Source organism: Nonomuraea dietziae (genome assembly GCF_014195505.1).
Lineage (GTDB): Bacteria > Actinomycetota > Actinomycetes > Streptosporangiales > Streptosporangiaceae > Nonomuraea > Nonomuraea roseola.
On the sequence record NZ_JACIBV010000001.1, the window covers coordinates 6,056,863 to 6,113,060 of the forward strand.

Annotated in this window: 50 protein-coding genes and 3 pseudogenes (1 of these 53 running past the window's edge); 19 read left to right on the forward strand and 34 right to left on the reverse strand. The window is 69.5% G+C overall.

Annotated features, from left to right (window positions below):
• Positions 1-97: 97 nt before the first annotated feature.
• From FHR33_RS29125 to FHR33_RS29135, 3 genes are all read right to left on the reverse strand, one after another.
• Positions 98-760 carry a hypothetical protein gene (locus FHR33_RS29125; RefSeq protein ID WP_183654260.1) on the reverse strand — a complete coding sequence of 221 codons (663 nt, stop codon included), beginning with the start codon at positions 758-760 and terminating at the stop codon, positions 98-100.
• A gap of 1,348 nt (positions 761-2,108) precedes the next feature.
• Complete coding sequence (locus FHR33_RS29130) at positions 2,109-2,996, reverse strand: IS5 family transposase (protein ID WP_312896019.1); 888 nt, start codon at positions 2,994-2,996, stop codon at positions 2,109-2,111.
• Between the two features lie 167 nt (positions 2,997-3,163).
• Positions 3,164-3,379: a hypothetical protein gene (locus tag FHR33_RS29135; protein ID WP_183654266.1), complete on the reverse strand. Its 216-nt coding sequence runs from the start codon at positions 3,377-3,379 to the stop codon at positions 3,164-3,166.
• An 823-nt stretch (positions 3,380-4,202) separates the two neighbouring features.
• On the opposite strand from FHR33_RS29135, the gene FHR33_RS29140 reads away from it, so the two are divergent.
• The 3 genes from FHR33_RS29140 (at position 4,203) to FHR33_RS29150 (ending at position 7,895) form a co-directional block, all read left to right on the forward strand.
• Positions 4,203-5,456, forward strand: a complete 1,254-nt coding sequence (locus tag FHR33_RS29140; RefSeq protein ID WP_312895768.1) for a serine/threonine-protein kinase — start codon at positions 4,203-4,205, stop codon at positions 5,454-5,456.
• A 119-nt stretch (positions 5,457-5,575) separates the two neighbouring features.
• Entirely contained in the window at positions 5,576-6,118 is a 543-nt protein-coding gene (locus FHR33_RS29145) for an SMI1/KNR4 family protein (protein WP_183654269.1), read from the forward strand.
• A gap of 184 nt (positions 6,119-6,302) precedes the next feature.
• Positions 6,303-7,895 (forward strand): hypothetical protein, encoded by a 1,593-nt coding sequence (locus FHR33_RS29150; protein WP_183654272.1) that lies wholly within the window; start codon positions 6,303-6,305, stop codon positions 7,893-7,895.
• A gap of 98 nt (positions 7,896-7,993) precedes the next feature.
• Here FHR33_RS29150 and FHR33_RS29155 read toward each other — a convergent pair whose 3' ends face one another.
• From FHR33_RS29155 to FHR33_RS53410, 4 genes and pseudogenes are all read right to left on the reverse strand, one after another.
• Positions 7,994-8,404, reverse strand: coding sequence for a hypothetical protein (locus FHR33_RS29155; RefSeq protein WP_183654275.1), 411 nt, complete (start codon positions 8,402-8,404; stop codon positions 7,994-7,996).
• A 473-nt stretch (positions 8,405-8,877) separates the two neighbouring features.
• Entirely contained in the window at positions 8,878-9,660 is a 783-nt protein-coding gene (locus FHR33_RS29160) for a glycoside hydrolase family 16 protein (RefSeq protein ID WP_183654278.1), read from the reverse strand.
• Between the two features lie 294 nt (positions 9,661-9,954).
• Entirely contained in the window at positions 9,955-10,386 is a 432-nt protein-coding gene (locus FHR33_RS29165; protein ID WP_183654281.1) for a PPOX class F420-dependent oxidoreductase, read from the reverse strand.
• A gap of 144 nt (positions 10,387-10,530) precedes the next feature.
• Positions 10,531-11,433, reverse strand: a pseudogene (locus FHR33_RS53410) (NAD(P)-dependent oxidoreductase); the annotation flags it as partial.
• Here FHR33_RS53410 and FHR33_RS29175 point away from each other — a divergent pair.
• Complete coding sequence (locus FHR33_RS29175) at positions 11,365-11,796, forward strand: MerR family transcriptional regulator (protein WP_221241295.1); 432 nt, start codon at positions 11,365-11,367, stop codon at positions 11,794-11,796. The pseudogene FHR33_RS53410 and the gene FHR33_RS29175 overlap by 69 nt on opposite strands.
• A 76-nt stretch (positions 11,797-11,872) precedes the next feature.
• On the opposite strand, the gene FHR33_RS29180 is transcribed toward FHR33_RS29175, so the two are convergent.
• Together FHR33_RS29180 and FHR33_RS29185 are read right to left on the reverse strand one after the other, a co-directional pair.
• Positions 11,873-12,874, reverse strand: coding sequence for an MFS transporter (locus FHR33_RS29180; RefSeq protein ID WP_183654284.1), 1,002 nt, complete (start codon positions 12,872-12,874; stop codon positions 11,873-11,875).
• A gap of 43 nt (positions 12,875-12,917) precedes the next feature.
• A complete protein-coding gene (locus tag FHR33_RS29185) occupies positions 12,918-13,322 on the reverse strand; it encodes a hypothetical protein (protein ID WP_183654286.1) in 405 nt (134 codons plus the stop codon).
• A 130-nt stretch (positions 13,323-13,452) separates the two neighbouring features.
• Here FHR33_RS29185 and FHR33_RS29190 point away from each other — a divergent pair, with 130 nt between their 5' ends.
• Positions 13,453-14,268: a helix-turn-helix domain-containing protein gene (locus tag FHR33_RS29190; RefSeq protein WP_183654288.1), complete on the forward strand. Its 816-nt coding sequence runs from the start codon at positions 13,453-13,455 to the stop codon at positions 14,266-14,268.
• Between the two features lie 35 nt (positions 14,269-14,303).
• Here the strand turns inward: FHR33_RS29190 and FHR33_RS29195 are convergent, their stop codons facing one another.
• Positions 14,304-15,068: a hypothetical protein gene (locus tag FHR33_RS29195; RefSeq protein ID WP_183654290.1), complete on the reverse strand. Its 765-nt coding sequence runs from the start codon at positions 15,066-15,068 to the stop codon at positions 14,304-14,306.
• A gap of 269 nt (positions 15,069-15,337) precedes the next feature.
• Here FHR33_RS29195 and FHR33_RS29200 point away from each other — a divergent pair, with 269 nt between their 5' ends.
• Positions 15,338-16,012, forward strand: coding sequence for an oxygen-binding di-iron domain-containing protein (locus tag FHR33_RS29200; RefSeq protein ID WP_221241296.1), 675 nt, complete (start codon positions 15,338-15,340; stop codon positions 16,010-16,012).
• Between the two features lie 66 nt (positions 16,013-16,078).
• Here the strand turns inward: FHR33_RS29200 and FHR33_RS29205 are convergent, their stop codons facing one another.
• From FHR33_RS29205 to FHR33_RS29220, 4 genes are all read right to left on the reverse strand, one after another.
• Entirely contained in the window at positions 16,079-17,386 is a 1,308-nt protein-coding gene (locus FHR33_RS29205) for a GEVED domain-containing protein (protein ID WP_183654294.1), read from the reverse strand.
• 102 nt (positions 17,387-17,488) lie between these two features.
• Positions 17,489-18,649: an NAD(P)-binding domain-containing protein gene (locus tag FHR33_RS29210; protein ID WP_183654296.1), complete on the reverse strand. Its 1,161-nt coding sequence runs from the start codon at positions 18,647-18,649 to the stop codon at positions 17,489-17,491.
• Positions 18,650-18,702: 53 nt separating this feature from the next.
• Positions 18,703-19,887, reverse strand: a complete 1,185-nt coding sequence (locus FHR33_RS29215) for a carboxylate--amine ligase (RefSeq protein ID WP_183654300.1) — start codon at positions 19,885-19,887, stop codon at positions 18,703-18,705.
• A 380-nt stretch (positions 19,888-20,267) separates the two neighbouring features.
• The gene (locus FHR33_RS29220) at positions 20,268-20,516 is read right to left on the reverse strand and encodes a hypothetical protein (RefSeq protein ID WP_183654303.1); all 249 of its coding nucleotides are present in this window, start codon (positions 20,514-20,516) and stop codon (positions 20,268-20,270) included.
• Between FHR33_RS29220 and FHR33_RS51955 the strand changes: the two are divergent.
• A pseudogene (locus tag FHR33_RS51955) lies at positions 20,506-20,787 on the forward strand (glycosyl hydrolase); the annotation flags it as partial. The gene FHR33_RS29220 and the pseudogene FHR33_RS51955 sit on opposite strands and share 11 nt — an antisense overlap.
• A gap of 128 nt (positions 20,788-20,915) precedes the next feature.
• Here FHR33_RS51955 and FHR33_RS29225 read toward each other — a convergent pair.
• The 8 genes from FHR33_RS29225 to FHR33_RS29260 form a co-directional block, all read right to left on the reverse strand.
• Positions 20,916-22,475, reverse strand: a complete 1,560-nt coding sequence (locus FHR33_RS29225; RefSeq protein WP_183654306.1) for a glycosyltransferase — start codon at positions 22,473-22,475, stop codon at positions 20,916-20,918.
• A gap of 44 nt (positions 22,476-22,519) precedes the next feature.
• Positions 22,520-23,104 carry a Wzz/FepE/Etk N-terminal domain-containing protein gene (locus tag FHR33_RS29230; RefSeq protein WP_183654309.1) on the reverse strand — a complete coding sequence of 195 codons (585 nt, stop codon included), beginning with the start codon at positions 23,102-23,104 and terminating at the stop codon, positions 22,520-22,522.
• Positions 23,101-24,201, reverse strand: coding sequence for a glycosyltransferase (locus FHR33_RS29235; protein ID WP_183654312.1), 1,101 nt, complete (start codon positions 24,199-24,201; stop codon positions 23,101-23,103). The genes FHR33_RS29230 and FHR33_RS29235 overlap by 4 nt, the downstream gene beginning before the upstream one ends.
• A complete protein-coding gene (locus tag FHR33_RS29240) occupies positions 24,198-24,899 on the reverse strand; it encodes a polysaccharide deacetylase family protein (RefSeq protein ID WP_246452178.1) in 702 nt (233 codons plus the stop codon). Before FHR33_RS29240 ends, FHR33_RS29235 begins: the two co-directional genes overlap by 4 nt.
• Complete coding sequence (locus tag FHR33_RS29245; RefSeq protein WP_183654315.1) at positions 24,896-26,386, reverse strand: lipid II flippase MurJ; 1,491 nt, start codon at positions 26,384-26,386, stop codon at positions 24,896-24,898. Before FHR33_RS29245 ends, FHR33_RS29240 begins: the two co-directional genes overlap by 4 nt.
• Positions 26,383-27,630, reverse strand: a complete 1,248-nt coding sequence (locus FHR33_RS29250) for an O-antigen ligase family protein (protein ID WP_183654318.1) — start codon at positions 27,628-27,630, stop codon at positions 26,383-26,385. The genes FHR33_RS29245 and FHR33_RS29250 overlap by 4 nt, the downstream gene beginning before the upstream one ends.
• A 2-nt stretch (positions 27,631-27,632) precedes the next feature.
• Entirely contained in the window at positions 27,633-28,889 is a 1,257-nt protein-coding gene (locus FHR33_RS29255; protein WP_183654321.1) for a sugar transferase, read from the reverse strand.
• Positions 28,890-29,297: 408 nt separating this feature from the next.
• On the reverse strand, positions 29,298-31,085 hold the full coding sequence (locus FHR33_RS29260; RefSeq protein ID WP_183654325.1) for an elongation factor G: 1,788 nt from the start codon (positions 31,083-31,085) through the stop codon (positions 29,298-29,300).
• A gap of 160 nt (positions 31,086-31,245) precedes the next feature.
• On the opposite strand from FHR33_RS29260, the gene FHR33_RS29265 reads away from it, so the two are divergent.
• Both FHR33_RS29265 and FHR33_RS29270 read left to right on the forward strand, forming a co-directional pair.
• Positions 31,246-32,280, forward strand: coding sequence for a sensor histidine kinase (locus FHR33_RS29265; RefSeq protein WP_312895769.1), 1,035 nt, complete (start codon positions 31,246-31,248; stop codon positions 32,278-32,280).
• A complete protein-coding gene (locus FHR33_RS29270) occupies positions 32,271-32,900 on the forward strand; it encodes a response regulator transcription factor (protein WP_183654331.1) in 630 nt (209 codons plus the stop codon). The genes FHR33_RS29265 and FHR33_RS29270 overlap by 10 nt, the downstream gene beginning before the upstream one ends.
• Here the strand turns inward: FHR33_RS29270 and FHR33_RS29275 are convergent.
• Positions 32,885-33,790: a LysR family transcriptional regulator gene (locus FHR33_RS29275; protein WP_183654334.1), complete on the reverse strand. Its 906-nt coding sequence runs from the start codon at positions 33,788-33,790 to the stop codon at positions 32,885-32,887. The genes FHR33_RS29270 and FHR33_RS29275 overlap by 16 nt on opposite strands.
• A gap of 71 nt (positions 33,791-33,861) precedes the next feature.
• Between FHR33_RS29275 and FHR33_RS29280 the strand changes: the two genes are divergently transcribed.
• Positions 33,862-34,773: a DMT family transporter gene (locus FHR33_RS29280; protein WP_183654337.1), complete on the forward strand. Its 912-nt coding sequence runs from the start codon at positions 33,862-33,864 to the stop codon at positions 34,771-34,773.
• Here the strand turns inward: FHR33_RS29280 and FHR33_RS29285 are convergent.
• Positions 34,684-35,067, reverse strand: a complete 384-nt coding sequence (locus FHR33_RS29285; RefSeq protein ID WP_183654340.1) for a tautomerase family protein — start codon at positions 35,065-35,067, stop codon at positions 34,684-34,686. The genes FHR33_RS29280 and FHR33_RS29285 overlap by 90 nt on opposite strands.
• An 18-nt stretch (positions 35,068-35,085) precedes the next feature.
• Here FHR33_RS29285 and FHR33_RS29290 point away from each other — a divergent pair, with 18 nt between their 5' ends.
• Complete coding sequence (locus tag FHR33_RS29290; protein WP_183654343.1) at positions 35,086-35,745, forward strand: response regulator; 660 nt, start codon at positions 35,086-35,088, stop codon at positions 35,743-35,745.
• A gap of 11 nt (positions 35,746-35,756) precedes the next feature.
• On the forward strand, positions 35,757-36,818 hold the full coding sequence (locus FHR33_RS29295; protein ID WP_183654346.1) for a quinone-dependent dihydroorotate dehydrogenase: 1,062 nt from the start codon (positions 35,757-35,759) through the stop codon (positions 36,816-36,818).
• 54 nt (positions 36,819-36,872) lie between these two features.
• Here FHR33_RS29295 and FHR33_RS29300 read toward each other — a convergent pair whose 3' ends face one another.
• From FHR33_RS29300 to FHR33_RS29315, 4 genes are all read right to left on the reverse strand, one after another.
• Entirely contained in the window at positions 36,873-38,483 is a 1,611-nt protein-coding gene (locus tag FHR33_RS29300) for a beta-N-acetylhexosaminidase (RefSeq protein WP_183654349.1), read from the reverse strand.
• A gap of 13 nt (positions 38,484-38,496) precedes the next feature.
• On the reverse strand, positions 38,497-39,339 hold the full coding sequence (locus FHR33_RS29305; RefSeq protein WP_183654352.1) for an N-acetylmuramoyl-L-alanine amidase: 843 nt from the start codon (positions 39,337-39,339) through the stop codon (positions 38,497-38,499).
• Positions 39,340-39,367: 28 nt separating this feature from the next.
• A complete protein-coding gene (locus FHR33_RS29310) occupies positions 39,368-39,613 on the reverse strand; it encodes a hypothetical protein (protein ID WP_183654355.1) in 246 nt (81 codons plus the stop codon).
• 118 nt (positions 39,614-39,731) lie between these two features.
• Positions 39,732-40,775: a LacI family DNA-binding transcriptional regulator gene (locus FHR33_RS29315; RefSeq protein WP_183654358.1), complete on the reverse strand. Its 1,044-nt coding sequence runs from the start codon at positions 40,773-40,775 to the stop codon at positions 39,732-39,734.
• Positions 40,776-40,941: 166 nt separating this feature from the next.
• On the opposite strand from FHR33_RS29315, the gene FHR33_RS29320 reads away from it, so the two are divergent.
• Positions 40,942-41,538 (forward strand): TetR/AcrR family transcriptional regulator, encoded by a 597-nt coding sequence (locus FHR33_RS29320; RefSeq protein ID WP_312895770.1) that lies wholly within the window; start codon positions 40,942-40,944, stop codon positions 41,536-41,538.
• 270 nt (positions 41,539-41,808) lie between these two features.
• On the opposite strand, the gene bldC is transcribed toward FHR33_RS29320, so the two are convergent.
• Together bldC and FHR33_RS29330 are read right to left on the reverse strand one after the other, a co-directional pair.
• Positions 41,809-42,012, reverse strand: coding sequence for a developmental transcriptional regulator BldC (bldC, locus tag FHR33_RS29325; protein ID WP_013133571.1), 204 nt, complete (start codon positions 42,010-42,012; stop codon positions 41,809-41,811).
• A gap of 322 nt (positions 42,013-42,334) precedes the next feature.
• A complete protein-coding gene (locus FHR33_RS29330; protein ID WP_183654360.1) occupies positions 42,335-43,198 on the reverse strand; it encodes a DUF8083 family protein in 864 nt (287 codons plus the stop codon).
• 159 nt (positions 43,199-43,357) lie between these two features.
• Between FHR33_RS29330 and FHR33_RS52835 the strand changes: the two genes are divergently transcribed.
• Together FHR33_RS52835 and FHR33_RS29340 are read left to right on the forward strand one after the other, a co-directional pair.
• A complete protein-coding gene (locus tag FHR33_RS52835) occupies positions 43,358-44,437 on the forward strand; it encodes a Glu/Leu/Phe/Val family dehydrogenase (RefSeq protein WP_183654363.1) in 1,080 nt (359 codons plus the stop codon).
• 149 nt (positions 44,438-44,586) lie between these two features.
• Complete coding sequence (locus FHR33_RS29340; RefSeq protein WP_183654366.1) at positions 44,587-44,814, forward strand: DUF3073 domain-containing protein; 228 nt, start codon at positions 44,587-44,589, stop codon at positions 44,812-44,814.
• An 814-nt stretch (positions 44,815-45,628) separates the two neighbouring features.
• On the opposite strand, the gene purM is transcribed toward FHR33_RS29340, so the two are convergent.
• On the reverse strand, positions 45,629-46,654 hold the full coding sequence (gene purM, locus FHR33_RS29345; RefSeq protein WP_183654369.1) for a phosphoribosylformylglycinamidine cyclo-ligase: 1,026 nt from the start codon (positions 46,652-46,654) through the stop codon (positions 45,629-45,631).
• On the reverse strand, positions 46,651-48,090 hold the full coding sequence (gene purF / locus FHR33_RS29350; protein WP_183654372.1) for an amidophosphoribosyltransferase: 1,440 nt from the start codon (positions 48,088-48,090) through the stop codon (positions 46,651-46,653). Before purF ends, purM begins: the two co-directional genes overlap by 4 nt.
• A gap of 304 nt (positions 48,091-48,394) precedes the next feature.
• On the opposite strand from purF, the gene FHR33_RS29355 reads away from it, so the two are divergent.
• Positions 48,395-50,047, forward strand: a complete 1,653-nt coding sequence (locus tag FHR33_RS29355; RefSeq protein WP_183654375.1) for a DUF4190 domain-containing protein — start codon at positions 48,395-48,397, stop codon at positions 50,045-50,047.
• Here the strand turns inward: FHR33_RS29355 and FHR33_RS29360 are convergent.
• Positions 50,044-50,481 carry a sterol carrier family protein gene (locus FHR33_RS29360; RefSeq protein WP_183654378.1) on the reverse strand — a complete coding sequence of 146 codons (438 nt, stop codon included), beginning with the start codon at positions 50,479-50,481 and terminating at the stop codon, positions 50,044-50,046. The two genes, FHR33_RS29355 and FHR33_RS29360, sit on opposite strands and share 4 nt — an antisense overlap.
• Before the next feature lie 220 nt (positions 50,482-50,701).
• On the opposite strand from FHR33_RS29360, the gene FHR33_RS29365 reads away from it, so the two are divergent.
• Both FHR33_RS29365 and FHR33_RS29370 read left to right on the forward strand, forming a co-directional pair.
• Entirely contained in the window at positions 50,702-52,657 is a 1,956-nt protein-coding gene (locus FHR33_RS29365) for a PhoX family protein (protein ID WP_312895771.1), read from the forward strand.
• A 97-nt stretch (positions 52,658-52,754) separates the two neighbouring features.
• Positions 52,755-54,630, forward strand: a pseudogene (locus FHR33_RS29370) (ABC transporter ATP-binding protein).
• Here FHR33_RS29370 and FHR33_RS29375 read toward each other — a convergent pair.
• Complete coding sequence (locus tag FHR33_RS29375) at positions 54,600-55,955, reverse strand: MFS transporter (protein WP_183654384.1); 1,356 nt, start codon at positions 55,953-55,955, stop codon at positions 54,600-54,602. The pseudogene FHR33_RS29370 and the gene FHR33_RS29375 overlap by 31 nt on opposite strands.
• 65 nt (positions 55,956-56,020) lie before the next feature.
• Here FHR33_RS29375 and FHR33_RS29380 point away from each other — a divergent pair, with 65 nt between their 5' ends.
• On the forward strand, positions 56,021-56,198 hold the start of the coding sequence (locus FHR33_RS29380) for a TetR/AcrR family transcriptional regulator (RefSeq protein ID WP_246453179.1). The gene runs 476 nt beyond the window's last position; 178 of the gene's 654 nt are visible here — the first part of the coding sequence; the start codon lies at positions 56,021-56,023; its stop codon lies beyond the right edge, outside the window.

The window sequence follows — 56,198 nt, forward strand, 5'->3', positions numbered from 1 at the left end:
GTAAGCATAAAGAGATCAAGAATATCGTTACGATCCATAAAGAGAATCTGACTCCTCTTGGAAGGGTCGGTCGCCGTCCAGAGTTCCTTGACGAGCGTTAGTTGGACTTCCCTCCGGTAGGCATCAATTTGTCGATGACTGCGCTAATCCTCTCGGTTGCCTGAACACCTCCAGTCAGCAGTGAGAGTGCTGCTGAAACCAGCAAGGCTACGCGTACGCTTTGGCTGGCTTCAGGTGCGTCGCTAAAAATCGGCAGGAATGGAAGCCCGAAGCCAGCTCCGGTTAGAACTGTGGCAGGCCATAGGCGGTCCAATATCTTTCGCCACCTGCCCGGTGGCTCCATATTGGGTGCTGAGGCGGTAAGCTTTTCTAGGTCCCCTTCGGCCCATGCGGCAAGACCTGATGTAAGGGATTCTGATATGGCTCGAAAATCCTTTGGCGTTTGCGCGTGAATAAGTCGAGGCTTGTATGAGCGAATCACGGTGGCGAGTTTGAGTCCGAGAATGTAAGCCTCTTGTCGGGTTAATGCATCCCAGCGAGGGGCTCGCGGTAGGGCAAATTTCTCGGCCGCGCGTGCGGCGCGCTCCAACTCTGCAATCAGAAGGCGAATATTTGAGTTATTAGCCCATGGTTTGAAAGTGATGGGCACTCGTTCGGATTTGACCGATTGCTGCTGATTGGATCCTTGTTGGGGCTTGGCGTCTGGAACGGAGCGTCGATCCTTTCGCTTTTCCTCATCATGATTCTCGATGTCATGCATGGTTACCGCGTGACACCAGTAAGTCCAAAATGTTACGGCAAGTAGTCTGAGCATAACTGAATCTAGGCGGCTGGTATTCCGATAGCGCATCAGTGGAATGGCGTAGCGGACTGCATGAAAAAGGCTCGTTATCAAGGAAATTGATATTAGGTATGGTGCTACTATGACTGCCCCAATGGCCGCTGTTGTCATCTGGGATGCTACTTCTGGCCAAAGCGCCGCGGAGCCAATCATCGCGATGGCGAATAAGTATCCGAGCGTAAGGGCAAGTTGTCCATCATGTCGCGTCCACTTCGAAGTAAGGTCGAGGGAGAGCTCATCCAGATCGACTGATCGCGTAAATGGAAGGGCGAATATAAAGAGAGTAGTTAGTGCGGCGATAAAGGATGCTATAACTATCAATAGCGCCCTTGCGTTTGATGTTGGCTGAAGCTCATGGACTAGAACGGACAACCCTAGCCCCAGAAAGGGAATGCTTAGAAACGCTGTGGCAGCCAGTCCCCAAATCCAGCGGGGTGATATTATCCAATAGACTGCCTGTCGGGCTCCAGCTGCAACCGCCTTTCGTCGCAATGAAAGGCGAAGCGATGGGTCAATATTGGGTAAGCCCTCTATGTAGCGCGCGATTTGCTTTTGCTTCATTGAAGCGATCCGGTGTGCTCGCTCTATTCTCGCACGTTTAGTTATCCGCATGGCTAGGAGGAACTTATGGAGGACAACTCCCCAGGCGATACTGTGCAGAGCTTGTCTGAGTTGCGAAAACAGCACTAGTCCAGTGTGGCCCTACTTGGCCAGCTGTGCACCTAAGTTGGGCTTAGAGGTTCGCTTCGCTTACTGGCCGGGCTTGGACGTCTATGCGCTGGTCCGGGATAGCGCGGGATGAGCTGCAATCCCCGCGACTGCGGGCCGGCCGTCGTACGCCCGAGTCCAACATCATTTTGGCGGGGAGGATGCAGCCTCGGGTTCACGGTGTCACTGGTGTCCCCCGTGTCCCCGAACCGCATTTGAGCTGGGAGAACGCACGAAATCTTGAGGGACACTTCCGGCGACGCGCTGTCCCTCGTGTCCCTCGCCGGATGCGGCGCGCTGAGAGCCTTTCTGGCAAGAGCAACTTTGGAGTGATGTATAGACGTCAGGACGTCACTATTTGCGGCTCTCCGTGGCACCCAGGGGCTTGCTCGGTGGCGTTGATCGCATGCGACTGGGCACGAGGGCGAATGAGGTGCTTCGCACGCCTCTTGATCGCGCTTCGCGCAGTAGGGGCTGAAACACTCTCAGATCCCGCCGCGCGCCCAGGCTCCAGACTGTTGCAGCGCCCTTCTCGTGCGAAGCACCACTAGGGCGTGTTTCATAAACCGCGGAGCCACTCGTTGATCGCAGCGATGGTGAGTGTGGCCTCGAAGCGGACAGCGAGCTTGTCGTACCGCGTAGCCATGGCACGGTTCTGTTTAAGCTGGTTGATGCCACATTCCACGGCATGACGCCGACGGTAGAGGGTGGCGTCGAAGGCTGGAGGCCGCCCGCCCTTGGAACCCTTCGCGCGCCGGTGAGCGTCCTGGTCGGCCTTACTCGGGATGCATGCCTTGATCCCACGCCGGCGCAAATGATCGCGGTTGGCCTTGCTGGTGTAGGCCTTGTCGGCCAGGACCCGATCGGGACGAGTCCGGGGCCGGCCACCACCAAGACGGCTGATGCGGATCTTGTTCAGCACTGGGATGAACTGCGGGCTGTCACCCCGCTGACCGGCCGTCACCAGCAGGGCCAGGGGTTTGCGGCCCTGCTCGCAGACCAGGTGTGTCTTGGTGGTCAGCCCACCGCGTGAACGGCCCAACGCATGACCGTCCGGTTCGCTGTGCACCCCACCAGGCGGTTCCTTCTGCAGGTGACCGTCCCGGCGTGCCCCAGCGGCATGCTGGTGGGCCCGGCTGATCGTGGAGTCCACACTCGCCGTCCAGCCGATCTTCCCGGCGGCGTCCGCGTGCGCCTGCAACGCTGCCAGGATCTTCGCCCAGGTGCCATCACGCTGCCAGCGGCGGAACCGGCCATACACCGTTGACCAGGGCGCATAAAGCTCAGGGACGTCCCGCCACGGCGCGCCGGTCCGAATCCGCCAGCGGATCCCGTCGATCAACTGCCGCCTGCTCCATTTCGGCGGACGACCGCGGCCCGAAGGGGCGGGTAACAGCGGTTCCAGCGCTGCCCATTGCCCGTCGGTCAGGTCGTGCCGCCTCGTCACCGCTACGCTGGCCACGAGGTCTCCGGTACTTGGCTCTTCTTGGTCGTTGAACCAACTACCGGAGGCCTCGTCGTTTATCGATGACCGCCACGCCGCAAGCCCTCAAAGACCCTTTTGGAAACACGGCCTAGGGTCGCGCGAAGCGCCGCTTTGCCCTTCCTTCGGAATCATTCGCTGGCGTCGTACTCCTGACATGTCGCGCACGGGGTCCGAGTGTTCTGGCAGAGGTCCAACGCATGGACCAGCTCACCTGCGAATTCGTGTGCGCTGATGTGCCCGTTGATGCGCCCGGTGTCGGGGTCGAAGGTGGCGAGTGTGAAGCTCTCGCGGTTGACCACGGCGGTGCTGCGAAGTACGGCAAAGATCGCGCTCTCGGGGGTCATGGCGTGAAGTATCCAGCATCGATGCTGAGGGCGAGTGGTGACGAACCGCGTGACAACCGTCAATGTTGATCACAGACGCTGATGGACGTTGGCGGACGGTTGAACGCTGGTCGTGCGGCCCGCCACGTGCTTCGTACGCGCGTTCTTGTTGCCTGAAAAGCGGAAGGTCGGCAGTTCGACCCTGCCCCTGACCACCTTCTTTCAGCAACAAGGAAGCCCCGAAGCGATAACGCTCCGGGGCGTTTTTGTGTCCGGGACGGCAACGCCTGACGGACGGTCGCTCACCGGGAACGACAAGGGCGAATCGGAGCCATCAGGCCCGCGATGTGTCTCATGGTCCGGAAGGCGGTCGGGATGGGCGCGCCGTCGCCGTCCGAGTTGGGTGGACCGAGAACGCCTCTCAGGATGTCCATCGCGGTGGTCGTGTCCGAGATCACTCAAGGAAGGCGGCGACGGATGCCCGTGGGGCGAGGGGGCCTGGCTCCATCGCCATAGATCTCATCGGCCGACGTCCGTTCTGGAACGTGAGGGTGACGACAACGGTCACGACGACGTCAGCCATCGCGGGCATATGGTGGCAGCCGCCCACACGCCCCCGGAGGCTGGAGGCGTCTCGCAAGGTTGGGGCGTGGCAGCGTCTTGGGTGGTCCGGGCGGGCACATGCGGCTTATGTGTAATTTGGGGCCATTTCTTGATCGCTTGTACAGACAGTCTGATCGTCACGCTGATACGTTTTTTTCTGTCTGTTTGATTCGTTCTGGGGGCCAGCGTGAACCAGCCATTAGTGGAGGACGATCCTCGAAGGCTGGGTCCGTATGACATCGTGGCTCGCCTCGGGCAGGGCGGGCAGGGCGTCGTCTACCTGGGGCGGACGGAGTCCGGCGAGCAGGTCGCCGTCAAGCTTCTGCATCCTGGCCTGCTGACCGACTCTGACGCGAGGAGCAGGTTCCTTCGCGAGGTGGAGATCGCCCGGCGCGTGGCCAGGTTCTCCACCGCCCCCGTGCTGAACGCCGACCTCGCCGGCCAGCGGCCGTACATCGTCAGCGAGTACGTGCCGGGGCCCTCGCTGCACGCCCTCGTCACCACGGAGGGGCCGCGGCGCGGCGCCGCGCTCGACCGGCTGGCGGTCAGCACCGCCACCGCGCTGGCCGCCATCCACCGTGCCGGGGTCCTGCACCGGGACTTCAAACCCGCCAACATCCTGATGGGGCCGGAGGGTCCCGTCGTGATCGACTTCGGCATCGCCCGCGCTCTGGACGCGCCGGGCACCGCCTCGACCGGATCGCTGATGGGGACGCCGTCGTACCTCGCGCCGGAGCACATCGCCGGGGCGACGGCGACGGAGGCGGCCGACATCTTCGCCTGGGGCGTGACCATGGTGTTCGCCGCCTCGGGCCAGCCCCCGTTCGGCGCGGACTCCACCCCGGCGGTGATCCACCGCATCCTCCACAAGAAGCCGGAGATATCCGGGCTGGACGGAACGCTGCTCGAACTCGTCACCGCCAGCCTTTCCAAGGATCCGGCCAAGCGGCCGAGCGCCGATGCTCTGGCCGCCAGGTTGACCTCGCACCACGTGCGGCCCGCGGGGCGCGGGCGCCGCCGTACGGTGATCCTGGCGGTCGCCGCCTGCGCGGCGGCGGCGCTGGTCGTCGCGGGTGGTCTGCTGATGAACGTGGGCGGGCACCCGGTGGGGTCACCCGCGAAGGGGACTTCGACGTTTCAGCCGACGGTGTCGCCCACCACGTCTCTCACCGCCGTGCCGTCACAGACCAAAAAGGCGGTACGGCTGACGACACCCCCGGCGTCCAGGCAGACGGTACCCAAGCAGGCGATACCCAAGGCGACGCCCAGCCGCAGGACGTCGGTGCCGACCGCCAAGCAGACCCGCACCGAGAGCCTCGCGAACACGCCGACAGGCGACGATTCCCGGAAGGGCTCGACTCCCGACCCGACCTCGGGGACCACCCCGGAACCAGCCCCCGAGACCACCACTGCTCCGGCCCCTACGTTTGTCTCACCCCCTCCGTATTGGACTCCACCCGAGAATCCCTACACCTGCATTCCCTCGATGTGCTGACACCGCCTGGCTATAGGGACTGGTCCTCGGTGAACAGTGCGCCCTTCTCGCGGGCCCAGCTGAGCAGATGGCGAAGCCGTGGATCGGGTACCTGGTCTGGGGTGGTCTAATCTCTCTGGATGACGGAGACATCTGAACATCTGGCCCTTCCCGCTGCCCTGGCCGACGTCGCCAAGGTCGGCTTCGAGTGGGAGTGGGACGAAGAAGCCGACGAAGCCCGTGGTTGTGATTTCGAGCTGTACGAACGGTTCGAGGCGCCGGAGAGGACCGCGCGGTGGTTTCGCCTGTGGACCGGTAACGAAGAGGTCGACGGCAGCGAATTCCGCTTCTTCGGCGCTACCGGGGCAGGCGACTACGCCGGCTTCTGGCTGGTTCGTCCTGGTGTGTCAGTCACCGAGCAGCCTGTCGTCTATCTCGGTTCCGAGGGTGAATGCGGCGTGATAGCTCGCGATCTCGGTGATCTGCTCCGGTTGTTCGCGGACGGCTTCGGCCCGGCAGAGGCATTCGCCGACCCAGATCGTGAGACGCAGCCGAACGAGGCATTCCAGGCGATCGCGGAGCGATACGCGCCGGGGAGAGGCGGTTCCGCGGCGGGGATCGTGGCGGGGGCGCGAGAGGAGTTCCCTGGCTTCTCGGAGTTCATCGACGCGATGTGCCGCTGAGTGAAGGAGCGAGGGATGAGCCGCGTAGAACTCACCCGCCGCGCCGGGATCCGGGGAAACCTCCGCTGAATCTCCACGAGAGCATTACTCGGTCGCACTACGATCAAGCCTCATTGTGCGCATATACCGTTTAGCGGCTTTCTCCTACTTAGCCATCACCCTCGGTTCGACCATCCTCAGCCTGGTGATCGGCACCGCGACACCCGCATGGCTGGTCACCATGTGGTACCCGCCGGGCGAGATCATCGGGGCGTCCCCTCTGGTGCTGGGCGGGTTGCTGCTGCTCGGGCTGGTGAACTCGTGGATGGTGTGGCAGGTTCTGCGGGGACCCGCGCCTGTGGCCGTGCCGATGCGTCGGGCGGCCACGTGGCTACGGCTGCTGCTGTACGCCAACGTGATGTGGCTGCTGATCCCCTATGTCTTCCCAGACCTGGCCGAGATGGTCATCGGGCTGGCGCTCTGGGTGCCTGCTTTCGTGCTGCTCACGGTGGTGCTCACCGGGTCGGGTTGGCCCTTCCGACTGGCTCTGCTCCTGCTCGGACTGGTGGAACCGGCCAGAACGCTAACGATCGGCCTGGTGGACGATCTGCGGCCTGTGCTCTTCGTGAGTCCGGCCTACCGAGCGACTGTCATGGCCGTGGGAGTGGCCACGTTCGTCATGATGGCGATGCTCCTGCTCGCTCAGCGACGCGACGGACGCTGGAGCCGAGCGACGCTCCTCATCGGTCTGGGCACGTTCGCGAGCGCGTTCCTGGTGGAGCTCGTCGACAGCCTGACGAGGGGCGGCACGATCGAGTCGATCGCCGAGGCGATGGACGTGCTCTACATCGTCTGGCTGGCGCGCACGGCGCATGAGCTGAACCGTGAGCCGAGGCAGAAGGCGGCTCTGCGCGTGCCCACAGCGGTCCCGGCCGTGGCCGCGCTCCTCCTGCTGATGGTCGTCGGACCCGAGTGCCGTCCCCATCTCACCTTCACCTGGCAGAGCGATGAGCTCATGGAATGCTGGGCGCCGTCGCAACCGCCACGTGTCGCGGACATCCCGGCCCACGAGCGCAATCGGGCCTACATGTGCAGCGTGAGCAAGCCGTCCGGTCTGCAGGTCTCGGACCGGGAACTGCTCGGCAGGGGCTGGGCCGCGTGCGCCAGGTTCGCGGCCGGGGAGCAGGCCAAGGCTCGGCCCGCGCTGCTCGCGCTGCTCTGCCCGGAGGTGATCGGACGGAGATATCCGGAGCTGTTGCTGTCGTCCGCTCAGATCGGCAGGCAGCAGGCAGAGAAGGAGAACATCGCGCGCAGACAGCGGGAGCGCGAGGCGCGGGAGGAGGACGCCAGGTGCCGCGACCCGTGGCCCGCGCTACGTACCCGATTCCAGGCGACCGCGTCCTACTACGACTGGGACAGCCAGCCCTACGGCATCTACGACGCGGAAGCCGACACCGCGGAAGATTCCGAGGCGATCTGGAATGCGGAATCGTCCGGCATCATGGCAGCCAGCGGTCAGCTGGCCATGGTCTTCACACCCAGCCAGGACTGGGCGACCTGCGTCACGGCGAAGGCGCTGCGCTCGGCCCCGCCACCCCTGCGACGCAAAGGCTGGGACCAGGTGGTCGAGGCGGACATCGTCAGCGAATCGGGTCACCTGGTGATGCAGACGCTGTCGGCGAGCAAGGTGCGCTTCCCCAATCTCGCGCGCAGCGGTCCTGGCAGCTACCGGCTGCGCCTGTATACGCGTCCAGGCGTGGATCTCATCCTCATCTATCCGGCCCGGAGGGCGGCGTAGCGATGGGCGGCGGCCGGTTACACCGATCCTCTACGGAGCACCGCACCGAGCGCTGGCGCCGCTCGCCGCCGCGAATGATCGCGACGGCGAGCGGCCCGTCAGTAGGTCTCGATGACGGTGGTGTTGTCGGCGTAGTTCCGCTCAACCGCCGAGGTGGTGACGGTGGCTTCCAGGTGGAACGGCCCACCTGCGGAGTCCTGCCGCTTGACCGTCACCTCGAAGAACTGCGGGAAGGAGCCGGACGCCAGCTCGCAGGTCGCCCCGAAGTAGCCGAACTGGCATAGGGACGTCCCGTTCCGCACTCCGGTGATGATCTGGCCCGGGGAGACATAGAGGTCGAGCTTCACCAGTCCTACCCGGCCCTGTGCACCGACGCCCACGACGTAGGTGTCATAGGAGGCCGCCGAGCCGTTCACCCAGACATTCGCCTGCGTCTCGGCTTGGGCGGTGCTACTCATCATCGTCCCGGCGGCAAGAGCGGCAAGAGCGGTGATGACAAACTTCTTCATGAGAACTCCCGGTCAAAGATCCGGCCCGCACAGACCGGAATGGTTGAGTGCGCATTTCGGCCATTCGCCGGGGCTCGGGACGCCGGGCACGCGGAGGCACCGGACCCCGTCTTTCATGTCTGTCTCCTCCGTGGTCGCGTTCTCTGACGACCAACAAGTTACGGAGACGGCACCGACGGGGAATCTGACGTGCTTAGGTACTTCCGCCCCACGCCTTCAGTACCTGGCCTGTCCGGAGCGGCGGGCAGAGCTGCGACGACCCCACATCGGCTCAGGCGGGCGACGCACACTGCGGCACAACCATGACCGACTCTACGAATGCGACCGGTGTATTTCACCGACGTGGATCGTCGATCGTCTGGACCATGTCCGGGAGCACGACAGGGTCAGGTCGTGCCTTCGCGCAGATCCTCGGGGCTGATCCGTAGGCCCCTCTGACGGCAGCCGGGGGAGGCCGGCGCCTGGTGCGACTCCTACCTCTGCCACGCGCGGACGTAGTCCACCACCAGGTTCCCCACCGACCCCGGGGCGGGAGGCACCCCGTTGTACACGAAGTTGCTCACCACCAGGTTGACCGGGCTCGGCGGTCTGCCCTCCGCGTGACACACCTGCGCCCCGTCGATGTAGAAGTCCGTCCCCGACTCGTGGATGTCCGCCCCGTAGACGTGCATGCCGGCGCTCGGATCGAAACGGGGCGTGTGAATGCACCCCTGATGGTTTCCCCAGTGCGAGGAGAGATACAGGCGCTGGTGGTTGTCGGAGAAGTACTCGAAGACGTCCGTCTCAGCCCGCTGCCGGTGACCGGCCGCGTGCCAGGTCCAGAACGACGGCCAGAATCCCCTGGAGGAGGGAAGCGTCGCCCTGATCTCGATGTACCCGTATCTGAAGGTGTAGCCCTGGTGTCCGGTGGAGGTGATCAGGCAACTGGACCACTCGTAGTGGTGGCCTGACTCGGACCGGATGTCGTCGGGCCTGGCCGTGATGGTCAGCGCCCCGCCGGCCACGGAGCAGTTGCCCGGCTGGTCGAACTCCATCTGCTTGCTGTTCGGGTTGCCGGTGCCGTACGGATTGTCGGACCAGTCCGACTCCGCCGTGGAGCGATGCTGCCACTTGGCCCCGTCAACGGCGGATCCATGGAATTCGTCCTGGAACTTGAGGGTCCATCGCCCGCCGGGCCCGACAGGCTCGACGTCCCCCGGCGCCGAAAGCAAGACCGGGACCGTGTGCTCGGCAGTAGTTATGGTCAGGACCGACATCACTGCCAAGATTCGTAGCAACCACATGGTTCCCGCCTTTCTCAGGCAATTCATTGATTCATCGCCCAAGGGGGAAACCTGTGTCGGCACTCTCCGTGCGGTCTGTTTGCCATGCGGACAAGTGCCAGCAAACCTCTTTAGCCTGTAGGTATGGCTCTTTAGTGTCCGATTGGCATCAATGCCTGGCCGATCGGGGCATGTTTCGCCCTGACGGCGACAGGAAAGGAGCCAGACGTGTGAACGCCTGGGCAGGGCGCCCGTCTCACCGCCCTGCCCGTCGGCGCCGCACAGCCGTCAGCCGATCTCGGCGCCGTACACGTGGTCGACCGTCATCGTCATGAGCACCCGACGGTCGGACACCATCACCGACCGGTACTCGTCCCAGTCCGGGTGCTCACCGGAGGCGATGCGGTAGTAGTCCACCAGCGCCTCGACCTCGGGACCATGGGGGTCGGTGCCCGGCCCGGTCAGTGTGGCCGTGCCCTCGGCGGTGGCCCACGCCAGGCCGTCGGAGCTGGTGACCTCCAGCGCGGCACGTGAGTCCCTGCGCAGGTTCGCCGTCTTGGCCGCTCCCTCGTTCATCGAGACGTAGATGACGTCGGCCTCCTGGTCGTAGTAGGGCATGACGGGGGAGAGCTGGGGGCGGCCGTCCCTCTTGATCGTCGCGAGGACGCCGAGCCGGCTCTCCGCCAGAAGTGTGCGAGGGTCGAACGAGGTGGCGGTCACGGCAGGATGCCGGCCGGTCATGAGTGCTCGGCTGAAGGCTTGCGGAACTGCTCGATCATCGCCGCGTAGCTGTACCCGCCGTGCCCCGCGGCCACGGCCCCGGTCGGTCAGAGCCTTGACGAACCTCGGCAGCTCGGCGGTGACCCCCAGGAACTCGCTCTCGTGGATGAGATGCTCCATCGAGGCCAGGTGGGTGTCGATGGTGGCGTCGAGGGCCGGGTACGCGCCGTCGTCGATCTGCTGCGCGTAACCGGACACCCAGTCGGCCACGGTCGTGATCCCCGCCTTCGCCAGCGGGGCGAACGTGGTGGCGTCCACCCCGGCGGCACCGAGCAGGGCCGCACCCTGGAGAAAGCCGTTCAGAACGTTCCACATCAGGCTCAGAATGGCCACGTCGTACAGCGACGACAGGCCGTGGTCCTCGCCAAGGTACGTCGCTCCCTCGCCGAGGCTCCTCAGAACCGGGGCGTGCAGGTCGAAGGCCGACTGCGGCCCGCTGTAGAGGATGAGGGCGTCCGCCGTGCCGATGGCGGGAGGGATCGCCATGATCGCGCCGTCCAGATAGGTGGCGCCCTGCCGCCCCGCCCACTCGGCGCTCTCACGGGCCGCCCGCGACGTGCCCGAGGTCAGGTTCACCACCACCCGGCCGTCGAGGATCTCGCCCAAGGGGTCGAGGAGGTCGTGCGCGGCGTCGTAGTCCGAGACACAGACGATCATCAGCGGGCTGGCGGCGACGGCGTCGCCGACCGAGTCGGCGAGCTTCGCGCCCTGGGCGACGAGGTCTTCGGCCTTCGCGGCCGTGCGGTTCCACACGGTCGTGGGGTGCCCGCCGCGCAGGAACGCTCCAGCCAGCGCCTGGCCCATCAGTCCCAGGCCGATGACCGTCACGGGAGTGTGGTCGGCGTCGAGATTCGGCATTTTCTGCTCACTCAAGGTGTTGTTGGAGGTCATGGCAGAATCATCAACCTTCACACCGATATGAAGGTCAAGGAGGAAGCGGGCGTGCTGATCGGGGAGCTGAGCCGGCGGACCGGAGTCCATGCACATCAGCTGCGTTACTACGAGGCCCAGGGCCTGCTCGAGCCCGACCGCGGAGCCAACGGCTACCGCGAGTACACCGACGACGCCGTCCTCACCGTGGGTCAGATCAGGAACCTGCTCGAAGCAGGGCTGTCGACCCAGGAGATCGCGTACATGCTGCCCTGCGCCATCGGCGCGGCTCCGGACTTCGAGTCCTGCCCCGAGCTGCTGGACCTCCTGCGGGCGCGTCTGCACGGGCTGGACGAGCACATCGACACGCTCGCCCGCTCCCGCCAGGCCCTCCATGACTACATCGCCTCCACCGAGCAGCGTGTGTCGCACCGCTATCCGGCGTGCGACGCCGCCACCCTGGAGCCCACACCCGCGTGACCGCGCCCTGGGCCTGAAGGCCTCCGCGCGTCGGGATCGTCGCCGCGGTGGTGCCCCTGTCGGCACCACCGGTCCGTCATCCGGTGACCGTTCTCTCCGGGACGGGGCCGGCCGCGCAGTGCCGGACTCCGAGCAGCGGGACGGCGGCGGCGAGCGCGGCCACGGTGGCCAGGGCCGCTCCTGGGAGCAGGGCCGACGGCGTGGACAGGGAGCCACTGAGGCGGATGAACCACTCGACCGGCGCTTCCAGCAGGTCCCCCAGCGCGCCCGCCAGCCCGGTGATCACGAGCAGCAGGCCGCACACCCTGCCGAGCAGCCGGTCGGGCGTGATCGCCTGACGGTGGCTGAGCAGCGCGATGGCAGCGACGATCGTCCCTGTCAACGGGGCCACCTTTCCGATCGCGTACCAGAGATGCCCGTGGTCCGTGCCGGACAGCGCGAGCAGCAGGGTGAACGGCTGGCTCACCAGCACGGCTGACCAGGCCAGCCGGAAGGCGCCAAGCCGCCGGTGGAGCAGGAGGGCCAGCAACGCCCCCAGAAGGGCCACGCCGTAGCTCGACGCCATGCTCGACCACCAGATGTACTCACCCAACGGCATGTCCATCGCGGACAGGTCGATCACCACGTCCAGCGCCTTATCCGCCACCTCGTCGGCGAGCTCTGCCAACAGCGCCGACAACCCCAGGTAGGCGGCGATCGCCCGCAGCACCGGCTGCTTCACGGCGAAGCCGATCCCCTCCGCCATCTCCCGCCATATCCCCGCTCGGGGCGGCGGCGGCTCCTCGATGGCGCCGACGCCGAGGAACAGCAACGCCGCCGCCGGCAGCGACACGGTGACGATGACCAGGAACACGAACTCGTCCCGCTCCCACGCGGAGGGCACCGCCAACGCCAGAGCGAGTAACAGCGCCTGCGGCAATACCGACAGCAAGGCGTTAGCCGGAACCAGGCGCTTCCGCCCGACGATGGACGGCAGGTAGGCGTCCTGGGCGACCGGTGCCCCCGCCGCCAGGGCGGTCGTCACCATGACGATCGCGACGACGTGCGGCATGCCGGGCGTGCCCAGGGCGTCGACCACCGTAAGGGCTCGGCGCGACCGCCGTGCCGGACGGCCGGCGGGTTCAGGCGGGCTGTCGCGGGGTGACGGTGGTCATGCGGCGCAGGCCGATGAACTCCATCGTCGCGTAGATCGCGACCACCAGCGCTCCCACCAGCAGGAAGGCGACCCCCAGGCCGGTGAGCGGGATGACGTCGGTGAAGGCGAGCAGCACGAGCGCCGCACCCGACGCCGCGTTGCCCACGACGACGAAGGCCGCATAACGCGCAGGGATCTGCGGGTATCCGGCGATGAGGCCCAGGGCGGCCGCCCCACCCAGCATGGCGACCCCGAACGGGATGGACCAGGCGGTCGGCAGCCCGAGCGGCTCGCTGAGCGCCGTGCTCGCCACGAGCATGACCACGCCGAAGACGGCCGTGCTCCAGCCGTCGATCCGCAGGGTGGTGCGCAGGAAGGTGTCAGCCGTCATCCCGGTCTCCTCAGTCGGTGGGCGAGCCGTACCGGCCCTGGTCACAGAACCTTTCACCGGCGAGGTCATCGACTCAATGACGTCAGAGGTCATGGTGGAGGGAACCGGAGCGGGTCGTATCCTCCAGGGCATGAAAGTGGAGCAGCCGTCCAGGGTCGGCGTCCTGCTGCGCGAGTGGCGGCAGCGCCGCAGGCTCAGCCAGCTCGATCTCGCCAACCTGGCCGACACCTCCGCGCGGCACCTGTCGTACGTCGAGACGGGTCGCGCGCAGCCGAGCCGTGCGATGGTGCTGCGCCTGTCGGAGGCGCTGGACATCCCGTTGCGTGAGCGCAACACCCTGCTCCTGGCCGCGGACTACGCGCCCGCCTACAGGGAGAGCGGGCTCGACGAGGAGTACATGTCCTCGATCAGGGCCGCGATCGACACCATGCTGACCGCGCACGAGCCGTATCCCGCCGTTCTGGTCGACCGCCTGTGGAACGTGCTGGCGGGGAACAGGGCCATGGCCGTCCTCATGGACGGCATACCGCCGCACCTCCTGGAGCCGCGGCCGAACGTGTTCCGGCTGGCCCTGCACCCGGACGGCCTGGCCTCCCGGCTGGCCAACCTGGGCGAAGTCCGTACGCTCTTCCTCCAGCGCCTGCTGCGTCAGGTCAACGCCACGGGAGACGAGGCGCTGCGCTCGCTCTACGACGAGGTGCGCCGGTATCCCGCGCCCATGGGCGGGGAGACGGAGGGGCCCGGCGAGGGTGAGCACGGGCCGAGCCCGATCCAGGTGCCGTTGAGGATCCGCACCCCCTACGGAGAGCTGTCGATGTTCAGCACCATGGCCACCTTCGGCGCACCGGCCGATGTGACGCTGTCGGAGCTGGCGATCGAGCTGTTCTATCCCCTCGACGAGTTCAGCACCAAGGCGCTCCACGCCCTGGGGGAGTGGTCCTCCTAGCGTCGTCCCGCAGGCCCTGCCGGGAAGGGACGGGCCTAGTTGTACCTGTACAGCCTGGTGGCGACCTCGTCCTCACCGTCGAAGACCGAGGCGCGGTACATGCTCACACGCAGATCACCGTGCTCTGCCTTGCCGCACGTGTTCGACCCGGCCAACTGCTGGATCTCGAAGCGCGCCGAGGGGTCGCCGTCCACGAAGTACTCCGCCCGCGCCTGATGCGTGTCAGCTCCCGTGTCACACGCGAACACGAACGTGTTCTTCCCGCCGAAGCACACGCTGGCGGCGCCCTTGGTCGAGGCGCAGACCTTCGACCTGGCCTGGGCGGCGGCCGGGGTCACGTGGGTCTCCCTCTTGACGGGGTACTTGGTGACGTCGCGGACCGTCTTCCACCGGCTGACCTTGATCAGCCGGTTGCCGTTGTACACGGCCGCCCTGAACGTGACGCTCTTGCCGATCTCCCTGCTTCCCTTGATCTCGCCCTCGCGCCCGAGGTTGTGGATGACGTACTTCGTACCGAGGTAACCGTTCAGGTAGTACTCGACCGCGGGGTGGAGCCTGTCGTTCTTGGTGTCCTCGATCGTGACACCGGGCCTGTCGCTCTCGTCAGGGCCCACACAGGCCGTCGCGCCCTTGACGCGGACGCACTCGGCGTCCTCTTCGGCCTTCACCGGCCTCCCGCCGGCAGGCACCCCGGTAACGGCGGGTACGGCGACGGAGGGGGCGGGCGCCTTCGCGGCGGGCCTGGCCACTTTCGCCGCCGCCCCTTCAACGCTGAACGCGGCGGTCAGTGTCACGGCCACCGCTATGAGTGTGCGTCCTAGCACCACTTGTTCTCTCCAAGCTCAGGAGTCACAGGGCTGTTGCCAGGGTGTGACGCGTCAATTGCCGCAAAGGTTCGGATCGATGGGAAATTTCGCCGATATGTGAGGATGAAAGGCCTCTTGACCTGCCGTGAGACGATGAAAAGAAGGGGAATCGCTCCGAAGGGAGCAACAGGATGGACACCACCGTGGCGGAGGTTGCGCCAGATATATACCGGTTGTCAACTTTCATCCCTGATGCCGGGATCATGTTCAACCAATATCTCGTCGACGCGGAAGAACCGCTGCTCTTCCACACCGGGCTGCGGGGGCTGTTCCCGCTGGTGTCGGCGGCGGTGGAGCGCGTGATGCCGGTCGAGCGGCTGCGCTGGGTCACCTTCGGTCACCTCGAGGCCGACGAGTGCGGATCGATGAACTCCTGGCTCGCCGCCGCGCCCCACGCGCAGATCGCGCACGGCGCCTTGGGCTGTCTGGTGTCCGTCAACGACCTCGCGGACCGGCCGCCCAGGCCGCTGGCCGACGGCGAGGTCATGGACCTGGGCGGCAAGCGGATGCGGCGGATCGAGACCCCGCACGTGCCGCACGGCTGGGACGCCGGCCTGTTCTTCGAGGAGGCCACGGGCACCCTGCTCTGCGGTGACCTGTTCACCTCGATGGGGGAGTCCCCCGCGGTCACCGACGTGGAGATCGTCAGCCCTGCCCTGGCGGCCGAGGACACCTTCGGCGCGACCTGCCTGACCCCGGGAACCGGCCCCACCATGCGCGCGCTGGCCGACCTGGAACCGAGCGCGCTGTGCCTCATGCACGGACCCACCTACCGTGGGGACGGCGGGGCGGCGTTGCGTGACCTCGCGGGCGCCTACGAGGAGCGGCTCGCCGCCGAGGGCGTCCGCCTCCACGGCCCCGTCACGCCGTCCGTCTAGGTCGGGGGCGCAATGGAAAAGGCCACCGCCGGTGTGTCACCGGCGGTGGCCTTCAAGAGAGGTGGGTTACCCGAGATTGTTCAGGTTCGGCCTGAACATGTGGTGGGCGTTCCTCTCGCGCCTGTCCCGCTTGTCCCTGTCATCCCCCTTGTCGGATCGTTCCGTCCTCGCCGGCCGCTCCACGGGCGCCGGGGCGACCCGTTCGGCGAGTGTGATCTGGTGGTCCTCGACCTCACCGCTGTCGGCCCAGCCGGTCGGCCGTGTCACGTCCTCGGCCGTCGCGGACGTGCGCAGCCTCAGCCATGTGGCACCCGGCTTGACGTTCCTTGGAACGCTCCAGGTGAGTTCCCTCGTCGTGCTCTCCTCCTCAGCCGAGGCCTGCGCCCGCTCGCCCGGGTCGAACTTGCCGTTGCGGTCGAAGTCGATCCAGCCCGCCAGCGCCGCCTCCGAAGGTCCGCCCACCGGGACGGCCAGCGTGTACGTCCTGGCGTTGCCCTCCACAAGCGGAGGCCCGCCCGCCACGATGGCGTCGTCGGTGTCGGTATCCTCGCGCAGGGCGCGAGGAGTGACGCTGTCGACGGTGGTGTGGTCGGCCGTCACGCCGTTGCCGAGGTAGGTGTCGGTGAGGATGTGCGAGGCGGCGCCGTAGGAGGCGGGCGCGTCAGAGGCGTCCTCGTAGAGGGACAACTTGAAGGCGCCCCACATCTGCGGGCCGCCCGCGTCGCCGCGGTAGCGGACGTCACGAGCGCGCAGCATGATGGTGAACGAGCGCAGGGTGCCGTTCACCTGGACGGTGCCGCAGGTGTACACCACTCCGCAGGTCGTGGTCCTCGTCCTGGTGAACCGCTCGGGCACGATGGTGTCGTCCGTGACGCGGTAGCCGGGGAACCCCGCCACCTTGCTGAAGGTGGGTGTGGCCGGCGTCCCGCCCATCAGACGCAGGCCTGCCCAGTAGTCGTCCCGCTCGGTGCCCTCGGTCACCACGCCGCCCGTGCCGTACACGTGCAGGCGCGGGTCGCGCACCGGCCTCGAGAAGGTGAACGTCAGGGCGACGACGTCGCTCCATCCGTTCGGGTTGACCTCGAACTCCTCGTAGAGGTCGAGGATGCCGGCTCCCGCCTTGCCGTTCGCCGGGATGAGGAACTCGTCGTCGAGCGCCGCGGGGTCCGCGGGCGCGACCTGGGCCCAGACCACCTTGGTGCCGCCGACCGGCGTCTTCCTCACGGTGACCTGCACCCCCGAAGCGGTGCTCCCGTGGGCCTCCGTCGCCGAGTTTGTGAAGGTCTGAGGCCCGTCCGCATGCGCCATGGGAACGATTCCCGCCATCCCGACGAGGACCGCGGCCACGCCGGTGAGGACTTTACGAACATACATTTCCGCTCCCGAGAAGCCTTTTGGCTTGTCTTCCGTCACCACCGGGAGTTCTGTTCCGCTGGACACGGTCAAAGGCATGGAAAACTCGCTGCTCAAGCTGATTTACGCACCTGTCCCAGTAGGCCGCGGGTCACCCTTCTCGCGGCGAAGTCGGCGCCGTGCACGAAACGCATGGCGGGTCCGAAAGTGGCGGCCGAAGCGAGTCCGACCACATAGAGACCGCTGATCGGGCTTTCGTAGGTCCTCGTCAGCCGTGGGGTCGGGCCCTCGCTGCGGATCCCGCGGCGCAGGTCCGGGTCGAGGACGCCGATCCTGCCGAGGTCCACCTTGTAGCCGGTCGCGGCGATGACGTGCTCGGTCTCGATCGTGCTGACCGCGCCCGCCGCGTCGCGCAGGCGCAGGCGCACGGTGTCGCGGTGCTCGGCGCCCGCGAGTTTCGCGCCCAGCGTCACGGGGACGGCCCCCTCGAACCGCTCCCTCAGCCACCAGGACCCGGCAGGGCCCGAGCGTGTTGCGCACGATGTGCTTCCTGGCCGCCCTCGGCAGATAGCGGACGGCTCCCGGCAACTCCGACCACACCCACGAGGGCCAGCCGGTGCCGAGACCCGAGCTGGGCGCCAGCATGCGGTCGAGCATCGATCGGTTCTCGACGGGCGTGTCGTTCCAGGCCAGGGTCTTGCACCTGGCGACGACCCGGACCATGGCCCCCGCCTCCTTCAGCAGCGTCGCGGTCTCGAGCGCGGACTGACCCGCGCCCACGACGGTCACATCCCTGCCCGCGAAGGCCGACAGGTCGTGGTGGTCGCTGGCGTGCGACGACACCTCGGGCGGCAGCCCGGCCAGCGCGGCGGGTTTGTGAGCGAACGGCAGGAAGCCGACCGCCAGCACGACGGTCCTGGCCAGCACGGAGTCCCCGGACGAGAGGGTGACGGCGAACAGTCCGCCCTCGGAGCCCACGGTGGTCACCGTGGACTCGTCGAGCGCCTTCTTGACCGTCTGCGCGCTGAACCACTTGCCGTAGGCGACGAAGGTCTCCACGGGCACGGGCTCGCCGTAGGAGTACTGGCGGTAGGCGTCGAGCCCGTACCGCCGATCGGGGTCACCGAGGTGGGAGGCCTGGGGCTCGGACTTCAGCAACATTCCCCGTGGCATGTGCTGCTCCCACGCCTGCATGGGACGGCCGAACACCTGAGCGTCGAGCCCGGCGTCCAGCGCATGGGCGGCAACGGAAAGCCCGTAGGGACCCGCGCCCACAATTGCCACGTCTATCACCGGCGTCTGCAAAACGTCTCCTCCCGTTCGTGAGCGACAAAAGCCTATTTCCGACGGCTCTTGAGGTGAGTAAAGCCACGCTTTATCGTCTGTCCGGTCATTGCCACGAATGGCCAGTAATCGTCCGCCGAGAGCCACGCGAGTTCGTCCGCCTGCCGCATCGCGCGCAGCCATCCGGCGCAGGTGCGCTCGCGCCCCATCCGAAATGCGGGGAATATGTCGTAGTTCTCCACCAGGAAGGTGCGCCCGTAGACCGGGCGGGCGGCGGTCTTCCACCTCCCCGAAAGGTGCAGGTGCATGGTCCGCACCAGGTCGAGGCCGCGGTCGTCGCTGAACAGCCGGAACTGCGCGCCCAGTCTGGGGTTGAAGTCGAGCAGGCAGTAGGCGTCGCGCGCCGCGTCGTAGCGGAAGTCCAGATCGAGAATGCCGCGGTAGCCGAGCGCCGCCGCCATGGTGTTGGCCGCCTTCTCGATGGCGGGGTTGGGCACCGAACAGCCGTACGTCGTGAGGCCCGCACCAGGCGGATAGGCGCGCTCCTTGCGCCCCGTGCCGCCGAACAGGCACGTCGAGTCCTGGTCGTAGTAGCCGTGGAAGAACCAGTCGGACCTCGCTCCTCCCTGCACGAAACGCTGCAGGAGCAGGTCGCTGTCGCCGCCTCTGCCGAGCAGGCTGACGGCCTGCTCCGGCCTGTGGATCACGCTGGTGTTGCGCAGTCCCGCTCCCTGGGGGAGCAGCCACGGCTGGGCCCACTTGGCCACCAGCGGCAGCCCGAGGGCGGCGACCGCCGACCCGACCTCCTGCTCGGTGGCGACGACGCGGGTCTCGGGCTGGGCGATGCCGAGGGACGCGCACACGTCGGCGAGCCCCGCCTTGTCCGCCAGTGCGCGCGGCAGCCCGGGCGCCTGGTCGGGCAGCAGGAAGAACGGGCGCAGCTCGGCCGCGTGCTCGGCGACGGCGATGGCGCCCGCGTCGTCCATCGTGACCAGCACCGCCCTGCGGCCGATGCTTTCGGCCACCGCGGTCAGCGTCTCGACGAAGCCCCTGCCTTTCGGCCAGGTGTACATGTGGGCCAGGTATTTCGACCGGGAGACAGGCGCGTGCCTGCCCTCGATGAGCCCGTGCACCTCGACGCCCGCTCTTCCCAGCGAGCGAATCGCGCCGAGTGTCCCATGATGAAAGATGTTGTCGTCGAGCCGCAGAACCAGCGCGGGCACGGTCGAATCCAGCATTTTCTCCACCCCATTCCTTATGTCTTATGCAGGACATTCACTGCCAACTCGCGTGGTGAATATTCGGCAAGTCGGCGAGTGGGGTATATAGGGTGAGACTAGAGACAACGTGTAGGGACGTTTGCCATGACAGCCCAAAAGGAACACTTTCGCTGGCTTTTCGCAGCAGTCGCCGGATCGGCGGCGATCGCGTGGCTTGCCACCAGTACCGGCGTGAACGGTGCGACGCCGAGGACGGAGCCCAAGAAAAGCGCCGCGCTCGGCGTCTTTCTGGCCTCCGACGCGCGAGGCACCAAACGCCTGCCCTATTTCGAGGAGTGGCTCGGCGCGGAGGTGACGGTCGGTCGCACCTATCTGCCCGGTGAGAACTGGTCGGCCTTTCAGGGACCCGGCTTCATTCTCGAACCGTGGACCACCTGGCGCGCCGCCAAACCGGGGCGGATCCTGGCGCTGAACGTCCCCATGATCGCGCCGAACGAGTCCGAGATGCCTGACAGCACGGTCTCCGTGTTGCTGACCGCCGGGGCCCATGGCGCCTTCGACCCCTTCTTCGAGCGGCTGGCGCAGAAACTGGTGTCCGCGAAGGCGGCCGACACCATCATCGTGCTGGGCTGGGAGATGAACGGCACCACCTACTCGAGCCGTTGCGCGCCCAATCCCAAGGCGTGGAAGAGCTACTGGCGGCGCATCGTCACGACCATGCGCTCCGTGCCTGGACAGAACTTCCGCTTCGACTTCGCGCCCAGCCGCGGACGCGACGCGATCCCCTGGACCAAGTGCTATCCGGGCGACGACGTGGTCGACATCATCGGGATGGACAGCTACGACCAGGCCCCGGGGGAGGAGTTCTCCGACTACGTCAAGCAGCCGTACGGGCTGCGGGCGCAGGCCGCATTCGCGAAGGCGCACGGCAAGCCCATCTCCTTCCCCGAATGGGGGCTCTTCCGCTACGGCGACCGCCCCGACTACGTGCGCAGGATGCTGAACTGGATCGCCAGGCACGACGTGGTGTATCACTCGATCTCCGACTACTGCTCGCACGGTGTCTGGCAGTGCTCGATGAACCCGCGCTCATCGGCGGTCTTCCGCGCGATGCTGAAGCCCGCTCCTTCGGCCACGCCCACCGTCACACCGGCGGAGGCCACGCCCACTCCGGCCACGCCCACTCCGGGCACGCCCACTCCGGGCACGCCCACCCCGGGCACGTCCGGCTCGGCCACATCCAGCCCGGCCACATCCAGCCCAGCCACGATCGGCTCGGCCACATCCAGCCCGGCCACCTCCGGCTCGGCCACGCCGAGCCCGGTCACCCCGACCCCCGCCACGCCGGCCGCCGGGGTTTCCGCCACCGTCACACCGACGGCTTCCGAGACACCCACACCGTCCGTGCTGATCGCCGCGACGCCGACGCCCTCGCCTGGAACGCCGGCCACGCCGCCCCCGCCCTCGGAACGTCCCGCCGTCGCCGTGCCCGTGGGCGCGGTGCTGGTGCCGAACCCGGTTCCGCAGGCCGAGCCCAGAATCCCGAGGGTGTGCTCGGCGAGCGCGTCGAACACCACGCGGTCGTCGTACGCCAAGGCGAGCAGCGCGCCGGCGCGGCCCTCGGCGGCGGCGAGCTCCGGCTGCGCGAGCCTGAGCAGCAAGGCCCCGGCGAGCGCCTCGACATCCTCAGCGGGTACGGCGGCGCCCACCCTGTCGCCGACCACCTCGGCCAGACCAGGCACGTCGGAGGCGACCAGCGCCCGCCCGGTCGCCAAGGCCTCCAGAGCGGTCAGCGGCAAACCCTCCCAGCGCGAGGGCAGGACCACCACGTCCGCGGCGGCATACCAGGATCGAGGATCGGCCACGGGCCCGGCGAAGTGAACGCCGGGCCCCGCCTGCGAGCGCAGCCCTTCGAGCAGGTCGCCGTCGCCGACGATCACCAGCCTGGCCGCCTGGCAGTCCTTCGTGACCAGTTCCCACGCGGCCAGCAGCAGGTCCTGGCCCTTCTGCCTGGTGACCCTGCCCACGCAGACGGCCAGCGGCGCGAACTCCGGGACGCCGTGACGCGCCCGCGCCGCGGCCCGCTCCTGCGGCCCCGCGGGCCTGAACCGTCTGAGGTCGACGCCGTTGCGCACGATCACGAGGTTTCCCCGCACGTCGTGCCGCAGGGCGGTCGCCGTCTCGCCCTCGCCCACGCACACGAGCACGCCGGCCCAGCGGGCCGCCGCCCTCTCCCACGCCAGCGCCATCCCGGCGACGGGCCCGCGGGCGGCCAGCCACGACCAGCCGTGCGGTTGGAACAGCGTGGGAATCCTGCCGCGGATGACGGCCCTGCCCACCAGGCCCGCCTTGGCGGAGTGCAGGTGGACGGCGTCGGGGGCGAAGTCACGCAGCAGTCTCCCGAGCCTCAGCCCCGCGGCGAGGTCGGCGGGCCCCGGCGAGCGTCCTGCGCGCCAGTCGAGCCATGGGACGCCCAACTCGGCCAGGTGGGGGCGCAGCCGCCCCTCGCTGGGGCAGGCGACCGCGACGTGCCAGCCGCGCCGTACCTGGTCGGCCGCCACGGCGGCCACGTAGGCGCCGACGCCGCCGTCCACGGGCTGTGTCACGTGCAGGACTCGCGGTGCTCCCACCGCCTCCCGGCGGCGCGCCCTCATGCCTCGGCCCCGACCAGCGAGGGAGCCCGCTCCCCGCGCGACCCGCTCGCCACGGACGGCGAGGCCAGGAAGACGAGCCCCGCGACGAGCACCGCCGCGGCCGTCCCGATGCCCACGTTGACCAGGAGCACGGGCGACGAGGGCGCGAGCGGCATCGACGCGCTCGCGAAGCTGGCCAGCCGCACTCCGGTGTTGGTCGCCTGCATGTTCGCGTAGGAGATCAGCGCCGTCGAGGCCTGGTCGGCCCGCGCGACGGCCTCCTGCGCGGTGGGAGCGATGGCCGTGAGCCGCACCAGCGGAGCGTCAGGAGAGGCGGAGGCGCTCAGGGTCCTGTACGCCTGCTCGCCGCTGGTGATGAGCCCGGGCTGGACGGCGATCCTCGCGTACGCCTGGGCGAAGTTGGCCGTCCGCCCGGGATCGCCCTCGGCCACCACCACGACATAGGCGTCGGAGCTGTAGACGGGCTCCCTCGCCAGCGAGTAGAAGAGCCCGGCCAGCGCCCCGAGCAGCAGGGACAGCGGCAGCCACCATCGCCTCAGCCACCCCGTCACGCGTGCCCGCGTCCATGTCATCGACGTCATCGCCTCTCCTCGTTGCCCGGGGCGCCCAGCAGGCGCCGGTAGAGCGCTTCCAATTGGTCGACCTGGTGCCGGATGTCGTAGAGCCGGACGGCCCCCGGCGGCGTCAGCCTGGACGGCCGCGTGGACGCCATTTCCTTGAGCTCGGCGCCGAGCCGGCCGGGGGTGACGCGGCGCGCTCCGGGAGCGGCGTCACGCGGCAGGTCGTCGACGGCCGGGCAGGTGTCGTACAGGACCGGCAGCCCCGCGGCGAGCGCCTCGACGATGGCCAGCCCGAACGTCTCCTCCTGCGAGGGCGCGGCCAGCACGTCCATCGCCGACAGCATGGCGCGCGTGTCGGGTGACTCGCCCGCGAAGATCACGCGGCGGTCGACTCCCAGCGCGCGGGCGAGATTCTCGAGCTGCAGCCTGCGGGATCCGGCTCCGACCAGCAGCAGGAAGGTGTCGTCGAGCCCCAGCATCGCCTCGACGAGCAGGTCGAACCGCTTGCCGGGCTCCAGCCTGCCGACGCCGCCCACCACGAACGCCTCGCGCGGCAGGCCGAGCGCGTCGCGGGTCCGCTCGCGCAGGCGCGGGTCGTAGCGGAAGGCGCGCGCGTCGACCCCGTTGGCGATCACGACGATGCGCGAGCGAGGGATGCCCCAGGTGGCCAGCCGGTCGGCCACGGTGGGCGAGACGGCCACTGTGACGTGCCCGAGCAGCTCGCTGGCCAGGTAGAGCGCCCTGACCGGCCTGGTGATGCGACGGCCCTCGATCAGCTCCTTGCCGATCGAGTGCTCCGTCGCCACGATCGCGGGAACGTTGGCCAGCCGCGCGGCCAGCCTCCCGTACACGCACGCGCGGTACAGGTGCGTGTGGACGACCTCGTAGCGGCCCGCCCGCATCAGCCTGGCCAGCCGTCCGAGCGCCCGCAGGTCGCGGTTGCCGCGCATGTCGACGCGGTGGACGGGCACCCCCGACGCCTCGATGGCCTCGGCCACCACGCCGGACCCGGTCAGCACCGCGACCTCGCAGTCGGCGCGCATGTACGGCAACTGCGCCCGCAGCTGCTGTTCCGCGCCGCCCGCCGCCAGTCCTGTGATGACGTGCAGGACCTTCACGACCCCCACCGCATCCGGTGTCGCATCCACTTGGCGCGCAGCCTCAGCGCTCCGTCCCTGTCGCCGATGTAGGTGCGGGGAAGCGCGTGAGGGCCGGTGTGCTCGGACTTCCAGATGGCGCACGCGTAGTCGTAGCCCGCGCCCCTGGCCGCGGCGACCTCGCGGGCGCCGACGTGTCCGTACGGGTAGCAGAAGCCGGTGACCTCGGCGTCCACGATCTCTTCGAGCGCCGCCTTGCTCGCCGTCAGCTCGTGCCTGAGCTCGGTGCCCGTCAGGGAGGTCAGCGAGGGGTGCACGACCGAGTGCGAACCGACCTCCATGCCCTGGCGCGCCACCCTGCGCAGGTCGTCGGCGTCCATGAGCGGCTTGACGGGATAGCCCGCGTCCCACTCGTTGGAGCCGCCGAGCCTGCCGGAGACCATGAACACGGTCGCGGTGAAGTGATGACGCAGCAGCGCGGGGACGACCTCGCTCACGAAGTCGGCGTAGCCGTCGTCGAAGGTGAGCCCGACCAGGCGGCCGGCCGTACCGGCTCGCCTGGCGGCCATGAGCTCGCGCATCGAGACCCCGCGCAGCCCGCGCCTGGCCAGCCAGCGCAGCTGGGCGGCGAATCTGTCGGGGGAGACGGTGATGTTCAGGGGATCGTCGTCGTATTTCGTCACCGAGTGGTACATGAGGACGAGCGGCATGGCGGTCATGCGCGACCTCGGATCCTGATCATTGTGGTGATCTCCTCTGTTCCCGTGAGTGCCGCGGCGGCGCAGAACACCGCCGCGGTGGCGGCCGCGGTCAGCGCCAGGACGGCCGCAGGCGGCAGGCCCGCCAGCAGCGAATGAGTGCCCCATCCGGCCGTGGCGGCGAGCGCGCCGGCCAGGAGCAGGCAGGCGGCCGGCCGGGCGACGGAGCGCACGGACAGGCCGATGGCGGGGCCGCGCAGCCCCGCGAACAGGATCGCCGCGCTCAGCGTGATGCCGGCCGCGTTGGCCGCGGCGATCCCCGTCGTCCCCCAGGGCGGTGTGGCCAGCGCGATCGTCGTGGCCAGCCCGGCGGCCATCGCCAGCGCCGGATACCAGGTCGGGCGGGTGCCGCAGAAGAACGCCCTGCACACGACGCCGACGACCGCCTGGCCGAGCAGACCGAGCGAGTAGACGCGCATGATCAGGGCCGTGGCCTCGGTGTCGGCGTCGGTGAACGCGCCGTGCTGCAGCAGCAGCCTGACGATCTCCGGCGCGCACACCACCAGCACCGCGGTGGCGAGCAGCACGGTCGCCGCCGCCGTCACCAGGTCGTCGGTCAGCCTGCGCCTGACGGTGGGGCCGTCGCCTGCCGTGATGGCCCGCGCGAGGTGGGGGAAGGTGACCGTGGCGACGATCAGCGACAGGATCATCGGCACCTGAGCGATCTTCTGGGCGTAGTTGAGGTGCGAGATCGACCCTTCGGCCAGCGACGATCCGGCGAACCGCTCGACGAAGACCTGCCCCTGGCGTTCGAGGGTGTAGGCGGCGATCGGCAGGAAGGCACCCAGCGGCAGCAGCATCCTGCGGGTGGGCCTGCGCGGCCGTCCGAGCCTCTTCACGAAGGCGGGGGCCTGTATCAGCACCATGCCCACCGCGCCGAGGGCGACCCCCGCGGCGGCCGCGGACACGCCGTGATCCTGGAAGACCCAGAGGACGGCGATGATGCCCAGGTTGTAGGCGACGCTGATGGCGGCGGGCGGGCCGAAGGCGTGGTGCGTGCGCAGCGCCGCGCTCAGATAGCCGGCCATGCCGAACATCAGGATCGTCACGGAGGTGAGCCGCATGCACCGCACGGCCAGTTCGGGGTCGGCGATGCCGGGGGCCAGCAGGGCCACGAGCCAGGGAGCCCCCGCGGCGGTCAGCGCGGTCAGGCCGAGCAGCGCGACGCTCATGTGCGGCAGCGTCGCCGCGACCAGGTTCCTGACGTCGCCGGCTCGCTCGGCGGCCCTGCTGAACAGCGGCACCATCAGGAAGGCCATGCCCTCGATGAGCAGGGGCGCGGAGGTCTCCGGGATCATCCAGGCGACCAGGAAGGCGTCGGTGGCGGAGTCGGCTCCGAAGGTCCTGGCCAGCAGCAGGTCGCGACCGAAGCCGAGCATCGAGCCGAGCCCGACGAGGACGGCGGTGAGGCTCGCGGCCCTCAGCCCCGCAGGGGCGGCCGTGGTCATCGCGGCCACCCGTTCGTGGCCCAGGTCAGAGCGAGACCCAGCGTCACGGCCATGACCAGGGTGGGCGCGCCCCCGATGTCGGAGTAGGCGAAGTCGACGACCTGCCAGGTCAGCAGCCCGGCGACCGCCACCCCGCTCCGCCTGAACGTCCAGACGAGCAGCGCGCCGAAGAAGAAGGCGAAGGCGGCCAGGCCCAGCACGCCCTGCTCGCTCAGCACCAGCAGGTACATGTTGTGCGGCGACAGCAGCGGCTGCCGCGTGAACCCGTTGACGGGGTCGTCGGTGTCGCTGCCCGACGACAGCCCGGTCGGCGCGTAGGTGTCGCGCAGTTCGGCGAACCGGCGGGGCCCGACGCCGGTCAGCGGGTGGTGCGTCCACATCGCTCCCGCCGTCTCCCACAGGCTGTAGCGGTCGCTCACCGACTGGTCGGGCTGGGAGAAGGAGGAGGTGATGGAGGCCAGCCGCTGCCCGATCGTGTCCGAGCCGACCCCGAAGCCGAAGACCAGCAGGAAGGCGGCGGCCGCCGTGACCAGCGCCACCCGCGCGGCGGTGCGCGCGCCGTACCTGACGAGCATGACCGCCACGGCGCAGAGCAGCGCGAGCCAGGTGCCCCGGCTCAGCGAAAGGACCAGCGGAACGGTCAGCAGGCCGGCGCCGGCGAGGGCGGCGATCCGCTGTCTGCCGTGTAGCTCCAGTCCGAGCGCGAACAGCAGGATCAGGCCGTAGCTGACGACGGTCGCCATGCCCATGACATCGAGCGCGCCGAACGTGCCGACGGCACGCACCCTCTCGCCTCCGTACGAGGCGCCCGTTCCGGTGAACGCCTGGTAGCAGCCGACGACCCCCTGCACGGCGGCGGCGGCGACCAGCGCCCCGCCCACCAGCCACACGTCCTCCCGCCGGCGCAGCGTGATCATGACCGCCAGCGGGATCAGCACGAAGACCTGCAGGAAACGGAGGTAGCCCGGCAGGCTCGTCAGCGCGTCGGGAGAGGTCAGCGTCGCCGCCGTGACGGCGAGCACCAGAGGGGTCAGTACCAGCGCGCGCAAGGGAAGGCGCGGGCGCCCCGCCACGAGGCAGGTCGCGGCCACGGCGACCAGCGCCACAGACGCCCCGTCCGCCATGGTCACGTGGACGGCCGAGCCGGGGTCGTCGGTGCGGGAGGGAAGGCAGGTCAGCAGCACGGTCGCGGCGGCCAGGAGACTCGGCCCGCGTGCCAGGGACGCGGGGAGCAGGTCGCGCATCCCTAACTTCCACCTGGCCGGAGCAGGGACCAGGCGGTCCTGAGCATGATCTTGAAGTCGGTCCTGAGTGACCAGTCGTCGATGTAGTGGTTGTCGAAGCGCGCCCTGTCCTCGATCGAGGTGTCGCCACGCAGCCCGTGGATCTGCGCCCAGCCGGTGATCCCGACCGGCACTCTGTGGCGCAGGCGGTAGCCGGGGGTGGTGGCGGAGAACTGGTCGACGAAGTAGGGGCGCTCAGGCCTGGGACCGACGATGCTCATGTCACCCTTGAGCACGTTCCAGAGCTGAGGCAGCTCGTCGAGTGAGGATTTGCGCAGCGCCTTGCCCACAGGGCCGAGCCTGCGGTCGTGGGCGATGCTCCAGCGGGTGGCCGACTCGTGCGCGTCCACAGGCTTGAGCGTGCGCAGCTTGATGAGCTCGATCGGCCTGCCGCCGCAGCCGACCCTGCGCTGCCTGAACAGCACGCCGGGGCCGATCTCCCAGCGCACCAGGAGCGCGCAGACGGCGAGGATCGGCGCGCTGATCACCAGGCCCACCAGGGCGACCGCGATGTCGAGCGCCCGCTTGAGCGGCCAGGTCAGGCGGGTCTGCGGGTCGGGGCGCATGCGCAGCAGCGGAAAGCTCCTGACGTGCTCGCGCAGCGGGGCGAAGTCCAGGACCAGATCGTCAGGCGCGGGGGCGAGGTAGACCTCGCAGCCCAGCTCCCTGGCGGCCCTGGCCAGGTCCTGCCCCTCCCTGCCCGCGATGACCACCGCGCGCACCTCGTGCGCGTGGAAGATCTCGGCGAGGTCGTCAGGGGTGCCCAGCACCGGAGGCCCGGTGTCCCTGTCGGTCTCCTCGTCGAGGAAGCCGATCGGCAGCAGGCCGTACTCGGGAAAGCCGAGCAGGGCCGAGGCCAGGCGGTGCCCGTGCGGGTTGGCGCCCACCACCACGGCGGGCTTGATGCCGCCGCGCCTGCGCGCGGCGCGCACGGCGGCCTGGAAGACGCACCTGCCGCAGAAGGCCAGAAAGACGAAGAGGGCCGCGGCGATGACGGCCACGGTCAACGAGGCTGATTCCCAGAAGGCGGCCAGGGTGGCGACCAGTCCCGCTCCCGCCAGCCAGAACCCCCTGTCAAGGCTGGAGGGCAGGATCCTCGGCTCGTACACCCGGCCCGCGGCGTTCACCGCGACGACCAGGACGCAGGCGAGGAGAACCCGCCAGGGCGTCTGCCCGGCCATCAGCGCGCTGAAGGTCATGCACGCCAGATCGATGCTCATCAGGCCAAGCGGCTGGACGGCTGTCCAGTACCCAGATCGCCGGTGTCCCGCCCACACCGCGGCATGGCGGTCATCCCCTACAGATACAGCCATCATTTCTCCGCTAATCACCTTAAGTCGGCATGCGCCACTTGCCCGACCTAATCAAAACAAAGATCATCGGCGAGCCCTTGTTTGCTTTCTTCCCTACGCTGGCGAGGGCCGGAACCGGCCCCTTCGAATAGGCGAGAAAACCACTCAACAAAGACTTGATCGTAGCCGTCCAGCAATCGCAGATTCCGTATTGGAGCAGGCGAAACAGAAGATTCGTGGGCAACTTTTCGTTGGGAGTATGTTGGCGGTAGAAATACCCGCTCCACGTTTGTGGGAAGCTGTGGAGGCGAGGATTATCGGGATGTCGAGATGTCTTTAACGGCCCGGTCGCCTGACGGGGAAAGCGCGGCCCGTCACCGGGCGATCCCCTGACGGCGTGGACCACCACACGCCCTCGCCGCGCGTCAGTCCGGGCAGGTGTCGCTTGGCCTGGTTGACCAGGCGAGCGGGCAGCGTGCCCGTGACGAGCGTGGGTGAGGTGTCGCCCAGCTCGGCCCCCAGCCCTGTCAGCTTGGCCGTGACGGGGCCGAACGCGTCGGCGGGCAGCTCCACCTCGAAGGCGTGGCAGGGCTCGTAGACCCTGGTGCCCGCCCTGGCGAGGGCCGATCTCAGCACGACAGGGGTCTGCTTGCGGAAGTCGCCCGCCGTGCTGAGCGGCGCGACGAAGCCCGACCTGGTCAGCGTGACCGCGCAGTCGACGACGGGCCAGCCGTACAGGCCCTCGGTGAGAGTGAGGGGGACGGTGTCCTCGATCGCCTGGTTGAAGCTGTGCAACAGCGAGCCGAGCTCGACCTCCCGCCTGAACGAGTAACCCGTTCCCGGCTCCACCCGCAGGCCGACGGTGGCCAGGAAGGTGTTGTCGGCGTGTCTGCCGATCTCCCTCCAGTCCTCGCCCGCGCCCACAGGGCGTTCGAGGTAGAGCGGTGTGCTGTCGGCGAAGACGGCCTCGACGCCGAACTCGTCCCGCAGCCGCTCGGCCAGCACCTCCTTCTGCACCTCGCCGTAGAGCAGCACGGAGGTGCCGCCTTCGGGCAGGCCCCTGGTCTGGATGAGCGGATCCTGCTCGGCCAACAGGAGCAGCGCGGCGTGCAGGCGGGCGGCGTCGGCAGGGTCCGCGGGCGTGACGACCGTCTCCATGCTGGGCCTGGCGAAGGCGGGAGCCCCTTCGGGGGCGGGCGAGAGCCTGTCGCCGACGCGGGCGCCCGACAGGCCCGAGAGCTTGCCGATGTCCCCGGCGGTGAGCCGGTCCTCGGAGCCCGAGCCCACCACCTCCAGCCTGGTCACCTGGCCGGAGTCGAGCTTCTGCCGCACGTGCAGCTCACCGGAGAACAGCCGCAGGTAGGCGACCTTGTGGCCGGACCTGTCGCGCTCGATGGCGAAGATCGTGCCCCGCAGGTCGTCGTCCTGGGGCGTGGGGACGGGGAGCAGGTCGCGGACGCCCGCGAGCAGTTCGGCCACGCCCTGCCCGCCGATCGCCGAGCCGTGGAAGACCGGATAGACCCGGCAGGCGGCGGTCTGCTCGGCGAGCCTCCCTCGCAGCTCGCCGGGCGGGAGCTCGCGCCCTTCGACCAGCGCTTCCAGCACGGTGTCGTCGTGGTCGGCCAGGAGCTCCGCGTCGAGTGACACAGGGACGACGCGGCCCTGCCGTACGTGGTTGACGGGGACGGCCGGCAGCCCTTCGAGGATGTCGCGCTCGAGCGCCCCCCTCCTGTCGATCTTGTTGACGAACAGGAGCGTGGGCATGCGCATCTTGCGCAGCGTTTTCAGCAGGACCCTGGTCTGGGCCTGGATGCCCTCGACCGCCGAGATCACCAGGATGGCGCCGTCGAGCACGCCGAGCGCCCGCTCGACCTCGGCGACGAAGTCGGCGTGGCCGGGGGTGTCGATGAGGTTGACCCGCAGGTCGCCGAGGGTGAAGGAGGCGACGGCCGAGCGGATCGTGATGCCGCGGCGGCGCTCGATCTCGCCGGTGTCGGTCTGGGTGTCGCCGCCGTCGACGCTGCCGAGCCTGTGGATGGCGCCCGCGTCGAAGAGGATGCGTTCGGTGAGGCTGGTCTTACCCGCGTCGACGTGCGCGAGCACGCCGATGTTCAGGGTGGTCATGGATGCGTGGAACCTCGGTAGGAAGGACAGGGCGCTGAGTCGATCCGAGGCTCTGCCGCATCTGGTCCTCCCGAGGTTTCGTGCGGCGTCCATTGTGCTTCAGGGGCCTGCGGAGGTCCATCGGTTTTCTCCCGCGTCCGGCGAGGCCGACAATTCCTGGGTGAGAGCTCTGCTGTACCTGCTGGCCAGCCTCGTCCCCGGACTGGCGGCGGTGGCGATCGGGGTCGCCGCGTTCGCCACGCCGTTCGCCGCGGCGCTGGCCGTGCCGGCCGTGCCCCTCGCGGCGTGGTTCGAGCGGTGGAGGCTCGGCTCGCCCCCTGTACGGCATCGGTGGCGCGAGCTGGGGCTGGGCCTCGCCTCGCTGCTCGTGCTGTGGTGGATCGACCTGGTGATGATCGCGTTCGCCGTCGGAGGGCCGATCGTGCTGATCATCTCGCCGGCCGTACAGGAGGATCTCGGGCCCGCGATCGTCGCCTCGGTGGCGGGGGTCGTGCTGGTGCCTGTCGGGATCGCCGTCCTGCTGCTGTGGGGCAGGGCCCGCATGACCATGGCGAGGGAGCTCCTGGAGCCGCACAGGCTGGAGGAGGTCGTGGCGTCGAGGGCCAGGCTGGTCGACGCGTTCGACGTCGAGCGGCGCAGGATCGAGCGAGACCTGCACGACGGCGCCCAGCAGCGCCTGGTCGCGCTGTCGATGCGGCTGGGGCTGGCCGAGCTGGACCTGCCGCCGGGCTCGCCCGCGGCCGAGCAGGTGGCGAGCGCGCACGAGGAGGCCAGGCAGGCGCTGGTCGAGCTGCGCGAGCTGATCAGGGGCGTGCACCCGCAGGTGCTGACCGACAGGGGACTGGCCGCGGCGATCGGGGAGGTCGCCTCCCGCTCGCCGATCCCCGTGGAGGTCGAGACGGTGCTGGAGCGGCTGCCCGAGCCGGTCGAGACGGCCGCGTACTACGTCGTCTCGGAGGCGCTGGCGAACGTCGCCAGGCACAGCGGCGCGTCACGGGCGTGGATCAGGGCCTCCCGGGCCCCGGGAGCGCTCGTCGTCGAGATCGGCGACGACGGCGCGGGCGGGGCCGACCCGGCCAAGGGCTCGGGGCTCACGGGGCTGGCCGACAGGCTCGCGGTCGTGGGCGGCAGACTGTCGCTGTCCAGCCCGGCGGGCGGGCCGACGACGATGCGAGTGGAGATCCCGTGCGAGTAGTGATCGCCGAGGACGCCGTGCTGCTGCGCGAGGGTCTGGTCGGGCTGCTGGAGCGGTTCGGCCACGAGGTGGTGGCGGCCGTGGGCGACGCCGAGGCGCTGACGGAGGCGGCCACCGCGCACAGACCCGACATCGTGGTCACCGACGTGCGCATGCCGCCGGGCTTCACCGACGAAGGGCTGAGAGCGGCGATCAGGCTGCGCGCGGACGGCCTGCCCGTGCTCGTGCTCAGCCAGTATGTCGAGCAGACCTACGCCGCCGAGCTGATGGACGCAGGAGAGGGCGTCGGCTACCTGCTGAAGGACAGGATCGGCGAGGTGACCGAGTTCGTCGACGCCGTGAACAGGGTGGCCAGGGGCGGGATGGTCGTCGATACCGAGGTGGTGCGGCAGCTGCTCGGCCGCCGCCGGGACCCGCTCCGGCGCCTGACGCCCAGGGAGCTCGAGGTGCTCGGCCTGATCGCCGAAGGCCGCTCCAACGCCTCCATCGCCCGCGAGCTCGTCGTCACGGAGGCAGCGGTGGCCAAGCACATCGCCAACATCTTCGCCAAGCTCGACCTGCCGCCCGCCGCCGACGGTCACCGCAGGGTGCTGGCCGTCCTGGCCTACCTGCGGACCTGAGCCTCGAGGGCGCGCAGCCGCGCCGAGGCCAGTTCGAGGACCATTCGGGTGGAGGGGGAGAGCGTCGGGCCGTGCACGATCGCGAACGTGTCGTGCAGCGGCGGATCGAGCGGCGACCAGCGCAGCGTGTCAGGCAGCCGGTCGGCCAGCCGGTGCAGCACGCCCCTCCAGCTCACCGTCGCCGCCAGGCCGCGGGCCGCGATCTCCAGCGCGGTCTCCGGGTCCTCCACCTCCACCCTGGGCCGCAGCACGTGACCCGCCGCCTGGACGGCTCGCGTGAGCGCGCGGCGGGTGGTGTCCTCCTCGCGCCAGCTCACGTGCGGCAGCACGAGCGGCCGTGAGGCCAGGTACGCGGGCGTGACGGGATCGCGGGCCTCGGTGCTGACGTAGACCAGCTCGTCGCGCATCACGGGGGTCACCGACAGCCCCTCGTCGGGGACCGGCACCGCTGAGACGGCCGCCTCCAGCCTTCCCCTGCGCACGTGGTCGAGCACCTCGGCGGAGTTCTGGCCGATGAGCTGGACGCGGACGCCAGGGTGCCGCTCAAGGACGTCGGCCACCAGGTCGGCGCCCAGGTAGAAGCGGGCGGTGCCGAACAGGCCGAGCCGTACCGTGCCGCTCAGGACCTCCCGCACCGCGGCCACCGCCCTGCCCGCCTCCTCCACCGCGGCCAGGGCGGCGGCCGCGTGGGGGCGCAGCGCCAGCGCCGCCTCGGTGGGCACCACGCCCCTGCCCACCCGCAGGAACAGCGTCACCTGCAGGTGCTGCTCCAGCAGGCGCACCTGCTCGGAGATGGACGGCTGGGCGTAGCCGAGAGCCACGGCGGCGGCGGTGAACGAGCCGTGCTCCAGGGTGGCGAGGAAGCAGCGCAGCTGGTGGAGAGTGGCCAAGGAATCCCCTATGGAATCCAAAGGAAAGCAAGGCTACCTCGATGGCTCGACGCTGCCTAGGTTGGCCGGTCATGGGAGTGCTGTGGTGTCTGGTGTCCGCGCTGGGCTTCGGCCTGTCGCCGATCTTCGCCAAGGAGGCCTACGCGTCGGGCGTCAGCGTGACGGGGATGCTCACCGGCAGGTTCGTCATCGCCGCCGCCGTGCTGTGGCTCGTCGTGGCCTGGCGCAGGCCCGCGCTGCCCGTCGCCAGGGTGGCGCTGACGGCCGTCGGGCTCGGCGGCGTCGGCTACGCCGTCCAGGCGCTGTGCTACTTCGGCGCGGTCGCCCGCATCGACGCGTCGCTGGCGGCGCTCCTGCTCTACACCTATCCCGCGCTGGTGACGGCGCTGGCCGTGGGGCGGCGCAGGGAGTCGCTCGACCGGCGCAAGCTGGCCGCGCTCGGCTGCTCGGCCGTGGGCCTGGTGCTCCTGCTGGGCCTGGGCGGCTCGGCGGCACAGCTGTCGGGCGTGCTGCTGGCGCTCGGCGCGGCCGTCGCCTACTCGCTCTACCTGACCGTCGCCGACGGGCTGCCCGAGAACCTGGACGTCTACCTGCTGTCGGCGATCGTCTTCACCGCGGCGGCGGTCACGCTCGGCGTCACGGGCGGCCTCGACCTGCCCGCGACCGCCGCCGGCTGGGCCTGGACTGGACTGCTCGGCCTCGTCTCGACCGTGCTGGCGATGGTGGCGCTGTTCGTGGGCGTGCGCCTGCTCGGCGCGCCGACCGCCGCCATCCTGTCGTGCGCGGAGCCCGTCGTGACGCTCGTGTCCACCTCGCTGGTGTACGGCGAGCGCCTCGGGGCGGGTCAGCTGGCGGGCGGCATCGCCGTCCTGGCCGCGGTGCTGGTGCTGCGGCTAGACCTCGACCTTGTACGGCAGCGCCAGCTCGTCGGCGGGCACGCCCCTGATGCCCCAGTTGACCGCGGGCATCTCGATGATCGTTAGCTCGAGGTCGTCGGTGGAGATCCCCAGCGCCGGCGCCTTGGCGAACACCTCGCGGATCAGCGCCCTCTTCGCCTCGTCGCTGCGCCCCGTGAAGCAGACGACCTCGACGATCAGGTAGTCGTCGCCGCGCTGCGGGCAGATCAGGTCGTCGGCGTCGAGCAGCAGGAAGCGGTGGAATCGCTTGCCCTCGGGCAGCCCCCACGCCTTCACCACGCACTCGTGGACCAGGTCGGACACCTCCCGCTGCCGCCCAGCCCATACGTCACGCCGTCCGAAGACCTTCACCTGCGCCATATGGGGCAATATACAGGCGTGATCAGAATTCTCCTCGCCGACGACGAAGCCATGATCAGGGCGGGTGTGGGCGCGATCCTCGGCGTCGACCCCTCCTTCCAGATCGTCGCCGAGGCGGGGGACGGCAGGCAGGCCGTGGACCTGGCGATCAGTCACAGGCCCGACGTCGCGCTGCTCGACATCCGCATGCCGAAGCTCGACGGCCTCGCCGCCGCCGCCGAGATCCGCAGGGCGGCGCCCGGCACGGCGATCATCATGCTCACCACCTTCGGCGAGGACGACTACATCGCCAAGGCGCTCGACGTCGGCGCCAGCGGGTTCCTGCTCAAGTCGGGCGACCCGCGCGAGCTGATCGCCGGGATCCACGCCGTGGCCGGCGGCGCGGCCTACCTCTCGCCCAAGGTGGCCCAGCGCGTCATCAGCCAGCTCTCCGGCGGCCAGATGGCACGGGGAGCGGCCGCCCGCGACAGGATCGACGCGCTGACCGACCGCGAGAAGGAGGTGCTCGCCCTGGTCGGCGAGGGGCTGTCCAACGCGGAGATCGCCAAGCGGCTGTTCATCGTCGAGGGGACCGTCAAGGCCTACGTGAGCACGATCCTGACCAGGCTGGAGGTCCGCAACAGGGTCCAGGCCGCGATCGTGGCCTACGAAGCGGGCCTTGTCGGACAGGACCGATAACCTGAGCCTTGATGTACCGACTCCTGTTCTCGCAGGTCTTGCGGCGTCTCGACGCCGAGGCCGTGCACCACGCAACCGTCAGAGCGCTCGCGCTGCTCTCCACGCTGCCGCTGCTCAAGCGGCTGCTCCACCGCGCCCTCGCGCCGAGCGATCCCGCGCTGCGGGTGACGGCCTTCGGGGTGCACTTCCCCGGGCCGCTCGGCCTGGCCGCGGGGTTCGACAAGGACGCGGCCTGCGCCGAGGCGCTGTCGGCGTTCGGGTTCGGGCACGTCGAGGTCGGCACGATCACCGCCCACGCCCAGCCGGGCAACCCGCGTCCCCGCCTGTTCCGCGACGTCAGGCGGCGAGCGGTGATCAACAGGATGGGGTTCAACAACGCGGGGGCACAGGCGGCGGCGCGCAGGCTGCGCCGTACGCGGGGGGTTCCCGTGGTGGTCGGCGTCAACATCGGCAAGACGAAGGTCGTGCCCGAGTCCGAGGCCACCGCCGACTACGTGACCAGCGCCAAGGAGCTGGCCCCTCTCGCCGACTATCTGGTCGTCAACGTCAGTTCGCCCAACACGCCGGGGCTGCGCAACCTGCAGGCGGTCGAGCTGCTGCGACCGCTGCTGGCGGCGGTGAAGGAGGTCGCCGACTCCACGCCCCGCCGCACGCCGCTGCTGGTGAAGATCGCCCCCGACCTGGCCGACGACGACGTCGACGCGGTGGCGGACCTGGCGCTCGAGCTGGGGCTCGACGGCATCATCGCGACCAACACCACCATCCGCCACTCGGGTGAGACCGGCGGCCTGTCGGGGCGTCCGCTGAAGGAGCGCTCGATCGAGGTCCTGCGTAGGCTGCGGGCGCGCGTCGGCGACCGGCTGACGCTCGTGTCCGTGGGCGGGGTCGAGGACGTCGACGACGTGTGGGAGCGGCTGCTCGCCGGCGCCACCCTGGTGCAGGGCTACACGGGCATGATCTACGAGGGCCCGCTGTGGGCCTCCCGCATCCACCGCCGGCTCTCCCGCCGCCTCCGTCGCCACGCCACGACCGTCCCCGAGCTGATCGGCCGCACGGCGCCCGACCGCGGCTGAGCCGCTCACCCACAGGCGGGCCGCCGCGAAGCGACCCGCCTCAGGCGCCGACGGTCAGACGCTCGGCCTGGTCGAGGTGGCCGAGTGGGTCATCTCGTCCAGGTGCTCCATCGCGTTCATCACCGGCACGACGGCGGGGCGGTGCGGGCGGCCCTGCTGCCACGGGCGAGGGCCCGACAGCGGGCGATACTCCACGCCGAGCGCGTCGAGCCTGCCGAGGTGGCGCTCGAGCCTGCCCATGAAGTCGGAGCCGGCCTCTCCCGCCCAGGCGACCTCGGCCAGCGCGCAGGCGCGCGGCCACGCCCGGTAGTCGAGCACGCGCGCGTCGGGGATGCGCTCGCTCCACAGCTGCGCCTGCAGGCCGACCACGCGCTCGCGTTCCTCGGGCTCCCACGACGAGGGGGCCGGCTCGAACGAGGCCACGTCCGTCACGGTGATCGCGTCGCCGATGGCCATCGGCTCCTGCGTGGAGGAGGCCTCCGCGTAGTCGAAGTAGAGCGGGAACACCGGCGTCGCGATCACCGAGTGCCCCGCGGCCGCGGCCCTGCGGCCCACGCCCATGCCGCGCCACGGCATCACCATCGTGTCCTTGCGCAGCCCGCCCGCCACGAAGGCCTCGTCCCACACCACGGCGCGCGAGCCGCGCTCGGCCAGCACGTCGGCCAGCCGTCGCAGGAACCAGCCGTGCAGCTCGCCCACGTCGGCAAGGCCGAGCGACCGGCGGTAGGCGGTGATCTCGGCGGAGGCCTCCCAGTCGTCGAGGACGCACTCGTCGCCGCCGATGTGCACGTACGGCGTCGCGCCGAGCGCGCCGAGCAGCTCGTCGAAGACGGCCGTGAGGAAGTCGACGGTCGGCGGCAGCGGCGACAGGATCGCGGGGGAGATGCCCCACCGGTCGAGCACCTCGAAGCTCTCGCCCGTCGCGCCCAGCTCCGGATAGGCGGCCAGGATGGCCGAGGCGTGCCCTGGCACGTCGATCTCGGGAACGATGACGACCTCGCGCGCCCTCGCGTACGCGGCGATCTCGGCCAGGTCGTCGAGGGTGTAGTAGCCGCCGTGCGGGATCCCGTCGTAGGTGGGCTCCTCGCGGAAGTAGTTGGTGGCGGTGCGCGCCCTGTGGGAGGCCACCTCGTGCAGGCGGGGATAGGCCCTGCTCTCCACCCGCCAGCCCTGGTCGTCGACCAGGTGCAGGTGGAGCCTGTTGAGCTTGTGCGCGCCCATCAGGTCGATGACCCTCAGCACCTCGCGCTTGGGCAGGAAGTGCCGCGCCACGTCCAGGTGGAGCCCGCGCCAGCTGTGGGAGGGAGAGTCCTCGACGCGCACGCCGGGCACGGTCCACGCGTCGGTCGTGACCGCGCTGCGGTAGGTCGCGTCGGGAAGCAACTGGTGCAGCGACTGCCCGGCGTAGAACGCGCCCGCCCTGCCGCCCGCGGTGATCTCGACGCCACGCGAACCGACGACCAGGCGGTAGGCCTCCTCGCCGAGCGCGGGGTCCATCCTGACGTCGATCGCGCCCGTGTCGCCGGGGCGCAGGTCGAGGACCGGTAGCGCCCGCCGTACGGCGTCGGCCAGTTCGGCGGGGCCCGAGACGGTGGCTCCGACGGCGAGCTCGTAGGAGCCGGACAGCGAGGACAGCACATTCGGGCGAGGCAGCAGCGTGTTCATGCCGGGAATGATGTCACTTCAGGTAGTTTTGCAAACCGTCCGCCAGCGACTGAGCGATGCGCTGCCTGAAGGCGGCGTCCTTGAACTTGGCGGCCTCACCCGCGTTGCGCATGTTGCCGGACTCAATGAAGATCTTGGGTACCGTCGAGAGGTTGAGCCCGCCGAGGTCGTTGCGGAAGCTGAGCGCCTTCGACCCGATGTAGGTGGAGTACGGCAGGCCGGTGCCCTTCCTGAACGCGTCGCGCACCGCGACGCCCAGCCTGCGCGAGTCGTTCACGACGGGGTCGACAGGGCCGTTGATCTTCTTCGGGATGATCACGTGGAAGCCGCGGTTGCCGGCCGCCGAGCCGTCGGCGTGCACCGAGATGGCGGCGTCGGCCTTGGCCTTGTTGCCGATCGCGGCCCGCTCGGTGATGCAGGGCCCGACTCCGGTGTTGTCGGCGCGGGTCAGCTTCACCGTGGCGCCGCGCGCCTTGAGGATCTTGGTGAGGCGCTGGGAGACGTCCCAGGTGAAGGCGGCCTCGGAGTAGCCGTCGTTCGTGGAGGTGCCGGTGGTGTCGCAGGCCTTCCACTGGGTCAGCACGTTGACCTGACGGTTGATGGCCTTCGGGTTCTTGTGGTTGCCCCCGTTGTGACCGGGGTCGATCACGATGGTCCTGCCCTCCAGCGGCCTGTCGGCCGTGGGGGCCGCCGAGCCCGCCGCGGGCGAGGCCGCGGGGGCCGACGAGGGCGCGGCCGAGGCGGACGGCTGGGCGGCCACGGGCGCGGCGACCCTCTCACTGTTGGCGGCGGCGCCACCGCACGAGGCGGCGGCCAGGCCACAGAGGGCGAGAGCGGAGGCAGCTAGAACACGCATGCGCTCCAACTTACGTGACCCCGCGGACTTACCAGACGTGTTCGCCGACTTCCTGGCGCTGGAGGAGGGCCGCCAGCTCCCTCGCGTCCTCGGCGTCCAGGCCGAGGACCACGCGCGGACGGCCCCACGGGTGGTCGAGGGAGTGGGCCACGTAGCTGGCCACCGACTCGGCCCCCGCGTCGCCGCGCCCACGCCCGGCGCGCCAGTGCGCCCAGGCCCGCTCGAGTTCGGCCGCGGCGCGCTGGGCGCATGACACCAGTTCTGGATCACGCATGACTGTCCCCCGGGTCAGATACGGCAGTGACCCGTCCGAGTTAACAACCGGGGCCGCGGGGCGGCACGGCCGTTTGAACCAGGCTTGGGGAAGGCATCGGGTGAAGAAGACGCCCTCTTCACTCGTGGGCGGGGCCCGTGCTGCGCCGTACGATCAGCTCGGGTGTGACCTGGCGCAGGCGGGCGACCTTGCCCGGGTCCTGGATCCTGTCGCTCAGCAGCGCCGCGGCCGACCTGCCCATCGTGCGCCTGGGCTGGTCGACGGAGGTGAGGGAGATGTGGTGCACGCCCGCCAGGTGCGTGTTGTCGTAGCCGATGACGGACAGGTCCTCGGGCACGCGCAGGCCCAGCTCGCTCGCCGCCGACAGCACGCCGAGCGCGACGAGGTCGTTGGCGGCGAAGATGGCCGTGGGACGAGGATCGCGGGTGAGCAGCGCGCGGGCGGTGCGCCTGCCCCCCTCCTCCGTGCTCTCACCGTGCTCGACCATGATGTACGGCGCCAGCGCGTGCCGTCGCATGGCCACCAGGTAGCCCTCGCAGCGTGAAGCGCGTGAGCCCTCGATGTGCGCGATGCGCCGGTGCCCGTGCTCGACCAGGTGGTCGATGGCCAGACGGGCGCCGAGCTGGTCGTCGTCGACGACGATGTCGACGTTGTCGAGCTCGATGTCACGTTCCCCTACGACCACGGTGGGGGTGTAGGAGGTCGCCTCGATGAGGGTCTCGCTGGTCGGGGCGATGCCGAGCAGCACCAGACCGTCCACTCTCAACTCGAGGAACGCTTCGACGGCCTCGTCCTCGAAGGCGGGGTCCCACTGGCTGTTGCCGATCAGCATCCTCAGCCCGTCGCCGTGCAGGCTCTCCTGCAGGCCGTCGAGGAACTCGGCGTAGAAGGGGTTGTGCAGGTCGGCCACGAGCGCGCCGACCAGATGGGTACGGCCCTCGACGAGGCTGCGCGCCACGGCGTTGGGGCGGTAGCCGAGCTCGCGGGCCGCCTGCAGGACGGCCTGCCTGCGATGCTCGCTGACGTGCGGGGAGCCGCGCAGCACGAGCGAGACCAGCGATTTGGAGACGCCTGCGCGCTCGGCGACGTTGCGGATGGTGGGTCTCGGGCGAGGCAACGTGTCTACCTCGACGACGGTCGTGTTGACTGACGGTCCTGACATGTGTCTCCCCCGCGATGCGTGGATGGGCACCTGTCTCACCAAACGATCGAGGACGCGGCAGGGTACGGGCCGAAGCGTTATTAGGCAGCGCCTCCGATAGTGTGCAGGGGTGACAGCAGGGAAATCCGCAGGCAGTGACACGCGTCCTGCGCGTCGCAGGCTGAGCGTGGATCGGCGCCGCGAGGAGCTCATGGCGGCCGCCCTCGAGCTGTTCAGCCGGCGCGATGCCGAGGACGTCTCCATCGACGACGTCGCCTCGGCGGCGGGCGCCTCCCGAGCGCTCGTCTACCACTACTTCGGCGGCAAGCAGGAGCTGTACGTCGCCGCGCTGAGGAGCGCGGCCGAGCAGCTCGAGTCGCGGCTGCGCCCCCAGGGCGGCGGGCGCCCGCTGGACGAGCTGGCCTCAGGTCTCAGGCGCTACTTCGACTTCGTCGAGGAGCACGCTGCCGGGTTCGCCGCGCTGCTGCGCGGGGGCCCCGCCAATCGCGCCGGCGAGGTCGGCGAGATCGTCGACGGCGTGCGGCAGCGGTTGTTCCGGATGATCCAGAAGCAGATGCGGGTCGAGGAGCCCACCCCGTTGCTGCGCATCACGCTGCGGTCGTGGATCGCCTCGGTCGAGACCGCCGGGCTCGACTGGCTCGAGCATCGCGACGTGGAGCGCGCGACGCTGGAGAGGATGCTGGTGGATCACATGGTGGCGCTGCTCGGCGTGGCGGCGGCGCACGACGCCAGCGTGGAGCTCCTCCTGAACGACCTCACCTGACGAGCGGTCGCCCGCCGTACGGCGTGGCGGCTCGAGGTCTCGGCTCCTCGGGGGGAGCCACGGCCCCCGGGTGACCGGCAGGGCCGGGCGGGGTAAAGGGGTCTACATCTCAGGGGGGTGTGCGGGGTGGAAGGATGGCGCCGGGCGGGCGGCGCCAACTCCCGTATGCGTCCCCCGACGCGCGGGCGACCTGACTTCGTCACGCGGGTGGACCGGGCTGAGGAACCTGGCCCACCGTGAACCCCCCTAAGGATCGTGACGATCCCTGACTTACTCCGAGCGCTGCTGCGGAATCCCCGCGAGCAGAGCACGGACCTCGGTCTCCCGGTAACGCCGGTGCCCCCCCAGGGTGCGAATCGACGTCAACTTACCCGCCTTGGCCCACCGCGTGACGGTCTTGGGGTCGACCCTGAACATGGTCGCGACCTCGGCGGGCGTGAGCAGTGGCTCGGCCTCGGGTGTACGAGCTGACATTTGTGCGGCCTCTCCTCCGTGTGGACCGGCTCAGCGATCCTGTGACTGCTTCTGCGCGTGTCACGGATGTCCCCCTATGGCCCAGTGCGTGCGGCTTTTCTGGACCATATGCGGCATCACCCGAAGTGACCATACCGCCACGCTGAGCGATTGGCGAGCCCTTCTTTGACCCAACTGCCCGCCCACATGGCGATGTCACGCTCGGTGATTCTAGCGACACGTTTCGTGGTATCGCAGTGAAAACGGCAAACTACTCAGTTCGCAGAAGCGTGGAGTCGTGTCACGTGACCTACTCATGCAGGTCAGACCGTTTCTTTGGGGTTCAGTTGGCACTTTCCAGATGTTGCATTGACTTCCACCGCAAGATCACACGCTGATACATGGCAAAGGCAAGTTCTTCTTGACCTGTGTCCAGCCCCGTGAGGGCGGCCGAGAGCTCCGCGACCGACTGATCGGCCTGCAACGCCTCGTCGTCCATGAGGTGGACGAGGCCGCCGTAGTCGAGCTCCACCAGCGAGTGCGGATGGAACTCCTCCAGCCAGCGGGCGACGTCCTCCACCTCGAGGCCGGTGGCGACCTCTCCCACGTGCTTGCGGATGACCTGCAGCGCCCGCGCCGAGCGCCGCCTCGCCTGAGCCATGGAGGTCACGTAGATCAGGTTGCGGCCCGTGGTGGTCGTGGTGTCCTGGCCGTTGGCCGCCTTGCCCAGCACCAGCCAGCGCTCGTTGCCGTCGAAGGGCACGAACCACGCCGGCGGCACGTTCCATGTCGTGGTCCTGATGTGGGTGCGCAGCGCCGCCGAACCGCCCTGCCGCTTGAACCTGTCGAAGTCGTCGGCCGTCTGCTCCGCGATCGCCTGCGGCACGAAGCTGTCCATGAGCTTCACGGGAGTGCTGCCACGGAAGTCTGAGAACGCCAGCCACGAGCGCAACCGGCTCTGCCATGGGCAGACGTAGAGCCGGTCCTCCACGCGCCGCAGATAGGCGTTGGGGCTCTCCTGGGCGGGCGCGGGATGCGGAGGCTTGGCGAGCAGCCTCCTGATGGACTCGCCGTGCTCGGCTTCGAGCGCGGTCGCCCTGCGCGGGCGGTCGCGCGAGTCCGCGTACGCGGCCCAGATCGCGCGCTCCTGCTCGGGGAACGCGGTCAACGGTTCGTAGACGCGAAGGTAAGCGGCGTAGGGCAGCACGCTGGCATCGTGTCACGAAGACACCCTGCTTGCACCGTTGTGGTCGCACCGGCCGCCCCGTCCGGGAGCGAGGCGGGCGACGGCAGGCCGTGCCGACCTCTAATCTGAGGAGGATCTCCGCCGCGAACGGTGCGGTGGACCGGACAGGGAGTCACTACCGTGACCGACGTCTTCGGCCAGTCCCACAAGGACTCGCATGAGCAGGTCGTCTTCTGTGCCGACAGGCAGAGCGGGCTGCGCGCCATCATCGCCATCTACAACACCGCGCTCGGGCCCGCGCTCGGGGGCACCAGGTTCTACCCGTACGAGAGCGAGCAGGCGGCCCTGGCCGACGTGCTCAACCTCTCCAAGGGCATGGCCTACAAGAACGCGCTCGCGGGGCTCGACCTCGGCGGGGGCAAGGCCGTCATCATCGGCGACCCGACCAAGGACAAGAACGAGGCCCTGCTGCGGGCCTACGGCCGCTTCGTCGAGTCGCTCGGCGGCCGCTACTACACCGCCTGCGACGTGGGCACCTTCAGCGAGGACATGGACCTCGTGGCCCGCGAGAGCCGCTACGTCACCGGCAGGACGCCCGCCCACGGCGGCGCGGGCGACTCCTCCATCCTCACCGCCTTCGGCGTCTTCCAGGGCATGCGCGCCTCAGCCGCCCACCTGTACGGCACCAGCTCGCTGAGCGGCAAGCGGGTCGGCGTCGAGGGAGTGGGCAAGGTGGGCCACCGCCTGGTCGACCACCTGATCGACGACGGAGCCGAGGTCGTCGTCTGCGACGTCAGCCCCGCGGCCGTCGAGCGCGTACGGCAGCGCCACCCCTCGGTGGAGGTCGTCGCCGACGCCAGAGCCCTGACCGACTCCGACATCGACGTCTACGCCCCCTGCGCCCTCGGCGGCGCGCTCGACGACGACACCGTCGAGCGGCTCCGCGCGAAGATCGTCTGCGGCGGGGCCAACAACCAGCTCGCCCACGTGGGCGTGGAGAAGCAGCTCGCCGACCGCGGCATCCTCTACGCGCCCGACTACGTGGTCAACTCCGGCGGGGTCATCCAGGTCGCCGACGAGATCGAGGGCTTCAGCATGGACCGCGCGCGGGCCAAGGCGACCCAGATCTTCGACACGACGCTAAAGATCTTCGGCATCGCCGCGGAGGAAGGCGTGCCGCCGGCGGTCGCAGCGGATAGGCTGGCAGAGCGCCGAATGTCGGAAGTCGGGCGTATTAGGGGCATCTGGCTGGGCGGCTGACGCCCCGGGCCCATACGACGTACCGAGCTGAGCGCAAAACAGGTACGGTAATAGGCGAACAAGAGACTGACGCCCAAAGTCATGGCGTCAGTGCGTGGTGCGTTAGCGACGAGGGGTCGGGGACGACCCCACACGAGGGGGTCGAGCCAATGGGGCGCGGCCGAGCAAAGGCCAAGCAGGTCAAGGTTGCTCGCCAGCTGAAGTACAACAGCGGTGGCACGGATCTTGAGCGTCTTCGCGACGAGCTCGGAGTCTCTGACTCCAACCACAGTGACGACGACGCCGACGACCTCAACGATGAGCTGGCGGATCGCTATGCCGATTACGCCGACGACTACGGCGACGATGACGACGACCGGCCTTCCGGGCGTCGATAGCTGATCTGTTGTCGGGGTGAGCCCCGCGGGTGAACCACCCGTGGGGCACTTCCGCGTTTCCACCCAACTCTCCCCGACCCGGGCACCCCCTGCTTCCCGACCAGGGCCACGAACCGGCAATGCGCCCGGTCATCCGGGTGAGGGCGAGGGCCGTGAGCTGGGTAGGCGGTCGGTCGTCCGGGTGGGGGCGAGGGCCGTGAGCTGGGTAGGCGGCGGATCATTCGAGCGACAGGCTTGGCATGCGACGGGTCCCGATCAGGGCCTGAGGACACGGTCGGTCATCCGGGGAGGAAGCCTCCAGCTCTCGGCGAGCCCTTCTCGATGCAACGCCGGAGGGAGCGGTCCCGCCTGAGGGAAGACCGCCCGGTGAACTGCTCCGGGCCCGGGCCCTGCTCCACGAAAGGTCCCTCTCCACGAACGGTCCCTCTCCGTGAGCGGCCCTCCGTGACCGGCTCTGCTCTGGGCTTGCGCCTGCTCCACGAGGGGCCATCACGAGGGGTCCTCTCCACGAGCGGTCCTGCTCCTGGAGCGGCCCCGCGTCAGGAGGGGTCCTCTCCACGAGCGGCCCTGCTCCGAGCTCGCGCCCTCGAGCGGTCCTGCTCCTGGAGCGGCCCCGCGTCACCAGAGGCCCGTGTCACGAGGGGTCCGTGTCACGAGCAGCCCCACGTCACGAGGGGTCCGTGTCACGAGCAGCCCCACGTCACGAGGGGTCCGTGTCACGAGCGGCCCCACGTCACGAGGGCCCGTGTCACGAGGGGCTCGGTTCGGGTGGGTGTGCCGGGGCCGAGTGGTCGGCGGGCCCCGGCGCGTCGGCTCAGCGGTAGCGGGCCTGGCCCGTGCCGGCCACGATCTCGCCCAGCACCCACGTCTCCAGCCCCCGCCCGACCAGCAGCTTGATCGCCGCGTCGGCCACGTCGGCGGGAACGACGGCCGCCATACCGACCCCGAGGTTGAACGTGCGGTCCATCGCCTCCTGCTCGATGCCGCCGTGCCCGGCCAGCACCCCGAAGATCGCGGGAGGCGTCCACGACGAGCGGTCGAGCAGCGCGTCGAGGTGTGAGGGCAGCGAACGCGACAGGTTGGCCTCAAGGCCGCCGCCCGTGATGTGGGCGTAGGCGTGGACCTCGAGCGTGCGGGCCAGCTCCAGGCAGTCGAGTGAGTAGATCCTCGTCGGCTCGAGCAGCTCCTCGCCGAGGGGGCGGGCCAGCTCGGGCAGGGAGGCGTCGAGGGAGAGCCCGGCCTCGCGCACGACGTGCCGTACGAGCGAGTAGCCGTTGGAGTGGATGCCGGAGGAGGCCAGCCCCAGCACCACGTCGCCCTCGGCGACGCGGGAGGGGCCGAGCATGGCGGAGGCCTCGACGACGCCGGTGCCCGCGCCCGCCAGGTCGTACTCGTCCGCGCCCATCGCGCCGGGGTGCTCGGCGGTCTCGCCGCCGACCAGGGCCGCGCCCGCCAGGCGGCAGCCCTCCGCCACGCCGCCGACGATCTCGGCGATGCGCTCGGGCACGACCTTGCCGCAGGCGATGTAGTCGGTCATGAACAGCGGCTCGGCCCCGCAGACCACGAGGTCGTCGAGGACCATGCCGACCAGGTCGATGCCGATGGTGTCGTGCTTGCCGTACCGCTGGGCGATCATGACCTTGGTGCCGACGCCGTCGGTGGAGGTCGCCAGCAGCGGACGCTGGTAGCGCAGCAGGGCTGAGGCGTCGAACAGGCCGGCGAAGCCGCTGGCGTCGTCGACAACCTCGGGCCGCCGCGAGCGCGCGACCTTGTCCTTCATCAGCTCGACGGCGCGCTCGCCCGCCTCGATGTCGACGCCCGCTGCCTCATAGGTAGTCACTTGGGAGAACTCTCCAGTACGTACTTGCCCACGTTGTCCTGGTCGATCGCGATGGGGTAGGAGCCGTCGAAGCAGGCCCTGCACAGGCGCTCGGCCGGGATGGTGGTCGCCTTGGTGAGACCCTCGAGAGAGATGTACCCGAGCGAGTCGGCGCCGAGCGACTGGCGGATCTCCTCCACGCTCAGCGAGCCGGCGATGAGCTCGGCGCGGGTGGCGAAGTCGATGCCGTAGAAGCACGGCCAGGCGACGGGGGGAGAGGAGATGCGCACGTGCACCTCGCTCGCGCCCGCCTCGCGCAGCATGCGGACGATCGCGCGCTGAGTGTTGCCGCGCACGATCGAGTCGTCCACGACGACCAGGCGCTTGCCCGCGACGACTTCCTTGAGCGGGTTGAGCTTCAGGCGGATGCCGAGCTGGCGGATGGTCTGCGAGGGCTGGATGAAGGTGCGGCCCACGTAGGAGTTCTTCACCAGGCCCTGGCCGTAGGGGATGCCGGACTCCTCGGCGTAGCCGACGGCGGCGGGGGTGCCCGACTCGGGGGTCGGGATGACCAGGTCGGCCTCGACGGGGTGCTCGCGGGCCAGCACGCGGCCCACCTCGACCCTGGTCGTCTGCACGCCACGGCCGGCGATGGTGGTGTCGGGCCTGGCCAGGTAGACGTACTCGAACAGGCAGCCCTTCGGGTCGGCGAGGGCGAACCTGCGCGAGCGCACGCCGCCCTCGTCGATCGTCAGCAGCTCGCCTGGCTCGACCTCACGCACGAAGGTGGCGCCCACGATGTCGAGGGCGGCGGTCTCCGAGGCGACGACCCAGCCGCGCTCGAGGCGGCCGAGCACCAGCGGGCGGATGCCCTGTGGGTCACGGGCGGCGTAGAGGGTCTTCTCGTCCATGAAGACCAGCGAGTAGGCACCCTTCACCTGCGGCAGCAGCTCGGCCGCCGCGTCCTCGATGGAGCGCGTGCGGTCCTGGGCCAGCAGGTTGGTCAGCACCTCGGTGTCGGTGGTCGCCCTGGTCGCCCCCGGCGCCAGGCGCTCGGCCAGCTCGGGGGTGTTGATCAGGTTGCCGTTGTGGGCGAGGGCCAGGCCGCCCACCTCGGTGGAGCTCAGTGTGGGCTGCGCGTTCTCCCACACACTGGAGCCTGTCGTGGAGTAGCGGCAGTGGCCGACCGCGAGATGCCCGCGGAGCGTGCCGAGCACCGACTCGTCGAAGACCTGAGCTACCAGCCCCATGTCCTTGTAGACGAGGATGCGGCTGCCTTCGCTGACCGCGATGCCCGCTGACTCCTGGCCGCGGTGTTGCAACGCGTACAGCCCGTAGTAGGTGAGTTTGGAGACTTCCTCGCCTGGCGCCCAGACCCCGAAGACGCCGCAGGCGTCCTTCGGTGCGCGGTCGTTGGGGTCCAGGTCATGGCCGAGTCGGCCGTCGCCCTTCAGCACATGCTTCAGTTTAGGTTGGCCGCGTCCCTGCTCGCACACCCGGGGCCTAGATCACACGATATGACTAGATCGTCCGGGGATGTGGTGATCTCGGATGATCTTCCATGGAGTGGCGCTGATGGCTGGTGGAACAGGGGTTCGGTGGCTTCTGTCGCGCTCTCGTCGGGGTGGAGGCTGCCCGGGCGTTTTGACGCACTGTGACCCAAGGATCGCCGGGCTTTTGCCGTGTCGGACCGTTTCGACGGCGTGCTCCAGGGGAGTGTGGAGGTTCCGGCATGCCGACACGTCGGGGGAGACATAGACCGTGACCACACCTGGTGACCCGAACCAGCCCAGGGCGGGGCAGGATCGGCGGGGCGGCGAGCCCTCGTCCGACCCCACCGAGCCCAGAGCCGACGAGCATCCCTCCGAGCCCGGCGCCGCGCCATGGCCCGACGAGGCGCAGACCTCGCCAGCGGGGGAGCCGATCGTCCCCGAGCCGCCGATCGCGCCGGAGCCGCCGATCGCGCCGGAGCCGCCGGTCTCTCCTGAGCCGCCCATCGTTCCCGAGCCGCCGATCGCGCCCGAGCCGCCCACAGGGCCTGAACCGCCCACGGGGCCCGAGCCGCCGGGAGGGCCTGAGCCGACCTGGGCGCCGGGCCGTCCCGAGCCTTCGATCGTGCCGCAGCCGGACCATCCCGACCTGCCGTCCGCGCCGGAGGTTCCTCCGCCCAGCCAGGGCCGGGACCAGGACCAGCCGGAGGTTCCTCCGTCCAGCCAGGACCAGGACCAGTGGAGCGCGCGCGAGTGGCAGAGCGCCACCCATGACACCGACGACACGGTGCTGCCGCCCAGGGACGGCGGCACCATCGAGGTCGACCCGCACGACCTGCACGCCGTCAGGGAGCCTCCCTCCGCAGGGGGGACGCGCGCCTTCGAGACCGTGGGCGAGCCCGAGGGCGGTGGGCAGGGCGGCGGCGAGGACGCCGAGCGCACGCAGGTCTTCGGCGAGTGGGGACGACCCGACGCGGGCGAGCAGCCGTCCTACACGGTGCCGGGCTCGACGCCCTCCTACCCCGGCTGGTCCGCGGCGGAGGAGCCCAGGCAGGCGGACTCGCCGAGCCCGCCCACTCCTTCCAGGTACGACCCGCCCACGCCGTCAGGCGAGAGCCCCCCGTACGAGGGGAGCCACGCGGCCCCTGCCGCGCAGGGCGGTGAGGACACGCCGGATTCCTCCGTGCCCGGAGTCTCACCCTCCAGCCCGTACGGCGGAGCCCCCGGCACCGGCTCCACGCCCTACGGCGGCGAGCAGGGCGGCTCCCACAGGGCTTCCCAGGAGAGCACCTACGGCGACCCTCAGGCAGGTGGCCCCTACGGCGGCTCCCAGCCGGGAGGCAGCCCGTACGGCGGCCCCCAGAGCGGACCCCAGCCGGGCGCGAGCCCTTACGGCGGCGCCCAGAGCGGTCCCCAGCAGGGAACAGGCCCCTACGGCCCCGCGTCGCAGGGCGGAGCCTACGGCGGCGGGGCGCACGCGGCGGACGCGCCGGGCGGGCAGCCGAGCCACGAGATCCCCTCGCCCTACGGACCCGCCGCGGGAGGAGCGGTCTACACGCCTCCGCCCGGCGGCGCACAGCGATACCAGGGCGGGCCTGACTGGCGGCCGGCGCAGGCGGGCAGCGGGCTGGCGACCACCTCGCTGGTGCTCGGCATCGCGAGCCTGTTCCTGCTGTTCGTCTGCTTCACCGGCGTGCTCACCGCGATCGTCGGGCTGGTGCTCGGCCTGGTCGCCGTCTCCAAGGGCGCCAGCAAGGGCAGGGCGTGGACGGGCGTCGCGCTCAGCGCGCTGACGCTCATCCTGGCCGTCGGCGCGGCCGTCTGGATCTCCAACTACTTCGCCGAGTGCTCGGGGCTGCCGCCCAGGCTCAGCGAGGCGTGCGTGGAGAGCAAGATCCCGTGGATGGACCGGGGGCCCAACTAGACCGGTAGGTGGCCGGACAGGTCGGCACGGGCGCCGCTCGCGTGAACGGCGCCCTTCGCCATCGCCTCCGACCAGGTCAGCCTGCCCACGGCCAGCTCCAGCCAGGTCCTCGGGTCGGTCTCGATGACGTTCGGCGGGGTGCCGCGCGTGTGCCTGGGGCCCTCGACGCACTGCACCGCCGCGTACGGCGGTACACGCACCTCGACCGTGCGCCCCGGCGCCTTCTCCGCCAGCGCCTCCAGCAGATGCCGTACGGCGAAGCGCCCCGCCTCCCGCTCGGGCTTCAGCCCGCGGTCGTAGGCGGTCAGCACCGCGGAGACGCACGCGTCGGCCAGCACGGAGGCGGGACCGTCGAAGGGCGGCTCGTCCAGCGCGACCAGCTGGGCGTCGAGCGCCGATCTGAGCTTTTCCTGGTCCAGTCTGCGTGGCGGCATTCCCATATTGTCCTCCAAGCAAGGGTTCATCGGACGGGTGGGCTTCGTTCACCTCCGGTTCCAGCGACCGCCGTAGCGTCCCGGCGGAACTATCACGCATGAATCTGGAGGACCTGTGTCGAATCCGCGCAGGCTGCTGCCGTTGCTCTCGACTCCGCACAAGAGCGGTCGAAGTGCTCTTACTTGCCAATTCCGCTGCGGCAACGCGTGTGCGCACGACGTGGCGAACACCAGTGACAACACCTACTTCGGTGACGTCGTCGCTCAGGCGATGTCACGCCGTGGCGTGCTGCGCGCGGGCGCGCTCGGCGCCCTCGTCGTGGGCACGGGCGTGGCGGGGGCCGTGCCGGCCTTCGCCGATCCCGGGGCCGAGCAGGGAGCCGAGGCTCTCGGAAAGCACGGTGACCACGGTCGCGGAGGGCTGACCTTCAAGCCGGTCGCGCCGAACACCGACGACGCGCTGACGATCCCCGAGGGTTACTCCTCCTCCGTCGTGGTGGGCTGGGGCGACCCCGTGCTGCCCGACGCGCCCGCCTTCGACTTCGACAACCAGTCGGCGGAGGCGCAGAGCAAGCAGTTCGGCTACAACTGTGACTTCGTGACCCTCTTCCCGATGGGCCACAACCGGGCTCTGATGTGGGTGAACCACGAGTACTCCGACGAGCGGCTGATGTTCCGCGGCTACACCGGTGGCGCCGCCGCCACCGAGGAGCAGATCAAGATCGGCCTCGCCGCCCACGGCGGCTCGGTCGTCGAGGTCGAGCGGGTCAGGGGCACCGGCCAGTGGAAGCTCGTCACCAGCGGACGCCGCCGCTACAACCGCCGCGTCACCGCGCAGACGCCGATGCGCTTCAGCGGCCCCGCGACGGGCAGCGACCTGCTCAAGACGGCCGCCGACGCCAAGGGTGAGAACCCGATCGGCATGCTCAACAACTGCGCGGGCGGCACCACCCCGTGGGGCACCGTGCTGACCGCCGAGGAGAACTTCGACCAGTACTTCGTCAACGGCAGCAAGACCGACCCGAACGTCGCCCGCTACACGATCCCGACCGGCGTCTCCTCGAGCAGCCGCAGGTTCGACCGGGTCGAGGAGCGCTTCGACCTGGCCAAGCACCCGAACGAGGCCAACCGCTTCGGATGGATCGTCGAGATCGACCCGTTCGACCCCGACTCCACCCCGATCAAGCGCACCGCGCTCGGCCGTTTCAAGCACGAGGCCGCCAACACCACACTCACCAGGGACGGCCGCCTGGCGGTCTACATGGGCGACGACTCGCGCTTCGAGTACATCTACAAGTTCGTCTCGGACAAGCGCTACATCCCCGGCTACGACCGTCACAACAGGACGCTCCTGGACGAGGGCACCCTCTACGTCGCCAAGTTCACCGGCGACAGCCCCGCCTCCGAGATCGACGGCTCGGGCAAGCTGCCCTCCGACCAGGCCTTCGACGGCTCCGGCCAGTGGATCCCGCTGGTGAGCGGCTCGAAGAGCTTCGTGGACGGCATGAGCGCCGCCGAGGTGCTGGTGTTCACCCGCGTCGCGGCGGACAAGGTCGGCGCGACCAAGATGGACAGGCCCGAGGACATCGAGCGCAACCCCGTCACCAAGGGCGTCTACGTCGCGCTCACCAACAACTCCAACAGGACCGCTGCCCAGGTGGACGAGGCCAATCCGCGTCCCTCGAACAAGCACGGTCACGTCCTGGAGATCGTCGAGCGCCGTGACGACGCGGGAGCGACGACCTTCGCCTGGTCGATCCCGCTGGTCTGCGGCGACCCCAACGACCCCGCCACGTACTTCGCCGGGTTCGACAAGACCAGGGTGTCGCCGATCTCGTGCCCCGACAACGTGGCCTTCGACCGCGACGGCAACCTGTGGATCTCCACGGACGGCAACGCGCTCAAGGCCAACGACGGCCTGTTCGTCATGCCGGTGCAGGGCAGGGAGCGCGGATACGTCCGCCAGTTCCTCACGGTGCCGGTCGGCGCCGAGACCTGCGGCCCGCTGGTGACCGAGGACCAGCGCAGCGTCTTCGTCGCGGTGCAGCACCCCGGCGAGGTCGACGGCGCCTCGCCGGAGAGCCCCGCCAGCCACTGGCCCGACGGCGGTTCCTCCCAGCCCAGGCCGTCCGTGGCGGTGGCCTGGCACTCGCGTGGCAAGAAGATCGGCTCCTAGAGCCGCCTCCGCTCCCGGGCCGTGACCCCTCCACGTCGCGGTCCGGGGGCCTCAGGGGGTTGACCTGAAGTTAGCTTGAGCTTCTACGGTGATCCCCATGGACATGGAAGTCACCGCCTGGAACCAGCTCTACGGCGCGATGAACGCCCGGCAGGAGCGCCGCCCCTTCTCGGCGGCCACGCTCAGGCGGATCGCCGCCTTCGCCCGCCCGCACAAGGCCAGGCTGGCCAGGTTTCTCGCCCTGAGCCTCGTCATGGCGGCTCTGGCCGTGGCGGCTCCCGTCCTCGCGGGCAGGGTCGTGGACGCCATCGTGAAGGCCCAGCCCTTCGACGTGGTGCTCGGCCTGGCCGGCCTGATCGCGGGGCTCGCGCTGGCGGAGGCGGGGCTCGGCCTGCTCACCCGCTACCTGTCGGCGAGCATCGGCGAGGGCCTCATCCTCGACCTGCGCACCGCCGTCTTCGACCACGTGCAGCGGATGCCGATCGCCTTCTTCACCCGCACCCGCACCGGCGCCCTGGTCTCACGCCTCAACAACGACGTCATCGGCGCCCAGCGCGCCTTCACCGACATCGTCTCCAGCGTCGCGGGCAACGTCGTCACGCTCGTGCTGACCCTCATCGTGATGATCGGCATCTCGTGGCAGATCACCCTGCTGGCGCTGCTCCTGCTGCCGGTCTTCGTCCTGCCCGCCAGGCGCATGGGCGGCCGCATCGCCAAGCTGCGGCGCGAGGGCCGCCGACCACAACGCCGCCATGGGCACCCAGATGACCGAGCGCTTCTCCGCGCCCGGAGCGACGCTGGTCAAGCTGTTCGGCCGCCCCGCGCACGAGTCCTCCGAGTTCGCCGTCAGGGCCCGCAGGGTCCGCGACATCGGCGTGCGCACCGCCGTGACGCAGGCGGTATTCGTCACCGCGCTGACCCTGGTCTCCGCCCTGGCCCTGGCCCTGGTGTACGGCCTCGGCGGCTTCTACGCCCTGCGCGGTGAGCTCGACGCGGGCTCGGTCGTCGCGCTCGCCCTGCTGCTGACCCGCCTCTACTCCCCGCTGACCGCCCTGGCCAGCGCCAGGGTGGACGTGATGAGCGCGCTGGTCAGCTTCGAGCGGGTCTTCGAGGTGCTCGACCTCAAGCCGCTCATCCAGGAGAAGCCCGACGCCCAGGCGCTGCCCGACGCGCCGACGAGCGTGGAGTTCGACCAGGTGCGCTTCGCCTACCCCTCGGCCGACAAGGTGTCGCTCGCCTCTCTGGAGGAGGTCGCCACGCTCGACTCGCGCGGCGGGGTGGAGGTGCTGAAGGGCATCTCCTTCCGCGCCGAGCCCGGCCAGATGGTTGCCCTCGTCGGCTCCTCAGGAGCGGGCAAGTCCACGATCGCCCAGCTGCTGCCGCGCCTGTACGACGTGGACGAGGGCGCCGTACGGCTCGGCGGGGTGGACGTCAGGGACCTCACCGCCGACTCCATCAGGGACACGCTCGGCATGGTCACCCAGGACGGGCACCTCTTCCACGACTCGATCAGGGCGAACCTGCTGCTGGCCCGTCCCGAGGCCACGGAGGAGGAGATCTGGGACTCGCTGCGCAGGGCGCGCCTCGCCGACCTCATCGAGTCGCTGCCCGACGGGCTGGACACCGTCGTCGGGGAGCGTGGCTACCGGCTGTCGGGCGGCGAGAGGCAGCGGCTCACCATCGCCCGCCTCCTGCTGGCCAGGCCCAGGGTGGTCATCCTCGACGAGGCGACCGCCCACCTCGACTCCACCTCGGAGGCCGCCGTGCAGGAGGCCCTCGCCGAGGCGCTGGACGGCAGGACCGCGATCGTGATCGCGCACCGCCTCTCCACCATCCGCGCGGCCGACCTCATCCTGGTCGTGGAGGACGGCCGCGTGGTGGAGCAGGGCACTCACGCCACCCTGCTCGCAGAGGGAGGCAGGTACGCCGAGCTGCACAGCACTCAGTTCGACGCCCCCGCCATCGCGGCCTGAGCAGCCGTACGGCGCAGCGAGAAGAGCGCCACGGGGACGCCCACGGCCACGATGATCGCCGCGATCACCAGCGTGGACTGGTAGGCGGCGAGGAACGTGCTCTGGCTCTGCCTGGCGCTGAGGATGGCGCCCAGCACGGTGATGCCGAGCAGGCCGAACACCTCGCGCGAGACGTTGAGCACGCCGGAGGCCACACCGGCGCGCTCGGCGGGAAGCGCGCCGAGGATCATCGTGGTCAGCGGGACCAGCATGCCGCCGCCCAGGCCGTACAGCAGGAACCAGGGCAGGACGTCGAGGTAGCCGCCGTCGGCCCCCACGTAGGAGATGCCGAGCACGGCCACCGCCATCAGCCCCAGGCCGAGCGCGACGGTCTGGGCGTTGCCGAGCAAGCGCGCCAGGCGCTGTGACTGGAGGGCGACGACGGCCATGACCAGGGCCATCGGGACGAAGGCCGCGCCCGCCTCGACGGGGGAGAAGCCCAGGGAGTTCTGGAGCCAGAGGGCGCTGAAGAAGTAGATGCCGAAGACGCCGAACGACCACAGGCCCATGGCGAGCGTGCCGCCGGTGAACACCCTGCTCCTGAAGAGGGTCACGTCGATCATCGGCTGCTTCGACCTCGACTCGATGATCACGAAGGCCGCCGCCGAGCCGGCCGTGACGGCGACGAGGGGGAGGTTCCAGCCCTCGATGAGTCCGAAGGTCAGGGCGAACAGGGCGATCGCCGAGGTGACGAGGCCCGGCAGGTCGAGGCTGTGCCGTACGCGGTGGGTGTCGGGACGGATGGCCCACAGGGCCAGCGCGAACGTGGCCACCCCGATGGGCACGTTGATCAGGTAGATCCAGCCCCAGTGCAGGTTCTGGCTGATGAAGCCGCCTGTCGCGGGGCCGAGCGCCATGGACAGCGCGCCGCTGGCGGTCCAGATGCCGACGGCCGCGCCACGCTCGCGCGGGTCGGGGAAGATCGAGGAGATGAGCGCCAGCGCGGTCGGCGTGAGAAAGGCCGCCCCGACCCCCTGGACGGCACGCGCCGCGATCAGCGTGGCGCCGTCGGGGGCGAGGCCCGCGCCCATCGAGGACAGCGTGAAGACGGCCAGTCCGATCAGGAAGGTCCTGCGCTTGCCGATCACGTCGGCCAGCCTGCCGCCGACCAGCATGAGCCCGGCGAAGACCAGCATGTAGCCGGTCGCCACCCACTCGAGGCCCGACAGCGTCAGCCCGAGATCCCGCTGGATCGTCGGGAGCGAGACGTTCGAGATGTTGTTGTCGAGATACGTCATGAAAGTTCCGAGGGTCACCGCGCCGAGCGCCCACCATCGCATGTCCATCACTCCTATACGCCGTACTTGTACGACGTACAGTGAACTTGTACGACGTATAGTTGTCAACCGTGATGGGAAAACTGACGGCCGAGGCGATCGTCGACAAGGCGCTGGAGATCGGGGACGGCGAGGGGCTCGAGGCGGTGACCATCAGGCGGCTGGCCACCGACCTGGGCGTCACGCCGATGGCGCTCTACTGGCACTTCAAGAACAAGGAGCAGCTGCTGGTCGGGATGGCCGACCACCTGA

What these genes read in the sequence shown, in the direction of transcription:
- FHR33_RS29125 (WP_183654260.1), bottom strand. Translation starts at nt 760, where the DNA reads ATGCATGACATCGAGAATCATGATGAGGAAAAGCGAAAGGATCGACGC.
- FHR33_RS29135 (WP_183654266.1), bottom strand. Translation starts at nt 3,379, where the DNA reads ATGACCCCCGAGAGCGCGATCTTTGCCGTACTTCGCAGCACCGCCGTG.
- FHR33_RS29145 (WP_183654269.1), top strand. Translation starts at nt 5,576, where the DNA reads ATGACGGAGACATCTGAACATCTGGCCCTTCCCGCTGCCCTGGCCGAC.
- FHR33_RS29155 (WP_183654275.1), bottom strand. Translation starts at nt 8,404, where the DNA reads ATGAAGAAGTTTGTCATCACCGCTCTTGCCGCTCTTGCCGCCGGGACG.
- FHR33_RS29160 (WP_183654278.1), bottom strand. Translation starts at nt 9,660, where the DNA reads ATGTCGGTCCTGACCATAACTACTGCCGAGCACACGGTCCCGGTCTTG.
- FHR33_RS29175 (WP_221241295.1), top strand. Translation starts at nt 11,365, where the DNA reads ATGAAGGTCAAGGAGGAAGCGGGCGTGCTGATCGGGGAGCTGAGCCGG.
- FHR33_RS29185 (WP_183654286.1), bottom strand. Translation starts at nt 13,322, where the DNA reads ATGACGGCTGACACCTTCCTGCGCACCACCCTGCGGATCGACGGCTGG.
- FHR33_RS29190 (WP_183654288.1), top strand. Translation starts at nt 13,453, where the DNA reads ATGAAAGTGGAGCAGCCGTCCAGGGTCGGCGTCCTGCTGCGCGAGTGG.
- FHR33_RS29200 (WP_221241296.1), top strand. Translation starts at nt 15,338, where the DNA reads ATGTTCAACCAATATCTCGTCGACGCGGAAGAACCGCTGCTCTTCCAC.
- FHR33_RS29205 (WP_183654294.1), bottom strand. Translation starts at nt 17,386, where the DNA reads ATGTATGTTCGTAAAGTCCTCACCGGCGTGGCCGCGGTCCTCGTCGGG.
- FHR33_RS29215 (WP_183654300.1), bottom strand. Translation starts at nt 19,887, where the DNA reads ATGCTGGATTCGACCGTGCCCGCGCTGGTTCTGCGGCTCGACGACAAC.
- FHR33_RS29230 (WP_183654309.1), bottom strand. Translation starts at nt 23,104, where the DNA reads ATGACGTCGATGACATGGACGCGGGCACGCGTGACGGGGTGGCTGAGG.
- FHR33_RS29240 (WP_246452178.1), bottom strand. Translation starts at nt 24,899, where the DNA reads ATGACCGCCATGCCGCTCGTCCTCATGTACCACTCGGTGACGAAATAC.
- FHR33_RS29245 (WP_183654315.1), bottom strand. Translation starts at nt 26,386, where the DNA reads ATGACCACGGCCGCCCCTGCGGGGCTGAGGGCCGCGAGCCTCACCGCC.
- FHR33_RS29250 (WP_183654318.1), bottom strand. Translation starts at nt 27,630, where the DNA reads ATGCGCGACCTGCTCCCCGCGTCCCTGGCACGCGGGCCGAGTCTCCTG.
- FHR33_RS29255 (WP_183654321.1), bottom strand. Translation starts at nt 28,889, where the DNA reads ATGAGCATCGATCTGGCGTGCATGACCTTCAGCGCGCTGATGGCCGGG.
- FHR33_RS29260 (WP_183654325.1), bottom strand. Translation starts at nt 31,085, where the DNA reads ATGACCACCCTGAACATCGGCGTGCTCGCGCACGTCGACGCGGGTAAG.
- FHR33_RS29280 (WP_183654337.1), top strand. Translation starts at nt 33,862, where the DNA reads ATGGGAGTGCTGTGGTGTCTGGTGTCCGCGCTGGGCTTCGGCCTGTCG.
- FHR33_RS29285 (WP_183654340.1), bottom strand. Translation starts at nt 35,067, where the DNA reads ATGGCGCAGGTGAAGGTCTTCGGACGGCGTGACGTATGGGCTGGGCGG.
- FHR33_RS29295 (WP_183654346.1), top strand. Translation starts at nt 35,757, where the DNA reads ATGTACCGACTCCTGTTCTCGCAGGTCTTGCGGCGTCTCGACGCCGAG.
- FHR33_RS29300 (WP_183654349.1), bottom strand. Translation starts at nt 38,483, where the DNA reads ATGAACACGCTGCTGCCTCGCCCGAATGTGCTGTCCTCGCTGTCCGGC.
- FHR33_RS29305 (WP_183654352.1), bottom strand. Translation starts at nt 39,339, where the DNA reads ATGCGTGTTCTAGCTGCCTCCGCTCTCGCCCTCTGTGGCCTGGCCGCC.
- FHR33_RS29310 (WP_183654355.1), bottom strand. Translation starts at nt 39,613, where the DNA reads ATGCGTGATCCAGAACTGGTGTCATGCGCCCAGCGCGCCGCGGCCGAA.
- FHR33_RS29315 (WP_183654358.1), bottom strand. Translation starts at nt 40,775, where the DNA reads ATGTCAGGACCGTCAGTCAACACGACCGTCGTCGAGGTAGACACGTTG.
- bldC (WP_013133571.1), bottom strand. Translation starts at nt 42,012, where the DNA reads ATGTCAGCTCGTACACCCGAGGCCGAGCCACTGCTCACGCCCGCCGAG.
- FHR33_RS29340 (WP_183654366.1), top strand. Translation starts at nt 44,587, where the DNA reads ATGGGGCGCGGCCGAGCAAAGGCCAAGCAGGTCAAGGTTGCTCGCCAG.
- FHR33_RS29360 (WP_183654378.1), bottom strand. Translation starts at nt 50,481, where the DNA reads ATGCCGCCACGCAGACTGGACCAGGAAAAGCTCAGATCGGCGCTCGAC.
- FHR33_RS29375 (WP_183654384.1), bottom strand. Translation starts at nt 55,955, where the DNA reads ATGGACATGCGATGGTGGGCGCTCGGCGCGGTGACCCTCGGAACTTTC.